General features: G+C 69.8%; 48 protein-coding genes (1 of these 48 running past the window's edge). 36 read left to right on the top strand and 12 right to left on the bottom strand.

What is annotated here, in order from left to right; all coding sequences use genetic code 11:
* A protein-coding gene (gene rplA, locus JI751_RS00240; RefSeq protein ID WP_201932081.1) for a 50S ribosomal protein L1 crosses the window boundary here: on the top strand, window positions 1–454 show its 3' portion. 269 nt of this gene lie to the left of the window's left edge; 454 of the gene's 723 nt are visible here — the last part of the coding sequence; its start codon lies beyond the left edge, outside the window; the stop codon is at window positions 452–454.
* Window positions 455–620: 166 nt separating this feature from the next.
* Entirely contained in the window at window positions 621–1493 is an 873-nt protein-coding gene (locus JI751_RS00235; RefSeq protein WP_201932079.1) for an SCO4651 family lipoprotein, read from the top strand.
* Between the two features lie 124 nt (window positions 1494–1617).
* Here JI751_RS00235 and JI751_RS00230 read toward each other — a convergent pair whose 3' ends face one another.
* On the bottom strand, window positions 1618–2607 hold the full coding sequence (locus JI751_RS00230) for a DnaB-like helicase C-terminal domain-containing protein (RefSeq protein ID WP_201932078.1): 990 nt from the start codon (window positions 2605–2607) through the stop codon (window positions 1618–1620).
* Between the two features lie 291 nt (window positions 2608–2898).
* Between JI751_RS00230 and rplJ the strand changes: the two genes are divergently transcribed.
* The 3 genes from rplJ to JI751_RS00215 all read left to right on the top strand — a co-directional run bounded on the left by rplJ (window position 2899) and on the right by JI751_RS00215 (window position 5018).
* On the top strand, window positions 2899–3564 hold the full coding sequence (gene rplJ, locus JI751_RS00225) for a 50S ribosomal protein L10 (RefSeq protein ID WP_201934382.1): 666 nt from the start codon (window positions 2899–2901) through the stop codon (window positions 3562–3564).
* Between the two features lie 77 nt (window positions 3565–3641).
* Window positions 3642–4034, top strand: coding sequence for a 50S ribosomal protein L7/L12 (gene rplL / locus JI751_RS00220; protein WP_201932076.1), 393 nt, complete (start codon window positions 3642–3644; stop codon window positions 4032–4034).
* A gap of 135 nt (window positions 4035–4169) precedes the next feature.
* Window positions 4170–5018 carry a methylenetetrahydrofolate reductase gene (locus tag JI751_RS00215; RefSeq protein ID WP_201932074.1) on the top strand — a complete coding sequence of 283 codons (849 nt, stop codon included), beginning with the start codon at window positions 4170–4172 and terminating at the stop codon, window positions 5016–5018.
* A 45-nt stretch (window positions 5019–5063) separates the two neighbouring features.
* Here the strand turns inward: JI751_RS00215 and JI751_RS00210 are convergent, their stop codons facing one another.
* The 5 genes from JI751_RS00210 to JI751_RS00190 form a co-directional block, all read right to left on the bottom strand.
* Entirely contained in the window at window positions 5064–5603 is a 540-nt protein-coding gene (locus JI751_RS00210) for a DUF1638 domain-containing protein (RefSeq protein ID WP_201932072.1), read from the bottom strand.
* A 64-nt stretch (window positions 5604–5667) separates the two neighbouring features.
* The gene (locus tag JI751_RS00205; protein ID WP_201932070.1) at window positions 5668–7647 is read right to left on the bottom strand and encodes an ASKHA domain-containing protein; all 1980 of its coding nucleotides are present in this window, start codon (window positions 7645–7647) and stop codon (window positions 5668–5670) included.
* The gene (locus tag JI751_RS00200) at window positions 7644–8528 is read right to left on the bottom strand and encodes a dihydropteroate synthase (RefSeq protein WP_201932068.1); all 885 of its coding nucleotides are present in this window, start codon (window positions 8526–8528) and stop codon (window positions 7644–7646) included. Before JI751_RS00200 ends, JI751_RS00205 begins: the two co-directional genes overlap by 4 nt.
* The gene (locus JI751_RS00195) at window positions 8528–9193 is read right to left on the bottom strand and encodes a cobalamin B12-binding domain-containing protein (RefSeq protein ID WP_201932063.1); all 666 of its coding nucleotides are present in this window, start codon (window positions 9191–9193) and stop codon (window positions 8528–8530) included. Before JI751_RS00195 ends, JI751_RS00200 begins: the two co-directional genes overlap by 1 nt.
* Window positions 9190–9993, bottom strand: coding sequence for an IclR family transcriptional regulator (locus JI751_RS00190; protein WP_201932062.1), 804 nt, complete (start codon window positions 9991–9993; stop codon window positions 9190–9192). Before JI751_RS00190 ends, JI751_RS00195 begins: the two co-directional genes overlap by 4 nt.
* A gap of 50 nt (window positions 9994–10043) precedes the next feature.
* On the opposite strand from JI751_RS00190, the gene JI751_RS00185 reads away from it, so the two are divergent.
* Window positions 10044–11537 carry a trimethylamine methyltransferase family protein gene (locus tag JI751_RS00185; protein ID WP_269090334.1) on the top strand — a complete coding sequence of 498 codons (1494 nt, stop codon included), beginning with the start codon at window positions 10044–10046 and terminating at the stop codon, window positions 11535–11537.
* Between the two features lie 15 nt (window positions 11538–11552).
* Here JI751_RS00185 and JI751_RS00180 read toward each other — a convergent pair whose 3' ends face one another.
* The 3 genes from JI751_RS00180 to purU form a co-directional block, all read right to left on the bottom strand.
* Window positions 11553–12353 (bottom strand): hypothetical protein, encoded by an 801-nt coding sequence (locus JI751_RS00180; RefSeq protein WP_201932060.1) that lies wholly within the window; start codon window positions 12351–12353, stop codon window positions 11553–11555.
* Window positions 12354–12444: 91 nt separating this feature from the next.
* Window positions 12445–14124, bottom strand: a complete 1680-nt coding sequence (locus JI751_RS00175; RefSeq protein ID WP_201932058.1) for a formate--tetrahydrofolate ligase — start codon at window positions 14122–14124, stop codon at window positions 12445–12447.
* 44 nt (window positions 14125–14168) lie between these two features.
* Window positions 14169–15047 (bottom strand): formyltetrahydrofolate deformylase, encoded by an 879-nt coding sequence (gene purU / locus JI751_RS00170; protein ID WP_201932056.1) that lies wholly within the window; start codon window positions 15045–15047, stop codon window positions 14169–14171.
* A gap of 80 nt (window positions 15048–15127) precedes the next feature.
* Between purU and JI751_RS00165 the strand changes: the two genes are divergently transcribed.
* The 26 genes from JI751_RS00165 (at window position 15128) to JI751_RS00040 (ending at window position 51720) form a co-directional block, all read left to right on the top strand.
* The gene (locus JI751_RS00165; RefSeq protein ID WP_201932053.1) at window positions 15128–15943 is read left to right on the top strand and encodes an IclR family transcriptional regulator; all 816 of its coding nucleotides are present in this window, start codon (window positions 15128–15130) and stop codon (window positions 15941–15943) included.
* A gap of 134 nt (window positions 15944–16077) precedes the next feature.
* Window positions 16078–17559 carry an aldehyde dehydrogenase family protein gene (locus JI751_RS00160; RefSeq protein ID WP_201932051.1) on the top strand — a complete coding sequence of 494 codons (1482 nt, stop codon included), beginning with the start codon at window positions 16078–16080 and terminating at the stop codon, window positions 17557–17559.
* A 3-nt stretch (window positions 17560–17562) separates the two neighbouring features.
* Complete coding sequence (gene betA, locus JI751_RS00155; RefSeq protein ID WP_201932049.1) at window positions 17563–19284, top strand: choline dehydrogenase; 1722 nt, start codon at window positions 17563–17565, stop codon at window positions 19282–19284.
* 76 nt (window positions 19285–19360) lie between these two features.
* The gene (locus JI751_RS00150) at window positions 19361–20389 is read left to right on the top strand and encodes a quaternary amine ABC transporter ATP-binding protein (protein WP_236665498.1); all 1029 of its coding nucleotides are present in this window, start codon (window positions 19361–19363) and stop codon (window positions 20387–20389) included.
* A complete protein-coding gene (locus JI751_RS00145) occupies window positions 20386–22440 on the top strand; it encodes an ABC transporter permease (RefSeq protein WP_307813613.1) in 2055 nt (684 codons plus the stop codon). The genes JI751_RS00150 and JI751_RS00145 overlap by 4 nt, the downstream gene beginning before the upstream one ends.
* Window positions 22441–22494: 54 nt before the next feature.
* Entirely contained in the window at window positions 22495–23487 is a 993-nt protein-coding gene (locus tag JI751_RS00140) for an ABC transporter substrate-binding protein (RefSeq protein WP_236665497.1), read from the top strand.
* A gap of 142 nt (window positions 23488–23629) precedes the next feature.
* Window positions 23630–25336, top strand: a complete 1707-nt coding sequence (locus tag JI751_RS00135) for a BCCT family transporter (RefSeq protein WP_201932044.1) — start codon at window positions 23630–23632, stop codon at window positions 25334–25336.
* Window positions 25337–25483: 147 nt separating this feature from the next.
* Window positions 25484–28009: a GcvT family protein gene (locus tag JI751_RS00130; RefSeq protein ID WP_201932043.1), complete on the top strand. Its 2526-nt coding sequence runs from the start codon at window positions 25484–25486 to the stop codon at window positions 28007–28009.
* 88 nt (window positions 28010–28097) lie between these two features.
* Entirely contained in the window at window positions 28098–28874 is a 777-nt protein-coding gene (locus JI751_RS00125) for an electron transfer flavoprotein subunit beta/FixA family protein (protein WP_201932041.1), read from the top strand.
* Window positions 28871–29854 (top strand): electron transfer flavoprotein subunit alpha/FixB family protein, encoded by a 984-nt coding sequence (locus JI751_RS00120; RefSeq protein WP_201932039.1) that lies wholly within the window; start codon window positions 28871–28873, stop codon window positions 29852–29854. Before JI751_RS00125 ends, JI751_RS00120 begins: the two co-directional genes overlap by 4 nt.
* A 97-nt stretch (window positions 29855–29951) precedes the next feature.
* A complete protein-coding gene (locus JI751_RS00115) occupies window positions 29952–30908 on the top strand; it encodes an ABC transporter ATP-binding protein (RefSeq protein ID WP_201932037.1) in 957 nt (318 codons plus the stop codon).
* Between the two features lie 18 nt (window positions 30909–30926).
* Window positions 30927–31700, top strand: a complete 774-nt coding sequence (locus JI751_RS00110; RefSeq protein WP_201934376.1) for an MlaE family ABC transporter permease — start codon at window positions 30927–30929, stop codon at window positions 31698–31700.
* The gene (locus JI751_RS00105; RefSeq protein WP_201932035.1) at window positions 31697–32512 is read left to right on the top strand and encodes an MlaE family ABC transporter permease; all 816 of its coding nucleotides are present in this window, start codon (window positions 31697–31699) and stop codon (window positions 32510–32512) included. Before JI751_RS00110 ends, JI751_RS00105 begins: the two co-directional genes overlap by 4 nt.
* A gap of 7 nt (window positions 32513–32519) precedes the next feature.
* Window positions 32520–33794, top strand: coding sequence for an MCE family protein (locus JI751_RS00100; protein WP_201932033.1), 1275 nt, complete (start codon window positions 32520–32522; stop codon window positions 33792–33794).
* Window positions 33791–34828, top strand: a complete 1038-nt coding sequence (locus JI751_RS00095; RefSeq protein WP_201932031.1) for an MCE family protein — start codon at window positions 33791–33793, stop codon at window positions 34826–34828. Before JI751_RS00100 ends, JI751_RS00095 begins: the two co-directional genes overlap by 4 nt.
* Complete coding sequence (locus JI751_RS00090) at window positions 34825–35787, top strand: MCE family protein (RefSeq protein WP_201932029.1); 963 nt, start codon at window positions 34825–34827, stop codon at window positions 35785–35787. Before JI751_RS00095 ends, JI751_RS00090 begins: the two co-directional genes overlap by 4 nt.
* Before the next feature lie 3 nt (window positions 35788–35790).
* Entirely contained in the window at window positions 35791–36936 is a 1146-nt protein-coding gene (locus tag JI751_RS00085) for an MCE family protein (protein WP_201932027.1), read from the top strand.
* Complete coding sequence (locus JI751_RS00080; protein WP_201932025.1) at window positions 36933–38399, top strand: MCE family protein; 1467 nt, start codon at window positions 36933–36935, stop codon at window positions 38397–38399. Before JI751_RS00085 ends, JI751_RS00080 begins: the two co-directional genes overlap by 4 nt.
* Complete coding sequence (locus JI751_RS00075; protein ID WP_201932023.1) at window positions 38396–39685, top strand: MCE family protein; 1290 nt, start codon at window positions 38396–38398, stop codon at window positions 39683–39685. The genes JI751_RS00080 and JI751_RS00075 overlap by 4 nt, the downstream gene beginning before the upstream one ends.
* Entirely contained in the window at window positions 39649–40278 is a 630-nt protein-coding gene (locus JI751_RS21645) for a hypothetical protein (protein ID WP_201932022.1), read from the top strand. Before JI751_RS00075 ends, JI751_RS21645 begins: the two co-directional genes overlap by 37 nt.
* Complete coding sequence (locus JI751_RS21640; RefSeq protein WP_201932021.1) at window positions 40275–41162, top strand: J domain-containing protein; 888 nt, start codon at window positions 40275–40277, stop codon at window positions 41160–41162. The genes JI751_RS21645 and JI751_RS21640 overlap by 4 nt, the downstream gene beginning before the upstream one ends.
* A 230-nt stretch (window positions 41163–41392) precedes the next feature.
* Window positions 41393–44974: a DNA-directed RNA polymerase subunit beta gene (gene rpoB, locus JI751_RS00060; RefSeq protein WP_201932020.1), complete on the top strand. Its 3582-nt coding sequence runs from the start codon at window positions 41393–41395 to the stop codon at window positions 44972–44974.
* 96 nt (window positions 44975–45070) lie between these two features.
* Window positions 45071–48916 carry a DNA-directed RNA polymerase subunit beta' gene (locus JI751_RS00055; protein WP_201932019.1) on the top strand — a complete coding sequence of 1282 codons (3846 nt, stop codon included), beginning with the start codon at window positions 45071–45073 and terminating at the stop codon, window positions 48914–48916.
* 78 nt (window positions 48917–48994) lie between these two features.
* Window positions 48995–49552, top strand: coding sequence for a DUF4232 domain-containing protein (locus tag JI751_RS00050; RefSeq protein ID WP_201932018.1), 558 nt, complete (start codon window positions 48995–48997; stop codon window positions 49550–49552).
* A gap of 49 nt (window positions 49553–49601) precedes the next feature.
* Window positions 49602–50837 carry a geranylgeranyl reductase family protein gene (locus JI751_RS00045; RefSeq protein WP_201932016.1) on the top strand — a complete coding sequence of 412 codons (1236 nt, stop codon included), beginning with the start codon at window positions 49602–49604 and terminating at the stop codon, window positions 50835–50837.
* 49 nt (window positions 50838–50886) lie between these two features.
* Window positions 50887–51720 (top strand): lysophospholipid acyltransferase family protein, encoded by an 834-nt coding sequence (locus JI751_RS00040; RefSeq protein ID WP_201932014.1) that lies wholly within the window; start codon window positions 50887–50889, stop codon window positions 51718–51720.
* Here the strand turns inward: JI751_RS00040 and JI751_RS00035 are convergent.
* Window positions 51647–52678, bottom strand: a complete 1032-nt coding sequence (locus JI751_RS00035; protein WP_201932012.1) for an acyltransferase family protein — start codon at window positions 52676–52678, stop codon at window positions 51647–51649. The two genes, JI751_RS00040 and JI751_RS00035, sit on opposite strands and share 74 nt — an antisense overlap.
* 41 nt (window positions 52679–52719) lie before the next feature.
* Between JI751_RS00035 and JI751_RS00030 the strand changes: the two genes are divergently transcribed.
* Entirely contained in the window at window positions 52720–53607 is an 888-nt protein-coding gene (locus tag JI751_RS00030) for an NUDIX domain-containing protein (protein ID WP_201932010.1), read from the top strand.
* Window positions 53604–54875, top strand: coding sequence for a hydroxyacid-oxoacid transhydrogenase (locus tag JI751_RS00025; protein ID WP_201932008.1), 1272 nt, complete (start codon window positions 53604–53606; stop codon window positions 54873–54875). The genes JI751_RS00030 and JI751_RS00025 overlap by 4 nt, the downstream gene beginning before the upstream one ends.
* A 24-nt stretch (window positions 54876–54899) precedes the next feature.
* Here JI751_RS00025 and JI751_RS00020 read toward each other — a convergent pair whose 3' ends face one another.
* Window positions 54900–55727, bottom strand: a complete 828-nt coding sequence (locus JI751_RS00020; RefSeq protein WP_307813608.1) for a carbon-nitrogen hydrolase family protein — start codon at window positions 55725–55727, stop codon at window positions 54900–54902.
* Window positions 55728–55861: 134 nt separating this feature from the next.
* On the opposite strand from JI751_RS00020, the gene JI751_RS00015 reads away from it, so the two are divergent.
* Both JI751_RS00015 and JI751_RS00010 read left to right on the top strand, forming a co-directional pair.
* On the top strand, window positions 55862–56089 hold the full coding sequence (locus JI751_RS00015) for a hypothetical protein (RefSeq protein ID WP_201932004.1): 228 nt from the start codon (window positions 55862–55864) through the stop codon (window positions 56087–56089).
* A 194-nt stretch (window positions 56090–56283) separates the two neighbouring features.
* Window positions 56284–56781 carry a GNAT family N-acetyltransferase gene (locus JI751_RS00010; RefSeq protein WP_201932002.1) on the top strand — a complete coding sequence of 166 codons (498 nt, stop codon included), beginning with the start codon at window positions 56284–56286 and terminating at the stop codon, window positions 56779–56781.
* Between the two features lie 103 nt (window positions 56782–56884).
* Here JI751_RS00010 and JI751_RS00005 read toward each other — a convergent pair whose 3' ends face one another.
* Window positions 56885–57265 carry a hypothetical protein gene (locus tag JI751_RS00005; RefSeq protein ID WP_201932001.1) on the bottom strand — a complete coding sequence of 127 codons (381 nt, stop codon included), beginning with the start codon at window positions 57263–57265 and terminating at the stop codon, window positions 56885–56887.
* Window positions 57266–57671: the final 406 nt, after the last annotated feature.

Genomic DNA, 57671 nt, shown 5'->3' with positions numbered 1-57671 from the left:
CGCCGAGTTCGTCGGTGGCGACGAGCTGATCGAGAAGGTCGCCGGCGGCTGGCTCGACTTCGACGCCGTCGTCGCGACCCCCGACATGATGGGCAAGGTCGGCCGCCTCGGCCGCGTCCTCGGCCCGCGCTCGCTCATGCCCAACCCGAAGACGGGCACGGTGACCCCCGACGTCGCCAAGGCCGTCACGGACATCAAGGGCGGCAAGATCGAGTTCCGCGTCGACCGCCACTCCAACCTGCACTTCATCATCGGCAAGGCGTCCTTCTCCGAGGTCCAGCTCGCGGAGAACTACGCGGCCGCCCTCGACGAGGTGCTGCGTCTCAAGCCGGCCAGCTCCAAGGGCCGCTACATCAAGAAGATCACCGTCTCGACGACGATGGGCCCCGGTGTCCAGGTGGACCCCAACCGCGTCAAGAACGTCGCTTCCGAGGACGAGGCCGCCCAGGCCTGATCCACGCCAGCCCCGACGGCCCGGTCACCCCTCGTGGATGGCCGGGCCGTCGTGCGTCTCGATCCGGTCCCGATCTCTGCTGATCGGCCCGGTGGGGTCGTTTCGGTGTGGAACCATCGGGTAGGAACCAGACGACATCCACGATCGCACCACCCAGGAGCTCCCCATGCGCGTCCACTCACTCTCCCGCCGCCTCGGCGCCGCAGCCCTGGTGCTGAGCGTCGGTGTGGGCGTCTCGGCCTGCGGGGGCGACTCCGGCTCCGAGGACTCCTCGAGCTCGGCGAGCGACGGGTCGAGCGACACCAGCACGGACGAGGCCACCGACGAGGCCGCGGAGGACGCAGCCGAGGAGGAGGCGCCCGAGGAGGCGTCTCTCACCGAGCTGTCGGCCGAGGACTTCTACCCCACCGTGATGGCCGCGATGGAGGAGGCGGGCAGCTTCACCTTCACCACGACGTCGGACTCGGCGGGCCAGGCGCAGGAGATGGCCGGCGAGGCGCGCTTCGGTGACGACGGCGTCGAGATGAAGGCGACCGGCACGGGCGCCCAGGCGATGGACATGATCCTCGTCGACAAGACGATGTACATGAAGTCCCCGGCCCTCGGCACCGGCGACAAGTGGCTCAAGATCGACCTCAGCGACCCGAACTCGATCTTCGGCATGATCGGCAAGGCGACCGACCCCGAGGTGATGTTCAAGGCGATGGAGTCGCCGAAGAAGCTCGAGCTGGTCGGAGGCGAGGAGGTCGACGGCGTGGAGACCAACCACTACCGGATCACCATGGACCCGACGTCCTACCTCAAGGCGATGGAGTTCCCGGAGGCGATGGCCGACATGCTCCCCAAGGAGCTGGTGACCGACATGTGGGTCGACGGCGACAACCTGCCACGCAAGTTCTCCCAGACCGTCGAGGTCACGGCGGCCGGCGGCGGTCCCGCCACCACGAGCAACACCGAGGGCACCTACTCCGACTTCGGCACCGACGTGGAGATCGAGGCGCCGCCCGCGTCCGAGGTCACCGAGCAGCCGGGCATGTGACGTACGCCGTTCCGGGCTGAGGCCGGGGCCGAGGTCGGGCTGACGCCAGGCTGAACGACCGAGGGGCGCCGCACTGCACGCAGTGCTGGCGCCCCTCGTCCGTCTCAGCGCATTCGCCTTCGGCTCACTCGCGGAAGACGCGCTCGTCGATCAGCTGCTCCTTGACCTCTTCTCCGTCGGACTCGTAGCGGCCCTGGTCGAAGCGGGTCCTGAACTGCAGCACGACCCCGTCGCGTCCGAAGCGGTTCTTCTCGACGGTGAGGACCGCGAAGTCCTTGAAGCGCTCGGCGTTGCCGAGGTCGTAGGTCAGGTGGTGGCGCGCGACGATGTCGAACTTGTTGTTGAGCACCAGCACGACGTCGGCCTCGTAGGCCAGCGCGCTCGAGCCGCGGAGGTCGTTGGCGCGCATCCGGCGCCCCGACCGGAGCGCCTCCTTGTCGGCCGCGGCGATCGCGAGGATCGGTGCACTGATGTCGATCGCGATGTCCTTGAGGCCCTCGACGATCTCGGTGGAGCGTGCCTCGTCGTCCTGGTGCGAGGACTTCACCTTCTGGAGGTAGTCCACGATGACCAGCGGGGTGGTGCCGGCCAGCTCCCGGACCGCGTCGATGGCGGCCTGGATCGCAGCGAGGTCGGTGCGGGTGCCGGTCGAGCGGTGCACGAAGAGCATCTCGGAGTAGTGCGAGACCTTCGCCAGCGCCTCGACGCCGGACGGCACCGACTCCAGGCGGTGGTCGAGCGAGCTCACCCACAGGTCGTCGAAGATCGAGCGGATGCTCGTCATCCGCACCATGTCGGACTCGTCGAGCTCGCCCGCCTCCATGGCGATGAGCTTCTGCGTCATGTCCTCGGCGTCGTGCTCGTAGGAGAAGTACAGCACCGGGCGGCCGGACGCGGCGTTGTTGCGCGCCACCTGGAGGGCGAACGTCGACTTGCCGAGACCCTGCGGGCCGGCGAGCAGGATCAGCGATCCCGCCCGCATGCCGCCACCGATCAGCGGGTCGAGCCCGCCGAATCCGGTCTTCCAGACCCGGCCGGCAGCGTTGCGCCCGGTGAGCATGCGTTCGTCGCTGCGGGCGAGCGAGGCCCCGACGGTCGTGAGCTGTTGGTCCACGCGGACCATTGGACCAGTGTTGGACCCGCCACGGGTGCCGAATGCGCGGTTTGCCCGACCGTGCCCGGCGATTTGTCTGGTCCGCGCGCGGGTGCGTACAGTTCACTCTCGAAACCCAAGACCGCAGGTTCGTCGCGAGCTCCAAGGCCCGTGACGCGAAGGTTCGCAGCAGCGGACGACCGGCGCAGGTGACAGAGCAGCGGTGCGAGCCGCGTCCACGCCCTGAGCCTGCGCTCGGGGCGTTCGTCGTCTGTGGGCCGGACGCCGGTGGTCGACACCGGAAGGAGACCCATGGCGCGGCCAGAGAAGACTGCCGCCGTTGCGGAGATCGTTGATTCCTTCAACGACTCCGCCGGCGCTGTGCTGACCGAGTACCGCGGTCTCACCGTGAAGCAGCTGCAGGACCTGCGGCGAGCCCTCGGCGAGAACGCCAACTACGCCGTGGTCAAGAACACGCTTGCCAAGATCGCCGCCACCGAGGTGGGCATCGAAGGCTTCGACGACCTGCTGACCGGCCCCACCGCCATCGCCTTCATCAATGGAGACGTGGTCGAGGCCGCCAAGGGTCTGCGTGACTTTGCCAAGGCAAACCCCGCTCTTGTCATCAAGGGCGGCGTTCTGGACGGCAAGCCCCTCGACGCTTCCGAGATCGCCAAGCTGGCCGATCTCGAGTCGCGTGAGGTTCTCCTGGGCAAGCTCGCGGGCGGCATGCTCGCGTCGCTCTCCCAGGCCGTCTACCTGCTCAACGCGCCTCTCGCCCAGGCCGCCCGTCTCGCGGGTGCGCTCCAGGCCAAGGCCGAGCAGGACCCCTCGATCCTCGCAGGTGGTGCCGGTGCTCCGGCTGCTGTCGCTGCCGAGGACGCCCCGGCGGAGGAGGCCCCGGCAGCAGCCGAGGCCACCGAGACCGAGGCGACCGACGAGTCGGCCGACCAGGCCGCCGAGTCCACCGACGCCTGACCGGGCCGACGTACACCACCTGAAACCCGGAGCCCGGACGCACCGTCCGAGCTCCACACACGGAAGGAACCGCCACCATGGCGAAGCTCAGCACCGACGAGCTCCTTGACGCCTTCAAGGAGATGACCCTGATCGAGCTCTCTGAGTTCGTGAAGCAGTTCGAGGACACCTTCGGCGTGACCGCCGCCGCCCCCGTCGCCGTGGCCGCCGCCCCGGCCGCCGGTGGTGCCGCTGGTGGCGCCGACGCCGCCGAGGAGAAGTCCGACTTCGAGGTCGTCCTCGAGGCCGCCGGCGACAAGAAGATCAACGTCATCAAGGAGGTGCGCGCCCTCACCTCCCTCGGCCTGAAGGAGGCCAAGGACCTCGTCGAGGCCGCGCCCAAGACGATCCTCGAGAGCGTCGACAAGGCTGCCGCGGACAAGGCCAAGGAGGCCCTCGAGGCCGCCGGCGCCACCGTCACCGTCAAGTGACGATCCGCTAGTCGCACCGCGAGGGGCGACCACCGAGAGGTGGTCGCCCCTCGCTGCATTTCCGGACCTGTCGCACAAGCGCGGGACGCACTACGATCAGGACATCCCAGTGCGCATCCCGAAATGAGTTGCTCCATGCGCAACAAGCGACACGCCGCGACGATGACCCGGTTGTTGGAGAACGCCCGCTACGAGGTGCTCCCGACCACCACCACCGAGGACAAGGTGCTCGAGCACCTGCCCCGCGACCGCACGATCACGGTCACCGCCTCGCCCTCCAAGGGGCTCGAGGCGACGTTCGACCTGACCGAGCGGCTCGCCGGCGACGGCTACCCGGTCGTCCCACACATCGCCGCCCGGATGGTGACCGGCCGCGCCGAGCTCGAGGAGATCGTCGAGCGACTGGTCGGCAAGGGCATCACGAGCGTCTTCGTCCCGGGCGGTGACGCCGAGGCGGCGGGTGACTACCCCGACGCCCTGACGCTGCTGGAGGACCTCAAGGAGCTCGGCTCGCCGTTCTCCCACGTCGGCATCACCGGCTACCCCGAGTCGCACCCCACCATCCACGACGACCTCACCGTCCAGTCGATGTGGGACAAGCGCCACTACGCCACGCACATCGTCAGCAACCTGACCTTCGACCCCACCGGCGTACGCGACTGGGTGGGGCGGCTGCGCCGGCGCGGGGTGACGATGCCGGTCCTCCTCGGCATGCCCGGTCCCGTCGAGCGCGCCAAGCTGCTCGGCATGGCGACCCGGATCGGGGTCGGCGAGTCCACCAAGTTCCTCGCGAAGAACAAGGGCCTGTTCGCCCGGCTCGCCGCTCCCGGCGGCTTCACCGGGGAGAGCTTCCTGGAGAAGTGCGCGCCCGCGCTGGGCGAGGACGGCGCACTGGTCGAAGGGCTCCACGTGTTCACGTTCAACCAGATCGGCGAGACCGAGGCCTGGCGCACCGACCTCCTCGCCCGCCTCCGCCGTACCTAGGGACGATCTCGTAGGCGTTCCAGCCTGCGGCCGACCATTTCGTCCCTAGACAGCCGGAGTGACGAGGTCGGCCAAGGCCCGCTCGAGCCCGTGGTCGCCGGTCTCGACGACCGTCAAGGGCAGCCCGATCCGGGCCGCCGCGTCCTCGGCGAGCGCCCGCAGCTCGTCGTCGGGCTGCTGGGCCAGCCACACGACGCGGGTGTAGTTGCCGAAGTAGGTGTCGCGCAGCTCGGGGTAGCGGTCCAGGCCCATCTCCTGCACCACCGTCCGTGCGAACGACCGGACCAGGAAGTCGGTCAGCAGGTAGGTCCCGGGCTGCTCGTCGAAGAACGTCTCGAGGCGGGACGGACCGGCGTACACGTCGTAGCAGTGGAGGCCGGGCAGCCGCTCGACGCCGAGCTCGCGGCAGACCTCGTCGAGTGCGCCGTAGGTGCCGCAGTCGGCGTAGCCGATCACGACGCGGGAGTACGTCGTCGCCAGCCGCTCGGCGAGCGTGCGCACCTCGCCGGCGATCTGCTGCGGGTGGTTGTGGAGCAGCGGAGGGAGGGGATGCACGTCGACCGGCCAGCCGTTGCGGTCGACCACGGCGGCCGCCGGCTGGGCGATGGCGCCACAGGCGATCAGCGCGACTCGGAGCTCAGGGGTGGCCTCACGCGTGGAACGAGAGCTGCTCGACGAAGGCGTCGTTGAAGTCGGGACGGTCCGAGAGCTCGACATAGGTCACCTCCTCGAGCAGCGCCAGCGCGCCGGCCCGCTCGCGCACCGACAGCAGGGCCATCTTGGCGCCCTCGCCGGCGACGTTGCCGGCCGCGACGATGCGCAGCACCGGGAGCTGGGGGACCAGTCCGATCCGCACCGCCGAGGCGGGGGAGAGGTAGCTGCCGAACGAGCCGGCCAGCAGGACCTGCTGCACGTCGCGGTGCTCGAGGCCGAGCTCCTCGAGCAGCAGCGACCAGCCGGTCGAGATCGCCGCTTTCGCGAACTGGAGCTCGCGGACGTCGCGCTGCGACAGGTAGACCGTCTCCGCCGGCTCGCTGTCGGGCGTGGGCCGGTGGAGGACGAAGACCCGCTCCTCACCGATGCTCGCCAGCCGGTCGGCCAGCGCGGGGGCGATCTCCTTGGCGTCCTCGTCGGGCACGAGCCGACCGGTCGAGTCGAGCAGCCCCACGCGGACCAGCTCGGCGACGGCGTCGACCAGCCCGGACCCGCACAGGCCCTTGGCCTCGACGTCACCGATCACCCCGAGGGTGACCGCCGGGTCGTCGCCCGTGGCGTGGGCGTCGAGCTTGATGACCTCGATGGCCCCGTCGGCGGCGCGCATGCCGCAGCGGATGGCACCACCCTCGAACGCCGGTCCGGCGGGCGCCGCGGTGGACAGGATCGTCTCCCCGTCGCTGAGCACGATCTCGCAGTTGGTGCCGACGTCGATGAAGAGCCGGGTGCGCTTGTCGCGGTCCATGCCGGTGGCGAGCATGCCGGCGACGATGTCGCCGCCGACGTAGGCGCCGAGGGCGGGGAAGAAGAACGCGCGGGCGCGCGGGTGCACGCTCAGGCCGATGTCGGAGGCGAGGACCGAGGGCGGCTGCGCCGACGACATCACGAACGGCGCGACGCCGAGCGGCTCCGGGTCGATGCCGAGCGCCAGCGCGGTCATCGTCGCGTTGCCCGCGACGGCCACCTCGTAGACGTGCTGCGGGTCGACACCGGCCTCGCGGCAGACCTGGGCGGCGAGCGTCGCGAGCGTGCTGCCGGCCGCCTGCTGGAGCCGACCGAGGGCGTCGGGGTCCATCATCGTCGCGCTGATGCGGGTGATGACGTCGCCGCCGAAGGGCTGCTGCGCGTTGAGCATCGAGGTGACGGCCATCGGGGTGCCGGTGCCGACGTCGAGCAGCGTGCCGACCACCGTCGTCGTACCGAGGTCGAAGGCGATGGCGTAGCGCTCGGCCGTGGTGTCGCCGGGCTCGACGTCGATCAGGTCCTCGTCGACGATCACGGCGGTGACCTTGAAGTCGGCCTGGCGCAGCACGGTCGAGAGCCGCCGGAGCACGTGCAGGTCGGCGGTGAGCTCGAGGTCGTCGATCGCGTCGGTCAGCCGGGCCAGGTCGGTGCGCTGGTCGGACAGCGTGGCCTCGGCGAGCTCGACGTACCTCTTCTGCAGGGCGGGCCGCAGGATCACCTGCCGCCCGATGCCGACCGTCGCCGCCTTGGGTCGGGTGGTCAGCGGCGGCACCTCGACGCTGAGGTCGCGGGTGGCGTGGACGAGGCAGCCGAGCCGCCAGCCGTCGGAGAGCTGCGCCGCGGTGAACGTGCGCTCGTCGTGCCGGGTCACCGGGACGGACGCCCCCGAGGTGATCTGCACCTTGCACTTGTGGCAGGTGCCGTGGCCGCCGCACGTGGAGTCGATCGCGATGCCGTTCCACGACGCGGCGTCGAAGACGGTCACGCCCGGCGGGACGCGGACACCGCGCTGTGCCGGCGGTTGCGCCACGCCGTCCTCGGCGAGGGTGTGCACGGTGAAGGACAGGTCGACGCGCCCCGTGCCGTCGTGCGCGACCGGGTCCACGCCCGGCCTCTCGATCAGGCCCTCCCGCGCGACGTCGGCGAGCGAGAAGTCCGGGGTGTCGTTCACCCGGCTGCCGCCGCCTCGGCGGCCTGCTTGGCGCGGTGGGCGCTGATCCAGGCCATGCCCCAGTCGTCGTGGCCGAGGAAGATGTCGGCGGCCTTGACCGCCTCCACGATCTGCGGCGTACGGGTGTCGGTGATCGCGCTCGTGAGCCCGGAGGTCATCGCCATCGGGAGCCACGTCGCGTTGAGGGTGTGCCGCCCCGGCATGCCGAACGAGACGTTGGAGGCGCCGCAGGTCATGTTGACGCCGAAGTCGTCGCGGATGCGCCGCATCACCTCGAACGTCACGAGCGAGGTGCTGGTGTCGGCACCGATCGGCATGGCCAGCGGGTCGATCACGATGTCGGCCTGTGCGATGCCGTAGTCCTGCGTGGCGACGCGGATGATCTTCGCGGTGAGGTCGACGCGCTTGTCGGCCTCCATCGGGATCTCGTCGTGGTCGTTGGGGAGCGCGATGATCGAGGCGTCGTACTTCTTGACCAGCGGCAGGATCAGCTCGAGGCGGTCGTCCTCGGCGGTGACCGAGTTGACGAGGGCGCGGCCCTGGTAGACCGCGAGCCCGGCCTCGAGCGCCTCGACGACGGAGGAGTCGATGCAGATCGGCAGGTCGGTGAGCTCCTGGACCATCGTGATGGCCTTGGCCAGCAGCTCGGGCTCGTCGGTCAGCGGGACGCCCATGTTGATGTCGAGCACGTCGGCGCCGCCCTCGACCTGCGCCTTGACGTCGCGCTCGATCGCGGAGAAGTCGCCGGCGCGGAGCTGCTCCTGGAAGATCCGACGGCCGGTCGGGTTGATGCGCTCGCCGATCAGGCAGAACGGCTTGTCGTGCCCGAGGACGACCTCCCTGGTCGCCGAGCGGAGGACGGTGTGGAGTGGCTCGCTCATCAGGCCGGCACCTTCGCACGCTTGGCCTCGAGCAGGCTCTTGGCGCGCTTGACCGTCTGGGACGCGTCGGCCGCGTAGCCGTCGGCGCCGACCGCGTCGGCGTACTCCTGGGTGACGGGCGCGCCACCGACCATCACGATGACGTCGTTGCGCATGCCGGCCTTCTCGAGGGCGTTCATGTTGGCCTTGAACATCGGCATCGTGGTGGTGAGGAAGGCCGAGAAGCCGACGATGTCGGGCTGGTGCTCGTCGATCGCCGCGACGAACTTCTCCGGGGCCACCTGGACGCCGAGGTCGATGACTTCGAAGCCGGCACCCTCGAGCATGATGTTGACGAGGTTCTTGCCGATGTCGTGGACGTCGCCCTTGACGGTGCCCATGAGGAACTTGCCGATGGTCTGCACTCCGGTCTCGGCGAGCAGTGGGCGCAGCCGCTCCATCGCGCCGGCCATCGCGCGGCCCGCGATCAGCATCTCGGGGACGAAGAAGTCACCGCGCTCGAAGCGCGCGCCCACCTCCTCGAGCGAGGGGATGAGGGCGTCGAAGAGGAGCGTCTGCGGCTCCATGTCGAGGGAGAGCCCGTCGTTGGTCAGCTCGAGCACGCGAGGTGCGTTGCCGACCAGGGTCTCGTCGTAGAGCGCTTGCAGGATCTCCTCGGGGGTCATGCGACCACCTCCTCGGTGCGTGTGGAGCGATGGGCTGGACGGGGTGGTGCGGCGTGCGAGCCGCGCAGCAGCGAGGACAGCGCGGTGGACTGGGCGAGCAGCTGGCGGCCGAGCTCGTCGAGCCGCCCCTCCAGCCGGGGCGTCGGCCCCGAGATCCCGAGCGCGGCGATGACGTCACCGCGGACACCGAGCACGGGGACGGCGACACCGGTGAGGCCGAGCTCGAGCTCGTCGCGGGTCAGCGCCCACCCGCGCTCCCGGATGCGTACGCCGTCGCGGCGCAGGTCGGCGCGGTCGGAGAGCGTGGCAGGGGTGAGCTGCTCGAGGTCGCCGGGCGGGAGGTCGAGGGCGTCCCACGCGAGGAAGACCTTGCCGAGCGCGGAGGTGTGGGCCGGCACCTCGACCTCGGTCCAGTCGCGGGTGCCGAGGAGGTAGGTGGAGTCGACCTGCGCGACCTGCACGACGCGGTCGCCGCGGGCGATGCTGAGGTGCACGGTCTCGCCGGTGACCTCGCCGATCTGCTCCATCACGGGCCGGGCGAGGCGGACGAGCTCCTCCCACGGGTCGTGGCGCGCGGCGTAGAGCCAGAAGAGGCGACCCGCGACGTAGGAGCCGGCGGCGTCGCGCTCGAGCAGCCCGGAGCGCTCGAGCGCGGTCAGCATCCGCGAGGTCGTCGACTTGGCCAGGCCGCTGGCGTCCTGGAGGTCGGCGAAGGTCATCGGCTCGTCGGCATGGACGACCGCGGCGACCAGGTCCGCGGCGCGGTCCAGCGCACGCGTGCCGGTGGCGGTGTCGCTCACGACGACTCCTTCGCGGGTGGGACTTCCCTCGGGTTCCATCATGTGGAACCTTGGTTCCACATCATGAGGCTAGAAGCCCGTCGAGTCGAGGTCAAGGAGGACCCGTGTTCCGCAACACGATGCCGCGCTACGAGGTGCTGTCCGAGGAAGCCATGGCCACCCTCGACCGGGGCTGGCGCAAGCTGATGACCGAGCTCGGCGTGGAGTTCATGGACGACCGCGCCCTCGAGCTGTTCCGCAGGGCCGGCCAGCGGGTGGAGGGCAACACCGTCTTCCTCGACCCCGACTTCGTGCTCGAGCAGGTCGCGAAGGCGCCGCGGGAGTTCGACGTCCAGGCGCGCAACCCGGAGCACAACATCCACATCGGCGGCGACTCGATGGCCTTCGGCGCGGTCTACGGGCCGCCGTTCGTCCGGCAGGGCGACGTACGCCGCGACGCGACGATGGACGACTTCCGCAACTTCACCAAGCTCGCCCAGTCGTTCCCGGTCCTCGACTCCGCCGGCGGCGTGATCTGCGAGCCCAACGACACCCCGCTCGACAGCCGCCACCTCGACATGACCTACGCGCTCCAGACCCTGACCGACAAGGTCTACATGGGCAACGTGGTCTCGGGCGTCAACGCCGCGGACACCATCGCGATGACGTCGATCCTCTTCGGCTCCCGCGAGGCGATCGAGCAGACGCCGGCGACGATCTCGCTGATCAACTGCAACTCGCCGCTGCGCTGGGACGACCGGATGCTCGAGGCGCAGTTCGAGTACTCCGGCGCCGGCCAGCCCGTCGTGCTCACCCCGTTCATCCTGATGGGCGCGATGTCTCCGGTGACGATCCCCGCCGCGCTCGTGCAGCAGATCGTCGAGGCGCTGTCGGGCATCGCGCTCTCGCAGCTGATCCGGCCCGGCACCCCGGTGATCTTCGGGTCGTTCCTCTCCAACATCGACATGCAGTCGGGCTCGCCGACCTTCGGCACGCCCGAGTCCGGGCTCGGCCTGCTCTGCACCGGTCAGATCGCGCGCCACTTCGGGCTCCCCTTCCGCACCGGCGGCGGCCTCACGTCGTCGCAGGTGGCGGACGCGCAGGCGGGCTACGAGGCGCTGATGACCCTGATGCCGACCTTCCTCGCCGGCGCCAACTGGGTGATGCACTCGGCCGGCTGGCTCGAGGGCGGCCTGGTCGCGGGCTACGAGAAGTTCATCGTCGACATCGAGCTGCTCCAGATGCTGCGCCACGAGTTCACGCCGCTGGAGATCGACGAGGCGTCGATGGCGTTCGACGCCCACCAGGAGGTCGGCCACGGCGGGCACTTCCTCGGCGCGATGCACACGATGGAGCGCTTCCGCACCTGCTTCTACCGCCCACTCCTCTCCTCCTCGGAGAACTACGAGCGGTGGATGCGCAACGGCGGCAACGACGCCAACGCCCGCGCCACCGTGGCCTACCAGAAGACGCTGGAGGACTACGAGCAGCCCGAGCTCGACGAGGCCGTGCGCGACGAGCTCCAGGACTACGTCATCCGGCGGCGCGCGGAGCTCGGCGACTGAGCCTCCTCCCCGAGGTCAGCGGTCAGGGTCGGTCAGGGTGTCGAGGTCGAGCAACCTGACCGTGCCCGCATGCCCCCGAGCCGCCAGGGCCCAGACGGTGGTGTCGTGGTCGGCTCCGGGCAGGCGGACGCGGTCCTCGCCGGCGACGTGGAAGTGCCCGTGGGCCAGCAGTCGCGGCACGACGCCGAGCACGGCCCGCGTCAGGCGAGCGAGGCCCTCGTCGGCGTAGGCGAGCGAGTCGGCCGGCCACCCCATCGGGTTGTCGCGGACGTTGCGACGCAGGATCTCCTCGACGGGCGGCACGCAGTACGGCGACGCGGGGCTGTCGTGCGTCAGCATCACGTCGGCGTGCCCGCCGGCGACCACGGCGTCGACGTGCTCGTCGAGCAGTGCCTCGGTCGGCCACCAGTCGACCCCCTCGGTCAACAGGTGCCGGTTGATGGAGGGAGCGCTGCCGAGGGCTGTGAAGCTCCGTCCGCCCAGCTCCCAGCGATGCCCTCGGGGCAGCATCGTGACGTGCGCGCTGAGCGCCAGCGGCGCGGGTCGGCCGTCGGCATCCTGGCCCGCGGGTGCGGACCAGAGCTCGTCCAGGCGCCCCCAGTGCTCGTGGTTGCCGGTGATGCAGGACAACCGCAGGCCGTACTCGGCGCAGGTCTCCTCGATCGCGCCGAGGTAGGCGTCGGGATCGGGTCCCATGCCGAAGCGCAGGTCGCCGAGCTGGTAGGCGACCACCACGCCCCGCTCACCCAGGGACCGTACGGACTCGACGGCCGCGCGGACCTCGCCCTCGAGGTCCCCGACCAGCCCCACGATCACGAGGGCGAGTATGTCCGAGCCGGACTACACGTGTCCGAGAGGTTGCCCCCGAGGCGAGGCGTGGAGGGCCATGTCTCGGACACGTGTGGGGTCAGGACAGGCCGATCAGGGTCCCGTCGTCGGCGAGGTCGATGCGGGACGCCGACGGGTCGCGGGGGAGCCCGGGCATGGTCATCATGTCGCCGCAGACCACGACCACGAACCCGGCGCCCGCCGAGAGGCGTACCTCCCGCACGTGCAGCTCGTGGCCCGACGGCGCGCCGAGCGCGGTGGGGTCGGTGGAGAACGAGTACTGCGTCTTGGCGACGCACACGGGCAGCTTCTCGTAGCCGTCGCGCTCGATGCGCTGGAGCCGGCGACGCGCCTTGGCGTCCCACGTCACCAGTCCGGCGCCGTAGAGCCGGGTCGCGATCGCCTCGACCTTCTCGGTGAGGGACAGGTCGTCGTCGTAGGTGAACGAGAACTCGTAGGGCGACTCGCCCTCGAGCGCGGCGAGCACGCCCTCGGCCAGGTCGCGGGCACCCGCGCCGCCGTCGGCGAAGTGCGTCGCCGGGAAGGCACGCACGTCCTCGGCGGCGACGAGGTCGACCACGCGGGCGATCTCGACGTCGGTGTCGGTGGGGAAGCGGTTGACCGCGACGATCGGCTGGATGCCGTAGACGTCCTTGATGTTCGTCAGGTGCCGCCGCAGGTTGACCATGCCGGCCTCGACGGCGTCGAGGTCCTCGGTGCCGAGGTCGGCCAGGGCCACGCCGCCGTGGTACTTCAACGCGCGGACGGTCGCCACGACGACCGCCACATCGGGCCGGAGCCCGGACTTGCGGCACTTGATGTCGACGAACTTCTCCGCGCCGAGGTCGGCGCCGAAACCGGCCTCGGTGACGACGATGTCGGCGAGCCGCAGGCCGGCGCGGGTCGCCATCACCGAGCTGCAGCCGTGCGCGATGTTGGCGAACGGACCGCCGTGGACGAAGGCGGGCGCTCCCTCGATGGTCTGCACGAGGTTGGGTGCGAGCGCGTCGCGGAGCAGCGCGGCCATCGCGCCGTGCGCGTTGAGGTCGCGTGCGGTGACCGGCTTGGTGGACCGGTCGTAGCCGATGACGATGTCGCCGATGCGCTTCTTCAGGTCGGCCCACGACTCGGTGAGGCAGAAGATCGCCATCAGCTCGGAGGCGACGACGATGTCGAAGCCCTCGGACCGTGGGAAGCCGTTGGCGTGCCCGCCGAGCGCGACGGTCACCTCGCGCAGCGCGCGGTCGTTCATGTCCAGCACGCGCTTCCACGTCACGCTCCGGACGTCGATGTCGAGCTCGTTGCCGTGGTGGACGTGGTTGTCGATCAGGGCGGACAGCAGGTTGTTGGCCGCGGCGATCGCGGCGAAGTCGCCGGTGAAGTGGAGGTTGATGTCCGTCATCGGCACGACCTGGCTCCAGCCGCCGCCGGCCGCGCCACCCTTCATGCCGAAGACGGGACCCATCGAGGGCTCGCGCAGGCACGCGACCGTACGGTGCCCGAGGCCGTGGAGCGCGTCGGTGAGGCCGACCGTGGTCGTCGTCTTCCCCTCACCGGGCGGCGTCGGCGAGATGGCCGTGACCAGCACGAGCTTGCCCAGCGGGCGGTCCGCCAGCGAGGTCAGGTAGCCGATGTCGACCTTCGCCTTGAAGTGGCCGTAGGGCACCAGGTGCTCCTCGGCGATGCCCAGCGTGTCCGCCGCTACCTCGCGGATGGGCCGCAGGACAGCGGCGTTGGCGATCTCGATGTCGGACTGCATGCTGCTCCCTCGGGTGGCGGTGCGGTGGAATCTGGTGGAGGTCCTCAGCGGAAGACGACGGTGCGGTCGCCGTTGAGGAGGATCCGCGACTGCGCGTGCCAGCGCACGGCGCGCGAGAGCACCTGCGCCTCCACGTCGCGACCGGCCGAGACGAGCTGGTCCTGGTCGTAGCCGTGGTCCACGCGCAGGACGTCCTGCTCGATGATCGGCCCCTCGTCGAGGTCGCCGGTGACGTAGTGCGCGGTCGCGCCGACGAGCTTCACGCCGCGGTCGAAGGCCTGGTGGTAGGGCCGCGCCCCCTTGAAGCTCGGCAGGAAGGAGTGGTGGATGTTGATCGCGCGGCCGGTCAGCTGGCGGCACAGGTCGTCGGACAGCACCTGCATGTAGCGCGCGAGCACGACCAGGTGGGCGCCAGTCTCGTCGACGAGCTCCATGAGCCGCTTCTCGGCGTCCGCCTTCGTGTCGGCGGTCACCGGGATGTGGTGGAACTCGAGGCCGTACGACCTCACGAGCGCGCCCGCGTCGGGGTGGTTGGACACCACGGCGGGGATCTCGATGTCGAGCGAGCCGGTGCTGGCGCGGAAGAGCAGGTCGTTGAGGCAGTGCAGGTGCTTGGACACCATGATCAGCGTGCGGGTCGGCACGGCGGCGGCCCACAGCTCGTACTCCATCCCGAACCGCTCCGCCACGCCGGCGAACGCGCCGCGCAGTCCCTCGGCGCCGGCCGCGGTCTCCACCACGAAGCCGATGCGCATGAAGAACCGGTCGGTGAGGCGGTCGCCGAACTGCTGGCTCTCGACGATGTTCGCTCCCTGCTCGACGAGGAAGCCGGACACGGCGTGGACGATGCCGGGACGGTCCGGGCACGAGAGGATGAGGACGTACTCGGCCGCCCTCTCGTCGGGACTGGGGACGGGGGACATGCGGCTCCTGGCTCGGTGGTGTTGCGCTCGACGAAACGCAGTCTGCGATACGCAACAGCAGCTGCGCTAGTCTCAGCCCCATGTCGGACGGGGTCGAGCTGGCCGAGCAGGGTGACGTGACGGGCATGAGCACGGCCGTCACCGGTGCCGGCGTGCAGTCCGTGGACCGGGCGCTGGGCATCCTCGAGGTGCTGGCCCGCACCGGCGAGTCCGGGGTGACCGAGCTCGCCATCGAGCTGGGCGTGCACAAGAGCACGGCCTTCCGGCTGGTCGCGACGCTGGAGGCGCACCGCCTCGTCGAGCAGACCTCCGACCGCGGCCGCTACCGGCTCGGGATGGGCATCCTTCGCCTGGCCGGCGCCACCACGGCACGCCTCGACCTCGTGCAGGAGGCGCGGCCGATCTCGCGCCAGCTCGCCGCCGACACGGGCGAGACCGTCAACATCGCCGTGCTCGCCGAGAGCTCCGCGCTCTACCTCGACCAGGTCGCCGGGTCGTCGGCGCTCCAGCCGCACAACTGGGTCGGCCAGCACATCCCGCTCCACGCGACCAGCAACGGCAAGGTCCTGCTCAGTGGTCTGGACGAGTCGGCGCTCGACAGCGCCCTCGGCAAGCTGCCGTCCTACACCCCCCACACGATCACCGGCCGGGCGAAGTTCCGCGACGAGCTGGCGCGGGTGCGCGACCAGGGGTACGCCGTCGCCGTCGACGAGCTCGAGATCGGGCTGACCGCCGTGGCCGCGCCGATCCGCAACGCGCACGGCGACGTGGTCGCCTCGATGAGCGTCTCGGGGCCGTCGTTCCGGCTGCCGGAGGGCCGGGTGGGCGAGGTCGTACGACTCGTCGTGACGGCCGCCGCCGAGGTCTCGCACCGCCTCGGCTGGGGTCACCGTTAGGTCACACGTCTCGACCACCGACGCCAAATGCTTGACGCGCCGGGGTCCGCGTCGCATCCTTCGATCGTCTGGTTGGTTGCGCTCGGAGCATCCGGTTGCGAGATGCGCAACAAACAGCTGAGAGCAGGAGACGCGTGCCGGATCTCTACATCGACGGATCGTGGGTCAGTGCGCGCTCGGGCGAGCGCCGCGAGATCCGCTGCCCTGCCGATGGCACGCTCGTCGCGGAGGTCGACGAGGCGGGCGAGGCGGACACCGGAGCGGCCATCGCCGCGGCGCACCGGGCGTTCCTCGACGGCCGCTGGCCCGCCACCTCGAGCCGCGAGCGCGGCGACCTGCTGCTCCGGCTGGCCGACCTGCTCGAGCGAGACGCCGACGCGGTCGCCCGGATGGAGTCGCTCGACACCGGCAAGCGGCTCGTCGAGTCCGAGTACGACGTCGCCGACATCATCTCGGTGTTCCGGCACTACGGCCGGATCGCCGCCGAGGAGTCGGGCCGTGTGGTCGACACGGGCAACGCCGACGTGGTCAGCCGCATCGTGCACGAGCCGATCGGCGTCTGCGGCCTGATCACTCCCTGGAACTACCCGCTCCTCCAGGTGTCGTGGAAGGTCGCGCCCTGCCTCGCCGCGGGCAACACCTTCGTCCTCAAGCCGAGCGAGCTCACGCCCCACACCGCGATCCACCTCATGCGCCTGCTCGAGGAGGCCGGGCTGCCGGCCGGGGTCGGCAACCTCGTCCTCGGCGCGGGCGCCACCGCCGGGGCGCCGCTCTCGACCGATCCGCGCGTCGACATGGTGTCCTTCACCGGCGGGCTCGAGACCGGGCGCCGGATCGCCGCCGCGGCAGCCGCGACCGTCAAGAAGGTCGCGCTCGAGCTCGGCGGCAAGAACCCCAACATCGTCTTCGCCGACGCCGACCGCGAGGTCGCCCTCGACTACGCACTGACCGCCGTCTTCCTCCACTCCGGACAGGTCTGCTCGGCCGGCGCGCGGCTGCTCGTCGAGGAGTCGATCCACGACGACTTCGTCGACGCCCTCGTCGCACGGGCGCAGCGGATCCGGCTCGGCGGCCCGTTCGACGACACGGCGGAGACGGGCCCGCTGACCAGCGCCGCGCACCGCGACAAGGTGGAGGCGTACGTCGCCCGCGGGCTGGCCGAGGGCGCGGTGCTGCGGTGCGGCGGTGCGCGCCCCGACGACCCCGCGCTGGCCGACGGCTTCTACTACCTGCCGACCGTGCTCGACGGCTGCACGACCGGGATGTCGGTGACCCAGGACGAGTCGTTCGGACCCGTCCTGACGGTCGAGACATTCCGCGACGAGGACGAGGCCGTCGCGATCGCGAACGACAGCATCTACGGACTCGCCGGCGCCGTCTGGACGCAGGACGCGGGCCGGGCGCAGCGGGTCGCCGGTCGCCTCCGGATGGGCACGGTCTGGATCAACGACTACCACCCCTACGTCCCGCAGGCCGAGTGGGGCGGCTACAAGCAGTCGGGCACCGGGCGCGAGCTCGGGCTGGCCGGTCTCGAGGAGTACCGCGAGACCAAGCACGTGTGGCACAACATCCGGCCCGCGGTGCAGCACTGGTTCTCGCCGGGGACGCAGGAGTAGGACATGGGTGCGGACCGGTACGACGTCGTCATCGTGGGTGGTGGGTCTGCCGGCTGCGCCCTCGCCAACCGCCTCTCCGCTGATCCGTCGGTCTCGGTGCTCGTGCTGGAGGCCGGTCGCACCGACCGCTTCGACCCGCTGATCCACGCGCCCGCCGCGCTGCCCTTCCCGATCGGGAACCCGCTCTACGACTGGAAGTACGAGAGCGAGCCGGAGCCGGCGATGAACGGCCGCCGGGTCTACCACGCCCGCGGCAAGGTGCTCGGCGGCTCGTCCTCGATCAACGGGATGATCTTCCAGCGCGGCAACCCGATGGACTACGAGCGCTGGGCCGCCGACCCCGGCATGGAGGCGTGGGACTACCGCCACTGCCTGCCCTACTTCAAGCGGATGGAGTCGCTGATCCTGCCCGACGGGCAGGTCGGCGCCGACGCGTGGCGCGGCGGGTCCGGTCCGCTCAAGCTCGAGCGCAGCCCCGCCACCAACCCCCTCTTCTCCGCGTTCTTCGAGTCCGCCCAGCAGGCCGGCTACCCGCTCACCGACGACGTCAACGGCTACCGCCAGGAGGGCTTCGGTCGCTTCGACCGCAACATCGTCAAGGGCGTACGGATGTCGGCGGCGCGCGCCTACCTGCACCCGGTGATGGGTCGCAAGAACCTCACGGTCGAGACCTTCGCCCACGCCACCAAGGTGCGGTTCGAGGGCACCCGGGCCGTCGGGGTCGACTACCTCCGTGCCGGGCGCAAGCACGAGACCGTCGGCGCCGGCGAGGTCATCCTCTGCGGCGGCGCGATCAACTCCCCGCAGCTCCTCCAGCTCTCGGGCATCGGCAACCCGGAGCACCTCCGGCCCCTCGGCGTCGAGATGGTGCACGACCTGCCCGGAGTGGGGGAGAACCTCCAGGACCACCTCGAGGTCTACATCCAGTACGCCTCACTCCAGCCGGTGTCGATCGTCGAGGGCCTCAAGTGGCGCAACCGCCCCCTGGTCGGCCTCGAGTGGCTGCTCAAGCGGACCGGCACCGCGGCGTCCAACCACTTCGAGGGCGGCGGTTTCTGCCGCTCCAACGAGGACGTCGACTGGCCCAACCTGATGTTCCACTTCCTGCCGATCGCGATCCGCTACGACGGCTCGCCACCGGCCGGGCAGGACAAGTACGCCCACGGCTACCAGGTCCACATCGGTCCGATGTACGCCGACACCCGCGGGTGGGTGCGCATCGCCTCCACCGACCCGCGGCAGAAGCCGAGGATGCTCTTCAACTACCTCTCGACCGTCAACGACAAGCGGGAGTGGGTCGAGGCCGTACGGGTCGCCCGCGACATCCTCAACCAGCCGGCGTTCGCACCGTTCAACGGCGGCGAGCTCTCGCCCGGTCCCTCGGTCGAGACCGACGAGGAGATCCTCGAGTGGGTGCGCAAGGACGCCGAGACGGCCCTGCACCCGTCGTGCACCGCGAAGATGGGCACCGACGAGATGTCCGTCGTCGACCCGGCCACGATGAAGGTGCACGGCACCGAGGGCCTGCGGGTCGTCGACGCCTCCGTCTTCCCCTACGTCACCAACGGCAACATCTACGCGCCCGTGATGATGGTCGCCGAGAAGGCCGCCGACCTGATCGCAGGTCGTACGCCGCTCCCCGCGGCGGACGTGCCCTACTACCGCCACCGTGGCGGCCAACCGCTCTACCCACCCGGCGACCCGCGCAACCAGGAGACGGCATGAGCGAGCGAAGCGAGCGCATCATCCAACACAGTGCGCCATGTGCCTCATGCGCGCACGGAGCGAAGCGAGTACGTGCATGAGCGAGCAGGCCCTGCAGGTGAACAACCTCTGGAAGATCTTCGGCAAGGGCGCCGACAAGATCATCGGCTCGCCCGACGCCGACCTGTCGCGCGCGGACCTCAAGGAGAAGACCGGCTGCGTGGTCGGCATCAAGGACGTGTCCTTCGACGTGGCGCCCGGCGAGGTGTTCGTGGTGATGGGCCTGTCGGGATCGGGCAAGTCGACGCTGATCCGGATGCTCACGCGACTGATCGACCCGACCGCGGGCGAGATCATGATGGGTGGCCGCGACGTCGTGAAGGCCAGCGACTCCGAGCTGCGCGACCTGCGTCGCACCCACACCTCGATGGTCTTCCAGCACTTCGGCCTCCTGCCGCACCGCCAGGTCATCGACAACGTGGCCTACGGCCTCGAGGTGCGCGGCGTCGGCAAGAAGGAGCGGCGCGACAAGGCGATGGAGATCGTCGAGCTCGTCGGACTCAAGGGATACGACAAGTCCTATCCCGACCAGCTGTCCGGCGGGATGCAGCAGCGCGTCGGCCTGGCCCGCGCGCTGGCCAACGACCCCGAGATGCTGCTGTTCGACGAGCCCTTCTCCGCGCTCGACCCGCTCATCCGCCGGGACATGCAGAACGAGGTCATCCGCCTGCACCGCGAGCTCGGCAAGACGATGGTCTTCATCACCCACGACCTCGCCGAGGCGCTCAAGCTCGGCGACCGCATCCTCATCCTCCGCGACGGCGAGATCATCCAGGTCGGCACGCCGGACGAGGTCGTCGCCCAGCCGGCCGACGACTACGTCAAGGACTTCGTGTCCGAGGTGCCCAAGGCCCACGTCCTCACGCTGAAGTGGGTCATGCGTGATCCGAGGCCGGGCGAGTCGCTCGAGGGCCCGTCGCTCCCGGTCGACACGATCGTGCGCCAGGCGGCGCGTACGGCGATCGCCTCCGACCACCCGATCCGGGTGATGGACGGCGACACGATGCTCGGGGTCGTCGACGAGGAGGACATCATGCGCGTCGTCGTGGCCGAGGAGGAGTCGTGACCGCCACCCTGTCGCCCCCGGCACCCAAGCCCGTCGAGCCCGGGGCCGCGCCTCCGGCCGAGGAGCGCACCAGCGTCAGCCGCTGGATCCCGGCGGTCGTCGTCCTGGCCCTCTGGATCGTGGTGTGGGTGTTCACGCGCGGCGACGACACGCTCGCGCTTCCCGGCACCTCGCGCACCGACCTCCACGACCGGCTGACGGAGTTCCAGAACGACCTGCTGGCGGGACGCTCGACCAACCCGCTCATGCAGTTCACCAACTCGATCGCCGATGCGCTGCGCAGTGCCGTCGAGTGGCTGCAGCGGATGATCGTGCTGCCCAACTTCCCCAGGCCGGTGCCCGAGGTCGGCTGGCTCGGCGTCGTCGCCATCGCGACCTACGTGGGTCTGGTCGTCGCCAACTGGCGCATCGCGCTGCTCGTCGCGGGGTCGTTCCTGTCGTTCGGGGTCTTCGGCTTCTGGCAGGACTCCCTCGACCTGCTCATCATCACCGGCATCTCGGTGCTGCTCGCCGTCGTGATCGGTATCCCGCTCGGGGTGATGATCGGCACGAGCCAGCGGGCCAACCAGGTCGTCACGCCCTTCCTCGACTTCATGCAGACGATGCCGACCTTCGTCTACCTGCTGCCGATCGTGCTGTTCTTCGGCATCGGGCCGAGCGCGGCCGTGGTGTCCACCCTGATCTATGCGCTGCCCCCGCTGATCCGCATCGCGGGCTTCGGCATCCGCGAGGTGTCCGCGACCACCGTCGAGGCCACGGACTCCGCCGGGCAGACCTACTGGCAGCGCCTGCGCAAGGTCCAGCTGCCGATGGCCCGCAAGACCATCATCGTCGGCCTCAACCAGACCACGCTGGCGGCACTGTCGATGGCCACCCTGGCCGCGTTCGTGAACGGCCCCGGCCTCGGCAAGCCGGTGCTCGCCGGCCTGCGGATCAACGACGTCGGCACGGCGTTCGTCCCCGGCGCGCTGATCGTGGTCATGGCCGTGATGCTCGACCGGACGACGACGGCCGCGAGCGAGCGTGCGGAGAAGGTCGCCCGCGGCGGGGGTGGGGACGTGCGCGTGCGGCGCGGGCTGCTCATCGGCGGCGGCATCGCGACCGTGGTGGCCGTCTACCTCTCGCGCACCTACGTGAGCCTGGCCGAGTTCCCGACCTACAGCGTCGGCGACTCGGCCGCCAGCGCCGTCAGCGACGCGGTGGACTGGTTCACCAGCACCTTCGGCGGCGCCACGGAGTGGGTCAAGGACCTCATCACCAACCAGTTCCTCAACCGCACGCAGGCGTTGCTCGCCGACTCGCCCTGGTGGCTGGCGTTCGTCGCGATCACCGTGCTGGCGTACGTCTTCGGCGGGGTGCGCGCCACGATCAGCACGATCGTCTGCCTGGCCGGCATCTGGTACTTCGACCTGTGGCACGACGCCATGATCACCCTCAACATGACGCTGGTCGCCACCGTCCTGGTGATGATCCTGGCCTTGGTCTTCGGGGTCTGGATGGCCCGCGACCGCCGGGTCGACCTGGGGATCCGACCGCTGCTCGACGCCGGTCAGACCATCCCGCCGTTCGTGTACCTGATCCCGGTGCTCGCGCTCTTCGGGCCCTCGCGGTTCACCGCCATCACCGCGGGCATCGTCTACGCGGCGCCGGCCGCCATCAAGCTGGTGGCGGACGGCGTGAAGGCCGTCTCGCCGACCACCATCGAGGCGGGTCGCTCGACCGGCCAGACCACGTGGCAGGAGATCACCAAGGTCCAGCTGCCGATGGCGAAGGGCTCGATCGTGCTCGCCACGAACCAGGGCCTGCTCTACGTCCTGGCGATGACCGTGATCGGCGGCCTCGTCGGCGCCGGGGCGCTGGGCTACGACGTGGTCTACGGCTTCGCCCGCAGCGAGGCGTGGGGCAAGGGTCTCGCGGCCGGCATCACCATCGTGCTGCTCGGCGTGATGCTCGACCGCATCACCCGTGCCGCCGCAGACATGCGACGCGACGACGGGCCGGGCTCCCGCCGCGCCTTCAACGTCCGCCTGCCCATCGGTCCGCCCCGCTGACCTGGCACGCCACCCAGAGATTTCGCAGCACATCACCAGATGAGGAGAAGCACCATGAGGATTGTCAGGAGTCGGGGGGCCCGGATGGGTGCCCTCGCCGTCGTCACCGCGGTGGTGCTCTCCGCGTGTGGGAGCGGTGGTTCCATCGACGCCGAGACCAAGGCCAACGAGGAGCAGGCCGCCGAGTCCGGGGGCGAGTGCGGCGAGCTCAACATGGCCGTCAACCCGTGGGTCGGCTACGAGGCGAGCGCCTACGTCGTCGGCACGGTGGCGCAGGAGCAGCTCGGCTGCACGGTGAACTACAAGGAGCTCAAGGAGGACGTCTCCTGGCAGGGCTTCGGCACCGGCGAGGTCGACGTCGTGATCGAGGACTGGGGCCACCCCGACCTCGAGAAGAAGTTCTTCGCCGAGGAGGGCGACGGCACCGCCGAGGACTTCGGCCCGCAGGGCAACGTCGGCATCATCGGCTGGTTCGTCCCGCCGTGGCTCGCCGAGGAGCACCCGGACATCCTCGAGTGGTCCAACCTCAACAAGTACGCCAAGGAGTTCGCCACGTCCGAGTCCGGCGGCCAGGGCCAGTTCCTCGGCGCCGACCCGTCCTACGTCCAGTTCGACGAGGCGATCGTCAGCAACCTCGACCTCGACTTCAAGGTCGTCTTCTCCGGCTCGGAGGCCGCTTCGATCGAGGCGTTCCGCAAGGCCGAGGAGAACAAGGAGTGGGTCATCGGCTACTGGTACGAGCCGCAGTACTTCAACGCCGAGGTCGCGATGCAGCGCGTCGCCCTCCCGGCCTACGAGGACGGCTGCCAGGACGACCCGCAGACGGTCGCCTGCGACTACCCGGAGACGGAGCTGAAGAAGATCGTCGGCACCGACTGGGCAGCCAGCGACTCGACCGCGGTATCGCTGGTCCAGAACTTCGAGTGGACCAACGAGGACCAGAACGTCGTGGCCGGCTACATCGCGGCGGACGGCATGTCCCCGGAGGACGCCGCGGCGAAGTGGGTCGAGGAGAACCAGGACAAGGTCGACGCCTGGCTCCAGTGATCTCCTGCTGATCGCGCACGATCGGTTGCACCTGCCCCGCCCCCGGGAGAGCCTTGACACTCGCCCGGGGGCGGAGCAGTATCCGCCCTGTTGCAAGGCACGCACAGCGTTGCGCACGACGCAACGGGATTGGCAGGCATGCATGGCCATCAAGGAACCCGTGGGCGAAGCAGTCGTCCCCCCGTCGCGCGAGAGCGACGGTCACTTCCCGCTCGACAAGGTGACGTTCGGCGTGGCTGCCGGCCTCGCCGTGGCCTTCCTCGTGTGGGGAACGGTCGACTCCGCAGGCATGGGCACGACCACCGGGAACGTGCTCGGCTGGCTCACGAAGTCGTTCGGATGGCTGTTCATCCTGGTGAGCGCGTCGTTCCTGCTGTTCTCGGTCTACCTCGCCGTCACCCGCTACGGCAACATCAAGCTCGGCCCGGACGACTCCGAGCCGGAGTTCTCCACCTTCTCGTGGGTCTCGATGATGTTCGCGACCGGCATGGGCATCGGCCTGATGTTCTGGGGGGTCGCGGAGCCGCTGACCTACCTCACCGCCACCGACGCCGCCAGCATCCCTCCGGGGAGAGGCGAGGCAGGCACGGCTGACAGCGCCCGGGTCGCGATGGAGTACGCGTTCTTCCACTGGGGCTTCCACCCGTGGTCGATGTACGCCGTGATCGGCCTGTCGATCGGCTACTTCGCCTACCGCAAGGGCGCGGGCAACCTGGTGTCCGGCGCCTTCGGCCCGCTGCTCGGCGAGCGGGCCAAGGGCGGGCCCGGCAAGGCGATCGACGTCATCGCCATCTTCGCCACCCTCTTCGGGTCCGCGACGTCGCTCGGCCTCGGCGCCCTGCAGATCACCGGTGGTCTCGACAACGTCTTCGGCAGCGGTGACTCCAAGTGGCTGACCGTCGCTGTGATCGGCGTGCTGACCCTCTGCTTCGTGCTCTCCGCCGTCACGGGTGTCGAGAAGGGCGTCCAGATCCTCTCCAACGCCAATGCCGTCGCGGCCGTGCTGCTGGTCTTCTTCCTGTTCGTCGTCGGTCCGACGGTGTTCATCCTCAGCACGTTCACCGAGTCGCTCGGTGGCTACCTGACCCACCTGCCCACGATGGCCTTCCGCACCGGGGCCTTCGGCAACGAGGAGTTCCTCAGCGCCTGGACGATCTTCTACTGGGCCTGGTGGATCTCGTGGACGCCCTTCGTCGGCATGTTCATCGCGCGCATCTCCAAGGGCCGCACGATCCGCCAGTTCGTGGTCTACGTGATCGCGGTGCCCAGCCTGGTGTCGTTCGTCTGGTTCTCGATCCTGGCCGGCTCCGCCTTCGACCTGCAGCTCTCCGACGCCAAGGACCTCGGCGCGGTGCTCGCCGACGAGGGGACCGAGGGTGCGCTCTTCACGATGCTGCGGGAGTACCCGCTCGCGAGCATCACCGTGGTGCTGGCCGTGTTCCTGGTCGCGATCTTCTTCATCACCGGTGCCGACTCGGCCTCGATCGTGATGGGCATGCTCAGCCAGAACGGCAAGGAGGAGCCGATGCGCTGGCTGGTCATCTTCTGGGGCGTCGCGCAGGGGGCCGTTGCTGCGGTGCTGCTCTTCTCCGGCGGGCTGGGGGCACTGCAGACGCTGGTCATCATCGTGGCCGGACCGTTCATGCTCGTCATCTGCGCGATGTGCGTCTCGCTGATGAAGTCGCTGCGCGAGGAGCCCTACGAGTCCACGCTGCCGCCGCGCGTGCGGCGCGCCGTCCAGCACGCCCAGAAGTACGACTCGATGGAGCACCACACGGTCGCCCTCGCCGCCTACGGCGCCGAGCCCGAGGAGGTCTCCGACGCGGGGGAGGACTCGCCCAGGGCCTGACCCCCGCGCCGCGTCGTCCCGCCGCCCCCGAGCCTCCTTGACAGTGCTCGGGGGCGGCGGCGTACATTTGCCGGGTCGCACATAGCGCAACGTGTTGCGCAGAGCGCAACATTCCAGATCCACCCGCACGGCCCAGGAGGCACCCCCATGGCAGAGGTCCCCGCGACCGCCGACGTCGTCGTCATCGGAGCCGGCATCGTCGGCAACAGCCTCGTCCACCACCTCACGCGTCTCGGGTGGAAGAACGTGGTGCAGATCGACAAGGGAGCCCTGCCCAACCCGGGCGGCTCGACCGGTCACGCGTCCAACTTCATCTTCACCGTCGACCACTCCCGCGAGATCACCGACATCACCCTCGACTCGGTCGCGCAGTACAAGGAGATGGGTGTCTTCACCGAGTCCGGCGGCTTCGAGATCGCGCGGACCGAGGAGCGGATGGAGGAGCTGCGGCGCCGCATGTCGAGCGCCCGCGCCTGGGGCATCGAGGCCGAGCTCGTCTCGCCGGCCTTCGTGAAGGAGAAGGTCCCCTTCATCGAGGAGGACCAGTTCATCGGTGCCTTCTGGACGCCCGGTGTCGGCGTCGTCGACTCCCTGCGCGCCGGCACCATCATGCGCGAGCGCGCCCTGGCCACCGGTGAGCTCACCGTCGTCCCGACGGTCGAGGTCACCGGCCTCGACACCGAGGACGGACCCCACGGCACCCGCCGGATCACCCGGGTCCGTACGACCGGCGGCGACATCGAGGCGAGGACGGTCGTCATCGCGGCAGGCGTGTGGAGCCCCAAGCTCGGCGACATGGCCGGCATCAGCATCCCGCTGACCCCGGCCGTGCACCAGATGATCAGCGTCGGGCCCTGCCCGCAGCTGACCGAGAAGGAAGGTGAGATCTCCTTCCCGATCGTCCGGGACATGGACACCTTCTGCTACGAGCGCCAGCACGGCGCCGACATGGAGGTCGGCTCCTACGCCCACCGCGCGATCCTCCACGAGCCCGAGGACATCCCCTCGATCGAGCAGGCCAAGCTCTCGCCGACCGAGATGCCCTTCACCGAGGACGACTTCGACCCGCAGCTCGAGCAGGCCTACGAGCTGATGCCCGAGCTCCTCGGCGCCGAGGGCGCGGAGATCCGCTACGCCATCAACGGCCTGCTGTCGCTCACCTGCGACGGCAACCCGATCCTCGGCGAGAGCGAGGTGGCCGGCCTCTGGACCGCGGCCGCGGTCTGGATCAAGGAGGGCCCCGGCGTCGGTCGTGCGGTCGCGGAGTGGATGACGCACGGCCACTCGGAGATCGACCTGCACCACAGCGACATCGCCCGCTTCCACCAGCACCAGAAGCGCCGCGAGCACACCCGGCTGCGCACCACCGAGTCGTTCATCAAGACCTACGGCATCATCCACCCGGCCGAGCAGTACGAGTCCGACCGCGACCAGCGGCTCTCGCCGATGCACGACTCGCAGGCCAAGCTCGGCGCGGTCTTCTTCGAGACCGCCGGGTGGGAGCGCCCGTTCTGGTACGAGTCCAACGCCGGCCTCCTCGAGCAGTACGGCGACGCCGTGATGCCGCGCGAGCACGAGTGGGACTCGCGGTGGTGGAGCCCGATCATCAACGCCGAGCACCTCCGGATGCGCGAGGCCGCCGCGGTCATCGACCTGTCGGCGTTCTGCATCTTCGACATCGAGGGTCCCGAGGCGCTCGACGTCGTCCAGGGCACCTGCGTCGCGCAGTGCGACGTCGCCGTCGGCAAGGTCATCTACACGCCGGTGCTCGACGCGAAGGGCGGCTTCCGCTCCGACCTCACCGTGATGCGCCTCGGCGAGGACCACTTCCGGGTGGTCACCGGAGGCGCCCACGGCATGGCCGACCGCGCCTGGTTCTCCGGCCACCTCCCGGAGGGCGGCACCACCACCCTGACCGACCGCACCGACGACACGTCCACCATCGGCATCTGGGGGCCGCGCGCCCGCGACATCGTCGCGTCGCTGACGTCCGACGACGTGTCCGACGAGGGCTTCGGCTTCCTGACGTGCCGCGAGATCGAGATCGGCGGCATCACCGTGCTCGCGTCGCGGATCTCGTACGTCGGTGAGCTGGGCTGGGAGCTCTACGTCCCGATGTCGCAGGCGGCCGACCTCTGGGAGGCGCTGCTCGAGGCGGGTGCGCCGCACGGCGCCGTGCCCGCCGGCATCGGCGTCTACGGCACGACCGGCCGCATCGAGAAGGGCTACCGCGCCTACGGCGCCGAGCTCGACGGCGAGCGCAGCATCGTCGAGGCCGGCATGCAGCGGCCCAAGGTCAAGGCGGCCGACTTCGTCGGCAAGGAGGCCTACCTCGCGCAGCGGGACGCAGCGCCGCAGACGGTGCTCTGCACCCTGACCGTCGACGACCACACGTCGGCGTCGGGGACGAAGCGCTACATGCTCGGCGGCGAGCCGATCCTGACCCGCGACGGCGGCTCGCTCACCGACGGCCACGGGCACCACCCCTACGTCACCAGCGCCGGCTCCGCGCCGTCGCTGGGCAAGCACGTGCTGCTCGCCTACCTGCCGCCCGAGCAGGCGACGATCGGCAACGAGCTGGCCGTGTCCTACATGGAGGAGCTCTACCCGGTGACCGTCGGCTCGATCGACGCCACCCCGCTCCTCGACCCCACCAACGAGCGGATCCGATGAACACCCCACGACGTTCTTCGTCTCCTCCGCTTCGCTCCTCCGCCGAACAACGCCGCGGGGGCCCCGTTCTCCTCCGAGGAGCTTTCCTATGAGTGTGAATCCGCTCGTCTGCGTGAAGCGGGTCGTCGACTCGTCCGGCGAGGTCGTCCTCACCGAGGACGCCCAGGGGGTCGACGGGCGCTACGCCGGATTCACGATGAGCGCGCACGAGGAGTGCGCGGTCGAGCTCGCGGTCCGGGTCGCGGGTGCGAGCGACGGCGCCGCGACCGTGATGACGCTCGGCGACGCCGACGCCGTCGAGCAGCTGCGCGCCGCCCTCGCCGTGGGGTGCGCCGCCGCGACCCACGTCGTCGCCGACTCCCAGGGCTACGGTCCGGCCGACGTGGCCCGCGAGATCGCCGCCGTGGTCCGCGACCACGAGGCGGCCGGTACGCCGCACGAGCTGGTGCTGCTCGGCAACGACGCCGCCGACAGCGGTGACTTCCAGGTCGGGATCCGGCTCGCCTACGAGCTCGGCTGGCCGGTCGTCAACGGTGTCAGCACGGTGTCGGTCGCCGACGGCGAGGTCACCGCGAGCGGCGCCGGGCCCGACGGCCACGAGACCTACCGGCTGCCGCTCCCGGCGGTGGTCACCATCCTCGAGGGCGGCGTGGAGCCGCGCTACCCGACCGTGCCCGGCCGGATGAAGGCCAAGAAGGCGCCCGTCGAGGAGCGCGAGCCGAGTGCCACGCCCGCCGGCCCGTCCCGGCTGCGGCTCGTGCTGCCGCCACCGACCCCGTCGAGCGTCGAGATCCTCGGTGAGGGTGCCTCGGCCGCTCCCGCGGTGGTCGACCTCTTCGAGCAGCTGGGGGTGCTGGCCCGATGATCCTGGTCCTGGTGGAGGTCTCGCCCACGGGCGAGGCGATCGAGGTGTCGCTCGAGGCCGTCACCTTCGCACGCGACCTGTCCGCTGCCGGCGGGGCGATCCCGATCGACGCGGTCGTGGTCGGCGAGCCCGGCGACGACGTCGTCAAGGCCCTCGCCGCGCACGGCGTACGCCGGATCCACGCCCTCACCGGACCGGCGTACGGCGCCTACGCCGGCGCCGCGTGGGCCGCGGGCCTCATGGCGGTCCGGGAGAGGACGGGATCGGTCGTCGTGATGGCGTCCGGCACGCCGCGCGGCATGGAGGTGCTCGCGCACGTCGGCGCGCGCGCCGGGGTGGCGATGGCCGCCAACGTGGTCTCGTTCAGCAGTCTCTCTCCCTTCACCGTGACCCGGCAGGTCGTCGGCGGACAGGCACGCGAGGAGATGCAGCTGGGCCAGCGCCCGGCGCTCTTCACGGTCGCCGGGCACGCCGTGCAGGCCTCCGCGGCCGACGCCCCGGGCGCGGGCGAGCTGGTCGTGGAGACGCCCGACGTCGCCGACGCCGACCTGGTCGCCCGTGTGGTCTCCACCGACGAGCCCGAGCCCGACCTGTCCGGCACCCTGAAGTCGGCGCGCGTCGTCGTTGGCGCCGGTCGCGGAGCAGGATCGGCCGACGGCTTCGGCGAGATCCTCGAGCTCGTCGACCTCCTCGACGCCTCGCTCGGCGTCTCGAGGGTCGTCACGTCGCTGGGCTGGCGCCCGCACCACGAGCAGGTCGGCCAGACCGGCAGCCGGATCTCGCCCGACCTCTACATCCCGTGCGGCATCAGCGGGGCCATCCAGCACTGGGCGGGGTGCAGCAGCGCCAAGAACATCCTGGCGATCAACACCGACCCCGACGCGCCGATGGTCACCAAGGCCACCCACGCCGTCATCGGGGACCTCCACGAGGTCATCCCGGCGATCAACGAGGAGATCCGACGTCGCCGTCAGGGGTGAGTGACGCTCGTCTCCCCAGGGCGTAACCTCACGCCCACACCGCCGTTGGACTACTCGGGAGTAGCGACAGCGCACGGGGAGAAAGGGGTCTGCCTTCATGGGTGTCGAGATCGTGGTCAACGACCTCTCGAAGTCCTTCGGCAAGCAGCTGATCTGGGGAGACGTGACGTTGACCGTCCCCGCGGGCGAGATCTGCGTGATGCTCGGCCCGTCGGGAACGGGCAAGTCGGTGTTCCTCAAGACCCTCATCGGCCTGCTCAAGCCCGACAAGGGCTCGATCATCATCGAGGGCACCGACATCGCCAGCTGCTCGGAGCGCGACCTCTACGAGATCCGCAAGCTCTTCGGCGTGCTGTTCCAGGACGGCGCGATGTTCGGCTCGATGAACCTCTACGACAACGTCGCCTTCCCGCTGCGCGAGCACACGAAGAAGTCCGAGTCGGAGGTCCGAGCCATCGTGATGGAGAAGATGGACCTCGTCGGCCTCCTCGGCTCCGAGGACAAGCTGCCGGGCGAGATCTCCGGCGGCATGCGCAAGCGCGCCGGCCTCGCGCGCGCCCTCGTCCTCGACCCCGAGATCGTGCTCTTCGACGAGCCCGACTCCGGCCTCGACCCGGTGCGTACGGCCTTCCTCAACCAGCTCATCGTCGACCTCAACGCCCAGATCGACGCGACCTTCCTGATCGTCACCCACGACATCAACACGGCGCGGACCGTGCCCGACAACATCGGGCTGCTCTACCACCGCCACCTCGCGATGTTCGGCCCGCGCGAGCAGCTGCTCAGCTCCGAGGAGCCGGTCGTGCGCCAGTTCCTCAACGCGCAGAAGGTCGGCCCGATCGGCATGTCGGAGGAGAAGGACGCCGACGAGCTCGCGGCCGAGGCCGACCAGGAGCTCCCGGCCCTCCCGCCGATCCCGCTCCAGCTCGACCCGTCCAACGGCATCCCGCGACGCAGCCAGCGGCCCGCGGGGGAGTGGTGCAAGGAGCACGGCGTCACCCCGCCCCCCGGATCCTTCGAGTCCGCCAACGCCGGCCTGGCGCCGGGGGCCTGACGACCCGTGGCCACCTCCATGTCCTCGCGCGCCCTCGCGCCCGTCGCGGTCGCAGGCAACCTCTTCGCCTTCGCCCTCGACGTGTTCCGGGCGCTCTTCCGGCGCCCGTTCCAGCTGCGCGAGTTCATCCAGCAGGCGTGGTTCATCGCCTCGGTGACCATCATCCCCACGGCGCTCGTCGCCATCCCGTTCGGCGCGGTCATCGCGCTCCAGGTCGGCGGGCTCATCAAGCAGTTCGGCGCCCAGTCGTTCACCGGATCCGCGTCGGTCCTCGCCGTGATCCAGCAGGCGGCACCCATCGGCACAGCGCTCCTGATCGCGGGCGCGGGCGGCTCGGCGATCGCCGCCGACCTCGGCGCGCGCAAGATCCGCGAGGAGCTCGACGCGATGATGGTGCTGGGCATCGACCCGATCCAGCGCCTCGTCGTCCCGCGCGTGCTGGCCTGCATGCTCGTCGCGTTCTTCCTCAACGGCATGGTCAGCGTCGTCGGCGTGACGGGCGGCTACGTCTTCAACGTGATCCTCCAGGACGGCACCCCCGGTGCCTACCTCGCCAGCTTCACCGCGCTCGCGCAGCTCCCCGACCTGTGGATCGGCCTCATCAAGGCGCTCGTCTTCGGGATCATCGCGGCGATCGTGGCCTCCTACAAGGGCATGAACGCCAACGGCGGACCGAAGGGCGTGGGCGACGCGGTCAACGAGTCGGTGGTCATCACCTTCCTGCTGCTCTTCGTCGCCAACTTCGTGCTGAGCCTGATCTACCTCCAGATCATCCCGCCGAAGGGAGGATGACCGTGGCCATCAAGCCGCTCGCCTCCCTCGAGACCCTCGGTGGCCAGCTCGCCTTCCACCTCGGCGTCCTCAAGGCCATCCCGCGCTCGGTCACCCGCTACCCGCGCGAGATCATGCGGATCCTCGCCGAGGTCACCCTCGGCACCGGTGCCCTCGCTGTCATCGGCGGCACGGTCGGCGTGATCATCGGCATGACCTTCTTCACCGGCGCCCAGGTCGGCCTCTCCGGCTACGCCGCGCTCAACCAGCTCGGCACGGCCGCCTTCGCCGGCTTCGTGTCCGCCTACTTCAACACCCGCGAGATCGCGCCGCTCGTCGCCGGCATCGCCCTCGCCGCCACCGTCGGCTGCGGCTTCACCGCCCAGCTCGGCGCCATGCGGATCTCCGAGGAGGTCGACGCCCTCGAGGTGATGGCGATCCCCTCGATGCCGTTCCTGGTCGCCACCCGCGTGGTCGGCGGCCTGATCGCGATCATCCCGCTGTACGTCGTCGGGCTGCTGTCGTCGTACTTCGCGAGCCGGCTGGTCGTGACCCAGTTCTACGGCCAGTCCTCCGGCACCTACGACCACTACTTCAACGCGTTCCTGCCACCGGGCGACGTGCTGTGGTCGTTCGGCAAGGTCCTCGTCTTCGCCGTCACGGTCATCCTCATCCACTGCTACCACGGCTACAACGCCTCGGGCGGTCCCGCCGGCGTGGGCGTGGCCGTGGGTCGTGCCGTCCGCTCGAGCATCGTCGCCATCAACGTGATCGACCTCTTGCTGTCGATGGCCATCTGGGGCGCCTCCACCACCGTGCGGCTGGCGGGGTGAGGCACAGATGAAGCTCAAGGCACTCGGTGTGGTCTTCGTGGCCCTCATGCTCGCCTCGGTGTGGGTCACCTACGGCGTCTTCACCAACAAGTTCACCAGCTACGACGAGGTGACCGTCAAGGCGTCGAAGATCGGGCTCCAGCTGCCCGAGCGCGCCGACGTGAAGATCAGGGGCGTCATCGTCGGCGAGGTGCTCGGCTTCGAGCCGACCGCCGACGGGGCCGACATCACGCTGGGGCTCTACCAGGACCGCACGACCGACATCCCGAAGGACGTCACCGCCTCGATCCTGCCCAAGACCCTGTTCGGCGAGAAGTTCGTCTCGCTGGTCCCTCCGCAGGGCGGCTCCTCGGCCGGCCCGATCGCCGCCGGCGACGTGATCGAGCGGACCGACCTCTCGATCGAGGTCGAGAAGGTCCTCAGCGACCTCTACCCGCTGCTGCGTGCGGTGCAGCCCGCCGACCTCAACACGACGCTCAACGCCGTCGCGACCGCCCTCGAGGGTCGGGGCGAGCAGGTCGGCCAGACCATCGAGACGCTGGACGACTACCTCACCCGCTTCAACCCCGAGCTGCCCGGCCTGGTCGAGGACCTGCGGCTCACCGCCCGGGTGTCCGACACCTACGCCGACGTGCTGCCCGAGGTCGCGACGATCCTGCGCAACACGATCACCACCACGACCACGCTCGAGGACCGCGAGGACAAGCTCCAGGCGCTCTTCAACGACGTCACGAAGCTCTCCGCGGTCACGGAGCGGTTCACCCGGGCCAACGGCGACAACCTCGTGCGCCTCGGTGACCTGAGTGCGGCGCAGCTCGCGATCCTCGCGAAGTACGCCCCCGAGTACCCCTGCCTGCTGGGCGGGATCGTCGGCGCCGGCAAGCTCCAGGCGGAGGCGTTCCGCGGCTTCACCCTCCACATCGTGCTGGAGACGATCCCCAACCAGCCGCGCGGCTACGGCCCGCAGGACGTCCCCGTCTACGGTGCCAAGAACGGCCCCTACTGCGGGACCCTGCCCAACCCGCCGTGGGCCCAGGCCAACCCGTTCCGCAACCAGCCCGACTTCGTCGACGGGGTGAACTCACCCACCGGCAAGGGCACCAGCCGGGTCGGCCCGGGCTGGTCCGGCACCTCGGCGGGCTATGCCGGCGGTCGGGACGAGTCGGCCCTGCTCAAGTCGCTGCTCGCGCCCGGCCTCGGCGTCGGCTCCGACGACGTGCCCGACCTGGGCGTGCTGCTCGTGGGCCCGATGGCGCGCGGCGCGGAGGTGACGCTGCGATGAGCCCCGTGCTGGACAAGAAGACCTCGGTCGACCTGGTGAAGCTCCTGGTCTTCGTCGTGGTCACCTCGCTCGCCACCGCCGTCCTGGTCGTCACGATCGGCAACCTGAGCTTCGGTGACTCTCGGGAGTACAAGGCCGAGTTCACCGACGCGACCGGGGTCAACAAGGGCGACGACGTCCGCGTCGCCGGCGTCCGCGTCGGCACGGTCGACAAGGTCGAGATCATCGACCGCACCCGCGCGCTGGTGAGCTTCACCGTCGACGAGCGCACGTCGGTCAACGGTGGCACCAACGCCTCCATCCGCTACCGCAACCTCGTCGGGCAGCGCTACATCTCGCTGACCCAGGAGGTCGGCGACACCCAGCGGCTGCCGGCCGGTACGACGATCCCGGTGTCGCGCACCCGACCGGCGCTGGACCTCACCGTCCTCTTCAACGGCTTCAAGCCGCTCTTCCAGGCCCTGTCGCCGGAGGACGTCAACAAGCTCTCCTTCGAGCTGATCCAGGTCTTCCAGGGCGAGGGCGGCACGCTCGAGGGGCTGCTCGCGCACACCGCGTCGGTCACCAACACGTTGGCCGACCGCGACCAGGTCATCGGCGAGCTGATCGACAACCTGTCGCTCGTGCTCGACCACGTGGCCGACCGGGACAAGCAGCTGACCCGGCTCATCCAGTCGTTCCGCACGCTCGTCGGCGGGCTCAAGCAGGACCGCAACGCGATCCTCGGCTCGCTCGACGACGTCTCCGCGCTCTCGGTCGAGACCGCCTCGCTCATCGACGGGATCCGCGAGCCCTTCGTCAAGGACATCAAGGAGCTGCGAACCGTCGCGGGCAACATCGACAAGAACAAGGCCGAGCTCGACCGGGCCCTCCAGGTCCTGCCGATCAAGCTCGAGAAGATCGGTCGCACCGCGATCTACGGCTCGTTCTTCAACTTCTACCTCTGCGAGTTCCAGGGCCGGGTCAACCTGCCCAACAACGTCTCGCTGCCGGTGAAGTACTCCACCGGCTCCGACAGGTGTGATCTCGGATGAAACCGTTCAGGGAGCGCAACCCGATCCTCGTCGGTGCCGTCAGCCTCGTCGTGCTGGCGACACTCCTCGTGGCTGCCCTGCGTGCCGACGACCTGCCGATCATCGGCGGCGGCGACACCTACCACGCGATGTTCACCGAGGCAGGTGGCCTCAAGAAGAACGACGAGGTCCGCATCGCCGGCGTGCGCGTCGGCAAGGTCGACGAGATCGAGCTCGACGACGGCCAGGTCAAGGTGAGCTTCAAGGTCGACGACACCGCCCGGTTCGGCACCGAGACCCGGGCCGCGATCAAGGTGAAGACGATCCTCGGCGCGATGTTCCTCGCCCTCGAGCCGGCCGGCGGCGGCCAGCTCGAGGAGGACGGCACCATCCCGGCTGCGCGGACGTCCTCGCCCTTCGACGTGGTCGAGGCCTTCGAGGGACTGGCGTCCACGTCCCAGCAGATCGACACCGACCAGCTGGCCGAGTCGCTCACCACACTCGCCGACCTCACCCGCAACACCCCGGAGGAGTTCCGCGGCGCGCTGTCGGGGCTGAGCCGGCTCTCGGCCAACATCGCCGAGAAGGACGAGCAGCTCAACACGCTCCTGGTCAACCTCGAGCGCGTCTCGACGGTCCTCGACGAGCGCGACCAGGACATCATCAAGCTGATGGAGGACAGCGACGTGCTGTTCCGCGCGCTGGTCGCCCGCCGCGACGCCGTGCACCAGCTCCTGGTGTCGACCACGACGCTGTCGAAGGAGCTGTCCGGCCTCATCGCCGACTCGCGGGAGGACCTCGCGCCGGCCCTGGCGCACCTGGAGAACGTCGTGGCGGTCCTCAACAAGAACGAGGACAACCTCGACAGCAGCCTCCGGCTGATGGCGCCGTTCTACCGGGTCTTCGCCAACACGCTCGGCACCGGTCCGTGGTTCGACACCTGGATCTCCAACTTCCCTCCCGTCCCGCAGGTGGGCTGACCCATGGACCTCGTGAAGCGCCTCCTCGTCCCGCTCGTCGTGCTCGCCTTCGTCGTCGCGGCCGCCGTCTCCGTCTTCGGTGGCGACACGGGCCGGACGGTCGTCGCGCACTTCCCCCGCGCCATCTCGGTCTACGAGGGCAGCGACGTCCGCGTGCTCGGGGTTCCCGTGGGCACGGTGACGCGGGTGGAGCCGACCGGCACCGACGTGACGGTGACGATGACGTACGACGACACCGTCAAGCTGCCCGCCGACGCCAAGGCCGTGATCATCGCGCCGTCGCTGGTGGGCGACCGCTACATCCAGCTGACCCCGGCCTACTCCGGCAAGGGCGAGGTCCTCGGCGACGGTGCCGAGCTGAGCGTCGAGCAGACCTCGCAGCCGCTCGAGCTCGACGAGATCTACGACAGCCTCGACCGGCTCAACGTCGCGCTCGGCCCCCGGGGCGCCAACAAGGACGGGGCCCTGTCCGACCTGCTGTCCGTGACGGCCGACAACTTCGGCGGCCAGGGCACCACGTTCCGCCAGACCATCAAGGACTTCTCGCGGCTCAGCGCGACGCTCGCGGGCAACAAGGAGGAGCTGTTCGGCTCCGTCCGGGCTCTCGAGGGATTCATGCAGACGCTGGCCGAGAACGACCAGACCGTGCGCCAGTTCAACCAGTCCCTCGCCGACGTCTCGACGATGCTCGCCGGCGAGCGGCAGGAGCTGGTCGCTGCGACCAAGAACCTCTCGACCGCCCTGACGGACGTCAAGACCTTCGTCGAGGACAACAAGGACTCGCTCAGCCGCAACATCTCCGGGCTCAACCGGGTCTCCAAGGTGCTCGTGCGCCAGCGCGACTCGCTCGACGAGATCCTGCACGTGGCGCCGGCGGCCCTCAACAACCTCGGCCTCACCTACAACCCGCAGGCCGGCACCCTCGACACGCGCGCCAACCTCGGTGAGGCGATCAACCAGATCCAGTATGACCCGGCAGCGCTGCTGTGCGGCTTCGTCAGCCAGGTCGAGCGCTCGGGACAGGTCTGCAACACGATCACCAACCTGCTGCCCAAGAACCGCCCCGCCGCGCTCGGCAAGCCTGACGTGCTCCCCGCGCAGGAGGTCTTCGACCCCACGCTCGGCGGCCTCGTGGAGGTGGACCGATGAAGCGCATGAAGGCACTCGCCATGGCCGTGCTCGGCGTGCTGGCCCTGTCGTCGTGCGACGCCAGCGTCTACTCCCTCCCGCTCCCGGGCGGGCCCGACGTCGGGGACGACCCGATGACGATCAAGGTCGAGTTCGCCGACGTCCTCGACCTGGTGCCGCAGTCGACGGTGAAGGTCAACGACGTCAGCGTCGGCAAGGTCACCGCGATCGACCTCCAGGGCTACCAGGCGCTCGTCACCCTCGAGGTGCGCAACGACGTGGAGCTGCCCGGCAACGCCGTCGCCGAGCTGCGCCAGACCAGCCTCCTCGGCGAGAAGTTCGTCGAGCTCAGCGCCCCCGACGAGGGCGCCATCGCGACGAAGATGAAGGACGGCGCGGTCATCCCGATCGAGCGGGCCGGTCGCAACCCGGAGGTCGAGGAGGTGCTCGGCGCGCTGAGCCTGCTCCTCAACGGCGGTGGCGTCGCCCAGCTCAAGACGATCACCCAGGAGCTCAACCAGGCCCTCGACGGGCGCGAGGAGTCCGCGCGGTCGGTGCTCGAGCAGCTCCGCGTCTTCACCGGTCAGCTCGACGAGAACAAGCAGGACATCGTCGACGCGATCGAGTCGCTCAACCGGCTCGCCCTCGCTGCCGAGAAGCAGCTCCCGACCATCGACAAGGCCCTCGAGGAGCTGCCCAGCGCCCTCGACTCGATCAACCGCCAGCGCGACGACCTCGTCGAGATGCTCGATGCGCTCGACCAGCTGTCGTCGGTCGCGGTCGACGTCATCGCGCGGTCCAAGGACGCCACGATCACCTCGCTCCAGCGGCTCGACCCCGTGCTGACCCAGCTCGCCGCGTCCGGTGACGACTTCACCAACGCCTTCAACGTCTTCCTGACCTACCCCTTCGTCGACGAGGCGGTCGGTCGCGACCCGCAGGTCGCCCGCAACCTGCACATGGGTGACTACACGAACCTCTCGATCACGCTCGACGTGGACCTGACCGCGCTCCCGACGACCATCCCGACCACGCTCCCGACCGAGGCGTGCATCCCGCTGAGCCAGCTCCCGCAGGACGGGCCGCTGCCCGACACCAGCCTGCTGTGCAAGGACGCGCTCGACGCGATCAACGACTGCCTCGAGGGCCTGCGGCGCGGCGACGTCACGGCCTGCATCGGGCTGCCCGGTTCGGTCATCTCGGTGGTCTGCAAGCAGTTCCCGGTGCCCGGCCTCTGCGGCGGCTCCGGCACGCCCACGCTGCCGCTGCCGACGCCGAGCGTCCCGACCTCGCTCCCGCCGCTGCCGACGATCACCCTCCCCACGGTCCTTCCCACCCTGCCGACACTGGGCGCACTGCCACGACCAGGGCCGTACGACGCCTCGACGCCGCGTCGCGGGCGCGGACCGACCGTCGCGCAGCTCACCGAGGCCTACGACCCTGCCCTCGTCAGCCTGCTGATCCCGGGGGTGGTGGCGCGATGATCACCCGTCGGACCAAGGTCCAGCTCCTCGTCTTCGCCCTCATCACGCTGATCGGCGTCAGCTTCGTCGGTGCCCGCTACGCGCGGCTCGACCGGGTCTTCGTGGACCAGAGCTACACCGTCGTGGCGCACTTCGCCGACTCCGGCGGCGCCTTCGCCGGCGCCGAGGTGTCCTACCGCGGGGTGCGGGTGGGCCAGGTCGACCGGCTCGAGCTGACGAGGGACGGCGTCGACATCGTGCTCGACATCGACAACGAGTTCGACGACATCCCGGCCGACGCGAAGGCCCTCGTCGGCAACCGATCCGCGGTCGGCGAGCAGTACGTCGAGCTCCAGCCGCAGAGCGCTGAAGGACCCTTCCTGCGCAACGACTCCGAGATCGCCCGCGACCGCACCGCCGTACCGATTGCGACCGACACCCTGCTCACGCACCTCGACGAGACGGTGCGCAGCGTCGACGAGGAGGACCTGCGCACGGTCACCTCCGAGTTCGGCCTGGCCTTCAACGACGCCGGCGACGACCTGCAGACCATCCTCGACAGCAGCAGCTCGTTCATCAGCACGGCCCAGGAGAACTTCGACGTCACCGTCGACCTGATCCGCGACAGCAACACCGTGCTCAACGGCCAGATCGACTCCGAGCGGGCGTTCCGCCGCTTCGCCCGCGACCTGTCGACGTTCTCCACCACGGTCGCCAACCACGACCAAGACCTCCGCAGGCTCATCGACAACGGGTCGCTCGGCGCCAACGAGCTGCGCGCCTTCCTCGAGGCCAACGAGGTCGAGCTCGGCGAGCTGATCAACAACCTGGTCACCACCGGTGAGGTCGTGGTCAAGCACCTCGACGGGATCGAGCAGCTGCTCGTCATCTATCCCTACGTCGTCGAGGGCGGCTACACCGTGGTGGCGAAGTCGCCGGGCACCGGCCTCTACGACGCCCACTTCGGCCTGATCCTCACCCAGGACCCCGCGGTCTGCCACGGGGGCTACGAGGGCACCGACCGCCGCTCGCCGCTCGACGGCAGCAACCGGCCGATGAAGGAGGACACCCGGTGCACCGAGCCGGCCTCCAAGAGCAACGCCCGAGGAGCCCAGAACATCCAGTCGCCGCGACCGGCGACCGGCTGGGGTCCGGCGGACTTCGCCTACGACCCCACGACGGGGAAGGTGACGTCCGACCCGGCCGAGGTCGCCCGCCTCGAGCGCGCCGGTAGCGTTGCTCCGAGCAGCCTCGGAGAGGAGACGTGGAAGTGGCTCTACCTCCAGCCCCTGCTGGCGCGCGACTGACCCCCCGGATCCGGATCGCGATCGCCGCTGCGCTGGCGCTGGTCGTGGCCGTCTGCGTCGCGCTCCTGATCTGGATGACGGTGTCCGGTCGCGCCTCAGCCGACGGCGGCCTCGACCTTCCCGACGAGCGCGAGCAGGCGATGAGCCTCACCGACCAGTTCGTGAAGCGCCTCGGCACCTACAGCCCCGACATGCTCGACGACTCCGGGCAGATGCCGGACTACCGCGAGCAGGTCCGCGACGTGATCACCCCCAAGTTCGCCGCCGACTTCGACAAGCAGGTCGCGACCGCCGAGCAGCTCGTCGCGCAGGGCGGGATCACCCGCACCGCCGACGTCTTCGCCACGGCCGTGTCGTCCATCGACGACGACTCGGCCCGCGTCCTGGTGGCCGGGGCCTTCACCGACAGCTACGAGCAGGGAACCGGCAAGAAGGCCACGACCGTCGACCAGGAGCCGCTGCCGTTCCGCTTCCTCGTGGACCTCGTCGTCATCGACGGCGAGTGGCTCGTCGACGACTTCTCGCCGGTGACCGGTGCCGACGACGAGGGTGCGCCGCAGACCCCGGCCGAGGACGAGGGGAGCACGCCGTGAGCGACGGCCCCACCTGGTACGACGTGCTGGGCGTCCCGCGCGACGCCTCGAGCGACGACATCCGCACCGCCTGGAAGGCGCAGATCGCCGACCTCGAGCCCGGCGACCGGCGCTTCGACTCCCTCAACCGGGCCGCGAAGGTGCTGCTCGACCCCGCTGCGCGGACGGCGTACGACGCCGCGCACCCGGAGGTCGACGACGAGCCGCCCGTCGAGGAGGGCAGCGCGCCGATCCCGGGCCTGACGGACGTCGAGGCCGAGCGCGAGAAGTCGCGCCTGCTGCGGCACCGCTCCAGGGAAGGTGCAGCCGAGCGTCGTGAACGGTCCAGGGAGCAGGCGGCCGAGCGCCGCACGGCCGAGAAGGAGCAGAAGGCGGCGCGACCGGCTCGGGCCCCCGGTGGCGTCCCGTCCTGGCTGCTGGCCGGGCTGGGCCTGCTGGCCGCCGGTCTCGTCGCGGCGACGGTCTGGATGTGGGTCGCCGGCGACGACGGCGGGGACGACTCCGCCGCACGCGCGGCGCAGGTGGCCGCGGAGCGTGCGGTCGTACCCGTCCTCTCCTACGACTACGAGACCCTCGACGAGGACCAGAAGGCCGCGCAGGCGCTGATGACGGGCAGCTACCGCACCGAGTACGACAAGCTCTTCGCGGTGCTGGAGGAGAACGCGCCCGAGACGCAGACCAGGGTGACCGCCTCGGTGGTGGCGTCCGGGATCGTCCGCGCGTCCGCCGACCGGGTGCAGGTGCTCGTCTTCGTCGACCGGCCGACGACCAACAAGTTGAGCGCCGAGCCGGTCGTCTACAAGGACCAGGTGACGCTGTCCATGCAGCTCGTCGACGACACGTGGCTGGTCGACGACATGGTCACCTCGCCCGTCCAGGGCTGAGGTCACGGACCCGCCGAATCGGCGCGTTCCGCTTGACCCGGGCGCTCCGGGAGTTCATAGTCATCCGCAACGCGTGGCGTTTTCCTTCGGGACTTGACCCCGCGTTTGAGGCGTGCCCGCATATGCGCTATCGTGTCGCTTTGCGCCTGCCCTCAGATGCCCGACGCCCTCCGGACGGCTGTCGTGGTGGTCGGTTGGCGCCGATCAATGCTCATTTGTGAGGACACCTCTTGGCCGCGCGCAGCTCCGCTGGTAACCACCGTCGCACCTCTTTCGCAAAGATCACCGAACCTCTCGAGGTTCCCCCCCTCATCTCGCTCCAGACCTCCAGCTTCGACTGGCTGGTCGGCGGAGAGCGCTGGGAGGAGGAGGTGGCAGCCCGTCGGGCCGCTGGTGAGGACGTCTCCGAGAAGACCGGTCTGCAGGAGATCTTCGAGGAGATCTCCCCGATCGAGGACTTCTCCGAGACCATGATGCTCTCCTTCGACAACCCGGTCTTCCTGGACGAGAAGTACACCGAGGAGGAGTGCAAGGAGAAGGACTTCACCTACTCCCGGCCCCTCTACGTCTCGGCCGAGTTCATGAACCACGAGACCGGTGAGATCAAGGGCCAGACGGTCTTCATGGGCGACTTCCCCATGATGACCAAGAAGGGCACCTTCATCATCAACGGCACCGAGCGCGTCGTCGTGTCGCAGCTCGTGCGCTCGCCCGGCGTCTACTTCGAGTCGTCCCCGGACAAGACCTCGGACAAGGACATCTACACCGCCAAGCTCATCCCGAGCCGTGGCGCGTGGCTGGAGTTCGAGATCGACAAGCGCGACCTGGTCGGTGTCCGCCTCGACCGCAAGCGCAAGCAGAACGTCACCGTGCTCCTCAAGGCGCTCGGCTGGACCACCGAGCAGATCCGCGAGGAGTTCGGCCAGTACGAGTCGATGATGCTGACCCTCGAGAAGGACAGCGTCCGCTACGAGGTCGTGCAGGAGGACCTGCAGAAGAAGGCGCGGGGCGAGGCCCCGACCGCCGAGCAGATCAACGACGAGGTCACCCGCCTCGCGCTCCTCGACATCTACCGCAAGCTCCGTCCCGGCGAGCCGCCGACGGCCGAGGCTGCGCAGACGCTGTTGAACAACTACTACTTCAACGGCAAGCGCTACGACCTCGCCAAGGTCGGCCGCTACAAGATCAACAAGAAGCTCGGTCTCCACGAGGCCTTCGACCAGCAGACGCTGACCATCGACGACGTCGTGGCCGCCATCCGCTACGTCGTGCAGCTGCACGCCGCGGGTGACACCGTCGAGGCGCCCGACCTGGTCGACGCCGCCGGCACCGTGGTGGAGGGCCCCGACGGCTCGCCCGTCAAGGTCCAGGCCGACGACATCGACCACTTCGGCAACCGCCGCATGCGCACGGTCGGCGAGCTCATCCAGAACCAGCTCCGCACGGGCCTGGCCCGCATGGAGCGTGTGGTCCGCGAGCGGATGACGACCCAGGACGTCGAGGCCATCACGCCGCAGTCGCTGATCAACATCCGTCCCGTCGTGGCGGCGCTGAAGGAGTTCTTCGGCACCTCGCAGCTGAGCCAGTTCATGGACCAGACCAACCCGATCGCGGGCCTGACGCACAAGCGTCGCCTGTCCGCGCTCGGTCCCGGTGGTCTGTCCCGTGACCGTGCCGGCATGGAGGTCCGTGACGTCCACCCGTCGCACTACGGCCGCATGTGCCCGATCGAGACCCCGGAAGGCCCCAACATCGGCCTGATCGGCTCGCTCGCGTCCTACGGGCGGATCAACCCGTTCGGCTTCGTCGAGACCCCCTACCGCCGCGTGGTCAAGGGTGTCGTCACCGACGAGATCGACTACCTCACGGCCGACGACGAGGACCGCTACGTCATCGCGCAGGCCAACGCCCCGCTCGACTCCAAGATGAAGTTCGTCGAGGAGCGCGTCCTGGTGCGCCAGCAGAAGGGTGAGGTCGACGCGATCCTCCGCGAGGAGGTCGACTACATGGACGTCTCGCCGCGCCAGATGGTGTCGGTCGCGACGGCCCTGATCCCGTTCCTCGAGCACGACGACGCCAACCGCGCGCTCATGGGCGCCAACATGCAGCGCCAGGCCGTGCCGCTGGTCATCAGCGACAGCCCCCTGGTCGGCACCGGCATGGAGTACCGCGCCGCCGTCGACGCCGGTGACGTGGTCGTCGCCGACAACGCCGGAGTGGTGAAGGAGGTGTCCGCCGACGCCATCGAGACGATGAACGACGACGGCACCTACCAGACCTACCGGCTGGCGAAGTTCAAGCGCTCCAACCAGGGCACCTGCATCAACCAGCGCCCGCTGGTGAAGGCCGGCGACCGCCTCGAGGTCGGCACGCCGATCGCCGACGGCCCCTGCACGGACGACGCCGAGATGGCGCTGGGCACCAACCTGCTCGTGGCCTTCATGCCGTGGCAGGGCCACAACTACGAGGACGCGATCATCCTCAGCCAGCGCCTGGTGCAGGAGGACGTCCTCACCTCGATCCACATCGAGGAGCACGAGGTCGACGCCCGCGACACCAAGCTCGGCCCCGAGGAGATCACGCGGGACATCCCCAACGTCTCCGAGGAGGGCCTGGCCGACCTCGACGAGCGCGGCATCATCCGCATCGGCGCCGAGGTCACCACCGGTGACATCCTGGTCGGCAAGGTCACGCCCAAGGGCGAGACCGAGCTCACCCCCGAGGAGCGCCTGCTCCGCGCGATCTTCGGCGAGAAGGCGCGCGAGGTGCGCGACACCTCGATGAAGGTGCCCCACGGTGAGTCCGGCACGGTCATCGGCGTGCGGGTCTTCGACCGCGAGGACGGCGACGACCTTCCTCCGGGCGTCAACCAGCTCGTCCGCGTCTACGTCGCCCAGAAGCGCAAGATCTCGGTCGGCGACAAGCTCGCCGGACGCCACGGCAACAAGGGCGTCATCGCCAAGATCCTGCCGGTCGAGGACATGCCGTTCATGGAGGACGGCACCCCGGTCGACGTCGTGCTCAACCCGCTGGGTGTGCCGCGTCGTATGAACATCGGCCAGATCCTCGAGCTGCACCTCGGCTGGCTCGCCAAGCAGGGTTGGGACCTCAACCTGTCGGGCGAGAAGGGCGAGTCGGACTGGAAGAAGCGCCTCATCTCCATCGGCGCCGACAAGGCCGACCCCAACACCAAGGTCGCCACCCCGGTGTTCGACGGTGCGCGCGAGGACGAGATCACCGGTCTCCTCGGCTCCACCCTGCCCAACCGTGACGGTGAGCGGATGGTCAAGGAGGACGGCAAGGCCAACCTCTTCGACGGTCGCTCGGGTGAGCCGTTCCCGGAGCCGGTGGCCGTGGGCTACATGTACATCCTCAAGCTGCACCACCTCGTCGACGACAAGATCCACGCTCGCTCGACCGGCCCCTACTCGATGATCACGCAGCAGCCCCTGGGCGGTAAGGCCCAGTTCGGTGGCCAGCGGTTCGGCGAGATGGAGGTCTGGGCGATGGAGGCCTACGGAGCGGCGTACGCCCTCCAGGAGCTCCTGACGATCAAGTCCGACGACGTGCCGGGCCGCGTGAAGGTCTACGAGGCCATCGTGAAGGGCGAGAACATCCCCGACTCGGGCATCCCGGAGTCGTTCAAGGTGCTCGTCAAGGAGATGCAGTCCCTCTGCCTCAACGTGGAGGTGCTGTCGCAGGACGGCTCCGCCATCGCGTTGAAGGACGCGGAGGAGGACGTCTTCCGCGCGGCCGAGGAGCTGGGCATCGACCTGTCGCGGCGCGAGCCCAGCAGCGTCGAAGAAGTCTGAGGTGAGTCCCGGGCGGCGTCCGCGCCGCCCGGGTCCCTCGGTCCCCCTAGCCACCCAGTGGCGTACTGACTCAAACAGCAACCAAAGGAACACACCTTGCTGGACGTGAACTTCTTCGAGCAGATCCAGATCGGCCTGGCCACCGCGGACGAAATCCGCGCGTGGAGCCACGGCGAGGTCAAGAAGCCGGAGACCATCAACTACCGCACGCTCAAGCCCGAGCGCGACGGACTCTTCTGCGAGAAGATCTTCGGTCCCACCCGGGACTGGGAGTGCTACTGCGGCAAGTACAAGCGCGTGCGCTTCAAGGGCATCATCTGCGAGCGCTGTGGCGTCGAGGTCACCCGCTCCAAGGTGCGTCGCGAGCGGATGGGCCACATCGAGCTCGCCGCCCCCGTGACCCACATCTGGTACTTCAAGGGCGTCCCGTCGCGCCTGGGCTACCTGCTCGACCTGGCGCCGAAGGACCTCGAGAAGGTCATCTACTTCGCCGCCTACATGATCACCTCGGTCGACGAGGACGCGCGTCACCGCGACCAGGACTCCCTCGAGAACAAGGTCGGCCTGGAGCGCGAGCGCCTCGAGAAGCGCCGCGACACCTCCGTCGAGGACCGCGCCAAGAAGCTCGAGGAGGACCTCGCCACCCTCGAGGCCGAGGGTGCCAAGGCCGACGCCAAGCGCAAGGTGCGCGACGGTGCCGACCGCGAGATGAACCAGCTCCGTGACCGCGCCAACCGCGAGATCGCGCGGCTGGAGGAGGTCTGGGACACGTTCAAGAACCTCAAGGTGCAGGACCTGCTCGGCGACGAGCTCCTCTACCGCGAGATGAAGAACTGGTTCGGCAAGTACTTCGAGGGCCACATGGGCGCCACGGCGATCCAGAAGCGCCTCCAGGACTTCGACATCGAGGCCGAGGTCGAGTCGCTGCGCGACACGATCGCCAACGGCAAGGGCCAGCGCAAGGTCCGTGCCCTCAAGCGCCTCAAGGTCGTCGACGCGTTCCGCAAGACCGGCAACCAGCCCATCGGCATGGTGCTCGACGCCGTCCCGGTGATCCCGCCGGACCTGCGTCCGATGGTCCAGCTCGACGGTGGCCGCTTCGCCACCTCCGACCTCAACGACCTCTACCGCCGCGTCATCAACCGCAACAACCGCCTCAAGCGACTGCTCGACCTCGGTGCGCCCGAGATCATCGTCAACAACGAGAAGCGGATGCTGCAGGAGGCCGTCGACAGCCTCTTCGACAACGGCCGTCGTGGTCGCCCCGTCACGGGCCCCGGCAACCGTCCGCTCAAGTCGCTGTCCGACATGCTCAAGGGCAAGCAGGGCCGCTTCCGCCAGAACCTCCTCGGCAAGCGCGTCGACTACTCGGGCCGCTCGGTCATCGTGTCGGGCCCGCAGCTCAAGCTGCACCAGTGCGGTCTGCCCAAGCAGATGGCGCTCGAGCTGTTCAAGCCGTTCGTGATGAAGCGCCTCGTCGACCTGTCGCACGCGCAGAACATCAAGTCCGCCAAGCGGATGGTGGAGCGCGCCCGCCCGGTCGTGTGGGACGTCCTCGAAGAGGTCATCACCGAGCACCCCGTGCTGCTCAACCGTGCGCCCACCCTGCACCGCCTCGGCATCCAGGCCTTCGAGCCGCAGCTGATCGAGGGCAAGGCCATCCAGATCCACCCGCTCGTCTGCGGCGCGTTCAACGCCGACTTCGACGGTGACCAGATGGCCGTGCACCTCCCGCTGTCCGCGGAGGCGCAGGCCGAGGCACGCATCCTGATGCTGTCGACCAACAACATCCTCAAGCCGTCGGACGGCCGTCCGGTGACCATGCCCTCGCAGGACATGATCATCGGCCTGTTCTGGCTGACCGCCGAGCGCGAGGGTGAGATCGGCGAGGGTCGTGTCTTCTCCTCGCCGGCCGAGGCGATCATGGCCTACGACCGCGGCGAGATCGGGATGCAGAGCAAGGTCCGGATCCGCCTCAACGACATCGTGCCCCCGCTCGACCTCGAGCTCGGTGCCGACTGGGAGGAGCGGACCGCGATCCTGCTCGAGACCACCCTCGGTCGCGTGCACTTCAACGACACGCTCCCGGCGGACTACCCGTTCGTCAACGAGGAGGTCGGCAAGAAGCGCCTCGGCGCGATCGTGAACGACCTGGCCGAGCGCTACACCAAGGTCCAGGTCGCCGCCTCGCTCGACGCCCTCAAGGACGCCGGCTTCCACTGGGCCACGCGCTCGGGTGTGACCGTCTCGATCGACGACGTCACCACGCCCGACAGCAAGGTCGAGATCCTGGGCCGCTACGAGGCGCAGGCCGAGAAGGTCCAGAAGAACTACGAGCGCGGTGTGATGACCGACGACGAGCGTCGTCAGGAGCTCATCGAGCTGTGGACCCAGGCTGCTGCCGAGGTCGGTCGCGCGATGGAGACCAACTTCGACCGCAAGAACCCGATCTACATGATGGTCGACTCGGGTGCCTCCGGAAACATGAACCAGATCCGGCAGGTCGCGGCCATGCGTGGTCTGGTGGCCAACCCGAAGGGCGAGATCATCCCGCGCCCGATCAAGGCCAACTTCCGCGAGGGCCTTTCGGTGCTCGAGTACTTCATCTCGACCCACGGTGCCCGCAAGGGTCTCGCCGACACCGCGCTGCGCACCGCCGACTCGGGCTACCTGACCCGTCGTCTGGTGGACGTCTCGCAGGACGTCATCATCCGTGAGGACGACTGCGGCACCGAGCGCGGCCTGCCCAAGCGCATCGACGACGAGCACGTGGAGACCTCGGCCTACGCCCGGGCATCCGCCGTCGAGATCACCCACCCGGAGACCGGCGACGTCCTCGCCGCCGCCGGTGAGGACCTCGGCGACGTCAAGATCGGTGAGCTCGTCGCCGCCGGCATCACCGAGGTCAAGGTCCGCTCGGTCCTGACCTGTGACGCCCGCACCGGCACCTGCGCCAAGTGCTACGGCCGCTCGCTGGCCACCGGCCAGCTGGTCGACATCGGTGAGGCGGTCGGCATCATCGCCGCCCAGTCCATCGGTGAGCCCGGCACGCAGCTGACGATGCGTACGTTCCACACCGGTGGTGTGGCCTCCGCCGACGACATCACGCAGGGTCTGCCCCGCGTGGTCGAGCTCTTCGAGGCCCGCTCGCCCAAGGGTCGTACGCCGATCTCGGAGTCCGCCGGTCGCGTGAAGATCGAGGAGACCGACAAGGCCCGCGTCGTCATGGTGACGCCCGACGACGGCTCCGAGGTCCAGGAGATCCCGGTCTCGAAGCGCTCGCGCCTCAACGTGGAGGAGGGCCAGCACATCGAGGTCGGCCACCACATCACGTCCGGTACCCCCGACCCGCAGGACGTCCTGCGCGTGCTCGGTGTCCGCAAGGCGCAGGAGCACCTCGTGGACGAGGTCCAGGAGGTCTACCGGTCCCAGGGCGTGTCGATCCACGACAAGCACATCGAGATCATCATCCGGCAGATGCTGCGCCGGGTGACGGTGATCGAGTCCGGTGACACCAACCTGCTCCCGTCCGACCTGGTCGACCGGGTGCGGTTCGAGGAGGAGAACCGTCGCGTGGTCTCCGAGGGCGGCAAGCCGGCCTCGGGTCGCCCGGTCCTCATGGGCATCACCAAGGCCTCGCTCGCGACCGAGTCGTGGCTCTCGGCGGCCTCCTTCCAGGAGACCACCCGCGTGCTCACCGACGCCGCGATCAACGGCCGCTCCGACAGCCTCCGTGGCCTGAAGGAGAACGTGATCATCGGAAAGCTCATCCCGGCCGGCACCGGCCTGGAGCGCTACCGCAACATCCGCGTGGAGCCCACCGAGGAGGCGCGTGCCGCTGCCTACTCGGTCACCGGCTACGACTCCTACGACTACGACTTCGGTCCGTCGTCGCAGGCCGTCGCGCTGGACGACTTCGACTTCGGTTCCTACCAGAACTGAGCGTCGTCACCCGAGCCCCGGTCCCCCTCGTGGGGGCCGGGGCTCGGCCCATTTCCGGCTGCGACGCACACTGGTCGCATGGTCCGGTCGATGTGGCACCGCTCGCTCTGGTCGATGGTGGCGGTCTGTGCTGCGCTGCTCGTCGTCAGCCTCCACGAGCACGCGACCGCACCTCCGGCGAGCGCGTCCGGCGTGTCCACGCCCCGCACCGCGGCGAGCACCCCGGAGTGCCGCAGTGCCGACCTGAGCGCCGACTACCGGGCCCGGGACGCGGCCGCCGGCCACCGCTACGGCGTGGTGCGGCTGCGCAACACCGGCCGCAGGACGTGCTTCGTGCAGGGCTACGGCGGCCTGTCCTACGTCGGCGGCGGTGACGGCACCCCGGTGGGTGCTCCGGCGGACCGTGACCCCGGAGCGACCCCGCGGGTCGTGCTCGCCCCCGGCGAGCGTGCCCTGAGCCGGGTCTCGGAGACCGTCGCCGAGAACTACCCGCGACGCACCTGCCGACCGGCCGACGTCGACGCGTTCCTGGTCTACCCGTCCGACGCCACGCGGCCGTTCTTCGTCGAGCACCCCACCACCGGCTGCCTCGACGAGTCGGTGCACCTCCTCTCGCACCGGCCCTTCCACGGCTGAGGCCCACCGCGGTTTCGCCGCGGTTGGGGTGGCAGGCGAGAATCACCCTGTGCAGACCCCCACCTCGACCGACGTGCTCGTCGTCGGTGCCGGACCGGCCGGATCGGCTGCTGCCGCGTGGGCCGCGCGCGCCGGGCTCGACGTCGTGCTGGCCGACGCGGCCACCTTCCCGCGCGACAAGACCTGCGGCGACGGGCTGACGCCGCGCGCGATCGGGGAGATGCAGAGGCTCGGCCTCGAGGACTGGCTGCGCTCCCACACGGTCAACCACGGGCTGCGCGCCCACGGGTTCGGCCAGACGCTGCTCCTGCCGTGGCCGGGCGGTTCGCTGCCCGACTGGGGCTCCGCGGTCGCCCGCACCGAGCTCGACGACCACCTGCGCACGGTGGCCCTCGAGAGCGGGGCCAGGGGTGTCGAGGGTGCCCGCGCGGTCGGCGTACGGCATGCGGGGGAGCGGGTCGCCGCGGTCGAGTTCAGCGGCGCGGACGGCACGTTCGAGATCGCCTGCCAGTGGCTGGTCGTCGCGGACGGCGTACGCTCGCCGCTCGGCAAGCTGCTCGGCCGCGAGTGGCACCGCGACACGGTCTACGCCGTGGCCGGTCGTTCCTACGTCGACTCCGACCTGTCGGACGACCCGTGGATCAGCTCGCACCTCGAGCTGCGCGACGAGCAGGGCGACCTGGTGTCGGGCTACGGCTGGATCTTCCCGCTGGGCGACGGCACGGTGAACCTCGGTGCCGGCACGCTGGCCACGAGCCGGCGACCCGCGGAGGTCGCCATCAAGCCGCTGATGCAGACCTACGCCAACACGATCGGCAAGGACTTCGGGCTGTCCGGCGAGCTGCGGATGCCGACCTCGGCGCTGCTGCCGATGGGTGGTGCGGTGAGCAACGTGGCCGGGCCCAACTGGGCGCTCATCGGCGACGCGGCCGCCTGCGTGAACCCGCTCAACGGCGAGGGGATCGACTACGGCCTGGAGACCGGCCGGTTCGTAGCCGAGCACATCGCGAGCGGCACCGGGCTCGGTGAGGCGTGGCGCTCGACGCTGGTGGAGCACTACGGCGAGGCGTTCTCGATCGCACGCCGGCTCGCCGGGATCGCGACCCAGCCCAAGGTGGTCTCCGCGCTCGGCCCGGCCGGGATGCGCTCCGACTGGCTGATGACGCTGGCGCTGCGCTGGATGGGCAACCTCGTCGACGACGCCGACCGCGACCGCGCTGCGCGCGTGTGGCGCTGGGCCGGACGCCGCTCGATGGCCCGCGACGCCCGACCGCCCTTCGCGTGATCCTCGTCCCGGAGCCGATCCGACGTCGCCTGCGCGACGAACCAGCACCATGAGCGAGCGCGTCTACCGGGTGACCAACGTCCTGGGCCGCGGCGTGATCCGCCTGCTGGGGGTGGACACGAGGTGGACGGGGCTCGAGCACCTGCCCGCGAGCGGGCCGGTGATCGTGGCGGCCAACCACGTGAGCTACCCCGACTTCGTGCTGATCGAGCAGGCCGCCGTCGAGCGGGGTCGCTACGTCCGCTTCCTGTGCCGGCACGACGTCTGGCGCCTGCCCCTCGTGCGGGCGGCGATGGACCGGATGCAGCACGTCCCCGTCGACCGCGAGGCGCCCGCGGCGGCGTACCTCCAGGCACGTCGACAGCTGCGCGCGGGCGAGGCGGTGGGCGTGTTCCCCGAGGCGGGGATCAGCTACTCCTACACGGTCCGCGCCCTGATGCCCGGGGTGGCCAGCCTGGCCCGTGAGACGGGCGCTCCGGTCGTGCCGCTCGCGATCTGGGGCTCCCAGCGGCTGTGGTCGGTCGGTCGTCCCGATGCGCGCGGCAGGAAGCCGCGGCCGAGCCTGCAGCGCGGACGCCGGGTCGACCTGTCCTTCGGCCAGCCCCTCTCGTTCGCACCCGGCGAGGACATCGCCGGGTTCACGCAGCGTCTCGGCACCGTGATCACCGAGCAGCTCGAGGGACTCCAGCGGCTGCCGCACCACGTCCCGAGCAAGGGTGAGCGGGCGCCGTGGCACCCTGCGCACCTCGGCGGCACCGCGCCCACCCGCGCGGAGGCGGCCGGGCTCGACTCCGTGCCGCGCTCGGCGGTCAGCCCGACGTGGGGGCCGGGCTGGGACGCCGGTCCGCGCGGCGCTTCTCGATCCAGCCCAGCGGGTTGGTGAACGGCTCCAGCACGCGGCGTACGGGCGGGCTGGCCAGCAGCAGTGCGAGGCCGACCGCCCCGAGGATCGTCAGCACCAGCCCCAGCACGGGGTAGGCGGCGGTGAAGTCCGGGTATCCGAGGCCCAGGAACGACTTGATGACGAAGCCGTGGAACAGGTAGATCACCATCGTCGCGGTGCCCATCGTGGTGAACCAGCCGAGCGATCGGCGCGGGATCAGCGACATCGCCGCGAACGCACCGAGCAGGCCGACCATCATGACCGTCAGCCGGGTCTGGAACACGATCTCGTTGTCGATGGGGATCTCGCTGTAGCCCGTGTCGTACCAGAGCAGCGCGGCGTCGGCCCACGTGTCGGTGTAGGCCGCCATCACGCCGATGCCGATCAGCGTCGGCACGGCAGCCACCCGCACCCAGACGTCGTCGAGGCGGGCGAGGTGGCGCGGCTTGAGGTGGAGGCCGAGCACGAAGAAGGGCAACAGGCCCAGGAAGCGCGGGATCATCAGCGCCTCGGTGTCCCACAGGCCGCCAGCCAGGCTGACGATCACCGACAGCGGCAGGAACAGCCAGTGGCGCTTGAGGATCGGCGTGATCAGTCGCCACATGAGCAGCACGATCAGGTACCACATCGTCCAGTGCGGCTCGATCCACAGCGGGTACTCCACGCCCTCGCCGATGACGTCACGACGGAAGTAGAAGAGTGCCGGCTCGAAGAGCAGGTAGGGGATCGCGAGGGTGTAGAGCAGGCTCTTCATCCGGCGCCGGTCCCACTCGAACGACTTCGAGAGGTAGCCGCTCACGAAGACGAACGCGGGGATGTGCCAGAGGTAGATGAAGTCGTAGACCCAGTGGCTGCCGGCGGTGGCCTCGACCAGCCCGATGGCGTGCCCGATGACCACCAGGGTGACGAGGACCATCTTCACGTTGTCGAGCCACGGATCACGGGACGCGGGGGACACGGCGTCACCGTACTTCACGAGGACTTCACTAGGTTGGGTCCATGTCATCCCTTCCGCAGCGACAGCGCGTGGGGGCGTACGCCGTCCTGCTGCGCGAGCGCGCGGGCCGCATCGAGGTGCTGCTGAGCCGGCTCGCGCCGAAGGTCTCGCGCACCGAGCTGTGGACCCTCCCGGGCGGCGGCGTCGACCACGGCGAGGACCCGCGGCTGGCGGTCGTCCGCGAGATCCACGAGGAGACCGGGCTCGACGCGACGGTCAGCGAAACAGCCCACGTCTACAGCTCCCACCTGCCGCGCGCGTCCCGCGACGGGCAGCTCGTGAACGCCCACGCGATCCGGATCGTCTTCGCCGGCTGGGTGGCCCCCGACGCGCCTGAGCCCCGCGTGCTGGAGGTGGACGGCTCGACCGTCGACGCGGCCTGGAAGCCGTTCGACGACGTCCTGTCCGGCGCCGTCCCGACAGCTGGCCTGGTCGGTGAGGCGCTCGCCGACCACCTGCCCTTCCGGCTGCAGCGGGTGGCGGCGTACGCCGTCGTGCTGCGCGGCACCGACATCCTCCTCACCCGGCTCTCGGCCCGCGCCGCGCACCCGGGCCGGTGGACCCTCCCGGGCGGTGGGATCGACCACGGCGAGCACCCGTCCGTGGCGCTCGCGCGCGAGGTCGAGGAGGAGTGCGGCCTGGCGTGCGAGGTCGGGGCGCTGGTCGGCGTCCACGACACCCACTTCTCCGGCACCGCGCCGTCGGGCCGGCTCGAGGACTACCACGGCGTCCACCTGCTCTTCGCCGCCACCGTGGGCGAGGGTGAGCCGACCGTGCGGGAGGTCGACGGCACGACCGAGTCCGCCGCCTGGGTGCCGGTCGCCGACGTCCGCACCGGTCGGGTCGAGGTGCTCGACGTGGTGACCTACGCACTGGAGGTCGTGTCGTGAGCGAGTCCGTGTTCACCTACGCCGCTCCCGGCCTGAAGTTCGGCCGGGGTGCGAGCTCCGAGATCGGCTGGGACGTCCAGCAGCTGTGCCCCGTTGGGGCGAGCCGGGTGCTGCTGGTGACCGACCCGGGGGTCGCGGCGACCGGGCACCCGGAGCGCGTCGCCGAGGGCATCCGCGCCCGCGGGCTCGACGTCGTGGTGTTCGCCGCAGCGCGCGTCGAGCCGACGGACGCCTCGATGGAGGAGGCGGTCGCGTTCGCCCGGGACGCGGCGCCGTTCGACGCGGTCGTCGCTGTCGGCGGTGGCTCGGCGATCGACACCGCCAAGGCCGTCGACCTGCTCCTCACCAACGACGGCGAGCTGATGGACTACGTCAATGCGCCCGTCGGTGGCGGTCGCGCCCCGGAGCGACCGCTGCTCCCGCTGGTCGCCGTACCGACCACGACCGGCACCGGTGCCGAGTCGACCACGATCTGCGTGCTCGACGTGCTCGCGCTCAAGGTCAAGACCGGCATCTCGCACGCACGGCTGCGGCCGACGCTCGCGGTGGTCGACCCGGACCTCACGATGACGCAACCCGCGATGGTGACCGCGTCGTGCGGGATGGACATCCTCTGCCACGCGCTCGAGAGCTGGACCGCGCGCTGGTTCGGCGACTACGACGCGAAGCAGCCGGAGCAGCGGGTCCCCTACTGCGGCGCGAACCCGATCGCCGACATGTGGTCGGAGAAGGCGCTGTCGCTGCTGGCGGGTGCGTTCCGTACGGCCGTGCGCGACGGCTCCGACGGCGAGGCCCGCGAGCAGATGGCGCTGGCCGCCACGTTTGCCGGGCTCGGCTTCGGCAACGCCGGCGTCCACGTGCCGCACGCCTGCGCGTACCCGATCGCCGGTCGCGTCCGCGACTACCGCCCCGCCGGCTACCCCGACGACGAGCCGATCGTCCCGCACGGGATGGCGGTGGTGATGACCGCGCCCGCCGCGTTCGCGCTGACCTTCGAGGCCTCGCCCGAGCGGCACCTCCGGGCGGCGGCGCTGCTCGGCGGGTCGGTCGCCTCGGGCGGCCCGGACACCCTCCCGGCCGTGCTGCGCGGCCTGATCCGCGACGTGGGCCTGCCCAGCGGCCTGGCCGAGATCGGTTACGTCGAGGGTGATGTCAGCGACCTCGTGGACGGCGCGGTGAAGCAGCAGCGGCTCCTTGCGGTCGCGCCGATCGACGTGACGCCGGACGACCTCGCGACGGTGTTCCAGGGCTCGCTCCACCACTGGTGACCTGTCTCTCGGGCACGCCGCCCGTCAGAACTCGGTGCGCACCCGGCTGCGCTCGTCACTGACCCGGCGCTCCTGGTAGATCTCGCCGGACCGCGCCGTTGCCCGCCACGGGCGAGCAAGGTCGAGCGCGACGTGCAGTGCGGGGTCTTCCCGGTCCAGCGTCCCCACGACCAGCCCGGGGTCGCCGCCCACGTCTGCCAGCACCTCGCCGTGGGGCCCGATGAGTCCCGAGTGGAACAGGTGCGAGGTCTGCGCCGGCACCGACAGGCTGAGCCAGTGGTTGTGGATCGCGGCGTAGGCGCGAGCCTTGGTCGCGAAGATCGAGTCGACCGGATAGGCCGAGACCAACATGCAGTCGACGCCGAGCCGGTCGTAGTCCGCGAACACGTCGGGGAAGTTGATCTCGATGCAGATCGCCAAGCCGAACCGGAAGCCGTCGACGTCGAAGACCACCGCCTCGAACCCCGGCGTGTAGAACCGGGTGACCTCGGTGTGCGAGCACTTCCGCTTGTCGTAGCGATCGACCAGCTTCCCCTCCTCGGAGATCACGTAGAGGCTGTTGTGCGGCCAGTGGGGCGCGGTCAGCGGGTGGGCAGACCCGAGCACCACCCAGATCCCCAGCTCGCCGGCCAGGGCGGCCACCTGCTCGAGCTCGTCACGGACCACGGTCCAGTCAACGGCCTCCCACGTCGTCACGTCCGCCACCGCGTATCCCGAGAGGAACCCCTCCGGGAAGTGGGCCAGCCGCGCGCCCGCCGCCGCGGACTCCCGGAGCAAGCGCCGGACCTCAGCGCCATTCGCGCGGACATCGGCAGACGCGGTGGGCTGGCAGGTGGCGATCGCGAGGCTCACCCGCGGATCCTTGCAGGTGCCGCTGACATGGGCGGCTGCCCGTGGCGTGTCCAGGGGAGGAGCCGCCATCGGACGCACCGACGTGCGGCTGCGAGTGCGCGGATCTGCCGATGAGCGCGACCTAGAGTTCGACCATGGACCCGCTCGATGATCTGCCGACGGAGTCGCGCCGAGAGGTCGTCTTGGCCGTCGCTACGGCTTTGGACGTACGCGCAGCGGACGCGGAGACGCTCGTCCGGGCGTCGCAGCCCTTGTGGGACGCGATGGAGGACGTCGGCGGGCTGGTCGACTCGTGGGGCGGCGGCGAGTTCTGTCACCTGTTCCCGACGATGCTCGCAGTCATCAGACGCGAGGTTCACTGACTCAGCGTCGCCCGAACGTCCGGATCTGCCGCAGTTAGTGCGGTAGCTGTGGTGCGGCTGATAAACCGCAGCAACCGCACAGAGCCACAGATCTGACATCGGGATCTGCCGCGTTGAATGCACGGATATGCCAATGAGCGAGCATCGCCAAATTGCGGTTGCGGCACGCGAGCTGCATCCGCTGTGGTGGCCTCATGACGTTCGTTGTCCGGCCCGCCACCGACGCAGACTGGCCCTCAATCTGGCCGATCATCAAAGAGGTGGCGGCCTCTCAGGAGACGTTCGCAATGGAGGCAGCCCCGAACGAAGATGCGATGCGCGCTTCATGGATGACTCAGCACCCCGGGCGGGTCGTCCTTGCCTGCGACGAAGAGGGTCAAGTCCTCGGCACCGCCAACATGTACGCCAACCGCCCTAACCAGGGTTCGCACGTCGCGTCCGGCTCGTTCATGGTGGCGGCCCCGGCAAGAGGTCGGGGCGTCGGCCGAGCGCTCGTGCGCGACATGATCGACTGGACGACCAAGCACGGCTTTCGCGGCATCCAGTTCAACGCCGTGGTGGCCTCGAACGAGAGCGCGGTGCAACTCTACGAATCCGAAGGTTTCCGCATCATCGGCGCCGCACCCGGGGGCTTCTTGCACCCCGCGCTCGGTCCCGTGGATCTCCTGATGCTCTGGCGAGACGTGCACTGACCGTTTCGGTCGCTCTTGTCGCGATTCAGGCTGCGCCGCGAGGACGAGTCACCATTGCGAACGTCCGCATCTGCCACGTTGAGTGCACGGACATGAGCGGTTGTTACTCGACCGTCGCGAGCCAAGCGTCGACGGCGCCGTTGCTCGCTCGCCCCGCTGCCTGCTCCAAGTCCGCGAATCGACCGATCGCGTGCTGGACGAACTCGTCGGGCAACCTGACCTCGTGGTCAGCGACGTAGTGCGCGAAGCCCTCTGGCCACAGGTAGCCACCGTTTGTGAGTTCGGAGACACCGTTCTGCTGCGACGAGCACATGCGGCACGGCGAGTGGCCCATCATGTGCACGACCGGGAGGCCGCCACGGAGATAGCCAGCGACCAGGTCGCGCTCGTCCCGATCCCACGACGGGTCCACGAACCTTCGAGGGTCGGGCAGTTGCGGCTGCTGTTCGCTCTTCCAGTAACCGATGAGGATGAGGGTGGTCACGAGCAACAGCATGGACCAACTCGACTGCCGACCCCCGCGAACAACCGGATCTTCCGCGATCAGTACTTCGCGCACAGCAGGCATGGTCGTGCCCCCGCCATCGTGAGGACTGGCGGGGTGCGGTGCGGGGTCATCGTCGGCGGGGTCGTGGGATGCCGGGCGGCGCGGGTGTCTCGGGCTCGTCGATCGGTCGCGTGCCGGTGCGGTCGCGTCGGTAGTGGTGGCCGTGGGGGCTGGTCCACTCGCAGCAGCCGTTCGCTGTCGTTCGGTAGCGCCAGGCGGTGATGCTTCTATGTCCTGTCAAGCCGCTGCGGCCGCGTCATTGAGGTGTCGGTAGAGCTGTCGAGCGACGGCTCGTTTGAGGCATCGCTTGATCTCTCGTGGTGTCTTTCCTTCTGCTTTGCGG

Source organism: Nocardioides baculatus (assembly GCF_016735675.1).
GTDB lineage: Bacteria > Actinomycetota > Actinomycetes > Propionibacteriales > Nocardioidaceae > Nocardioides > Nocardioides baculatus.
The sequence above is the reverse complement of the archived record's forward strand: the minus strand, read 5'-3'. Positions and strand labels throughout refer to the sequence as shown.

Bases quoted from the DNA above. Each gene is read 5' to 3' on its own strand.
- JI751_RS00235 (WP_201932079.1), top strand. From the start codon at position 621: ATGCGCGTCCACTCACTCTCCCGCCGCCTCGGCGCCGCAGCCCTGGTG.
- rplJ (WP_201934382.1), top strand. From the start codon at position 2,899: ATGGCGCGGCCAGAGAAGACTGCCGCCGTTGCGGAGATCGTTGATTCC.
- rplL (WP_201932076.1), top strand. From the start codon at position 3,642: ATGGCGAAGCTCAGCACCGACGAGCTCCTTGACGCCTTCAAGGAGATG.
- JI751_RS00215 (WP_201932074.1), top strand. From the start codon at position 4,170: ATGCGCAACAAGCGACACGCCGCGACGATGACCCGGTTGTTGGAGAAC.
- JI751_RS00200 (WP_201932068.1), bottom strand. From the start codon at position 8,528: ATGAGCGAGCCACTCCACACCGTCCTCCGCTCGGCGACCAGGGAGGTC.
- JI751_RS00195 (WP_201932063.1), bottom strand. From the start codon at position 9,193: ATGACCCCCGAGGAGATCCTGCAAGCGCTCTACGACGAGACCCTGGTC.
- JI751_RS00175 (WP_201932058.1), bottom strand. From the start codon at position 14,124: ATGCAGTCCGACATCGAGATCGCCAACGCCGCTGTCCTGCGGCCCATC.
- purU (WP_201932056.1), bottom strand. From the start codon at position 15,047: ATGTCCCCCGTCCCCAGTCCCGACGAGAGGGCGGCCGAGTACGTCCTC.
- JI751_RS00165 (WP_201932053.1), top strand. From the start codon at position 15,128: ATGTCGGACGGGGTCGAGCTGGCCGAGCAGGGTGACGTGACGGGCATG.
- betA (WP_201932049.1), top strand. From the start codon at position 17,563: ATGGGTGCGGACCGGTACGACGTCGTCATCGTGGGTGGTGGGTCTGCC.
- JI751_RS00150 (WP_236665498.1), top strand. From the start codon at position 19,361: ATGAGCGAGCAGGCCCTGCAGGTGAACAACCTCTGGAAGATCTTCGGC.
- JI751_RS00140 (WP_236665497.1), top strand. From the start codon at position 22,495: ATGAGGATTGTCAGGAGTCGGGGGGCCCGGATGGGTGCCCTCGCCGTC.
- JI751_RS00135 (WP_201932044.1), top strand. From the start codon at position 23,630: ATGGCCATCAAGGAACCCGTGGGCGAAGCAGTCGTCCCCCCGTCGCGC.
- JI751_RS00130 (WP_201932043.1), top strand. From the start codon at position 25,484: ATGGCAGAGGTCCCCGCGACCGCCGACGTCGTCGTCATCGGAGCCGGC.
- JI751_RS00125 (WP_201932041.1), top strand. From the start codon at position 28,098: ATGAGTGTGAATCCGCTCGTCTGCGTGAAGCGGGTCGTCGACTCGTCC.
- JI751_RS00120 (WP_201932039.1), top strand. From the start codon at position 28,871: ATGATCCTGGTCCTGGTGGAGGTCTCGCCCACGGGCGAGGCGATCGAG.
- JI751_RS00115 (WP_201932037.1), top strand. From the start codon at position 29,952: ATGGGTGTCGAGATCGTGGTCAACGACCTCTCGAAGTCCTTCGGCAAG.
- JI751_RS00110 (WP_201934376.1), top strand. From the start codon at position 30,927: ATGTCCTCGCGCGCCCTCGCGCCCGTCGCGGTCGCAGGCAACCTCTTC.
- JI751_RS00105 (WP_201932035.1), top strand. From the start codon at position 31,697: ATGACCGTGGCCATCAAGCCGCTCGCCTCCCTCGAGACCCTCGGTGGC.
- JI751_RS00100 (WP_201932033.1), top strand. From the start codon at position 32,520: ATGAAGCTCAAGGCACTCGGTGTGGTCTTCGTGGCCCTCATGCTCGCC.
- JI751_RS00095 (WP_201932031.1), top strand. From the start codon at position 33,791: ATGAGCCCCGTGCTGGACAAGAAGACCTCGGTCGACCTGGTGAAGCTC.
- JI751_RS00090 (WP_201932029.1), top strand. From the start codon at position 34,825: ATGAAACCGTTCAGGGAGCGCAACCCGATCCTCGTCGGTGCCGTCAGC.
- JI751_RS00085 (WP_201932027.1), top strand. From the start codon at position 35,791: ATGGACCTCGTGAAGCGCCTCCTCGTCCCGCTCGTCGTGCTCGCCTTC.
- JI751_RS00080 (WP_201932025.1), top strand. From the start codon at position 36,933: ATGAAGCGCATGAAGGCACTCGCCATGGCCGTGCTCGGCGTGCTGGCC.
- JI751_RS00075 (WP_201932023.1), top strand. From the start codon at position 38,396: ATGATCACCCGTCGGACCAAGGTCCAGCTCCTCGTCTTCGCCCTCATC.
- JI751_RS00050 (WP_201932018.1), top strand. From the start codon at position 48,995: ATGGTCCGGTCGATGTGGCACCGCTCGCTCTGGTCGATGGTGGCGGTC.
- JI751_RS00040 (WP_201932014.1), top strand. From the start codon at position 50,887: ATGAGCGAGCGCGTCTACCGGGTGACCAACGTCCTGGGCCGCGGCGTG.
- JI751_RS00030 (WP_201932010.1), top strand. From the start codon at position 52,720: ATGTCATCCCTTCCGCAGCGACAGCGCGTGGGGGCGTACGCCGTCCTG.
- JI751_RS00015 (WP_201932004.1), top strand. From the start codon at position 55,862: ATGGACCCGCTCGATGATCTGCCGACGGAGTCGCGCCGAGAGGTCGTC.
- JI751_RS00010 (WP_201932002.1), top strand. From the start codon at position 56,284: ATGACGTTCGTTGTCCGGCCCGCCACCGACGCAGACTGGCCCTCAATC.